Genomic DNA, 57,671 nt, shown 5'->3' with positions numbered 1-57,671 from the left:
TATGCCTACGATCAAGGGTGGTTTACCCCAGAAGCAGCTATCATTGGTGGAGCTGAATTTGTTGCTCGTAACTATTTGAATCGCGGTCAAGATACACTTTACAAAATGAAGTGGAATCCAGCAAATCCAGCGACTCACCAATATGCAACCGATATTGGTTGGGCTGTAAAACAAACTACGCGTATGGCTAACCTTTATGGTATGGTTACAAATTACACATTAGCTTACGATATTCCTAGATATCAGAATCAACCTGGTAACCCACCAGATTATTCTGTACTAACAAGTAAACCAGCTGAAACACAATCTAATCGTAAAAAAGGGTTTACGACCTCAAATGTTAACTTACGTTCTGAGCCAAGAGTTGCAGCAAACACTCTAATTACTACTATTGCAGCAAATCAAGATGTTGAAATCTTGCAAAAAAATAGTAATGACTGGTACCAGGTAAGAGTTAATAACCGTACTGGGTGGATAGCTGCAAGATATATTGAAGAAACAAAAGTATCACGGATTCAAGGTGCAAATGCATATGCGACTTCTGCGCTTATCAGTCAAGAAGGCTGGAACAAGTCAGATGTAGTAATTATTACACGTGGCGATCGGTTCTCAGATGCTTTAGCTGGTGTCCCATTAGCAGCAAAGCACAATGCACCATTACTTTTATCCAGACAAAATCGTTTAGATGATGTTACAAGGAATGAAATTATCCGCTTAGGCGCCAAACAAGTCATCGTACTGGGTGGGCCCTTAGCTATTCAAGATAACGTCGTAAACGATATAAGGAAAATAAATGGCGTTACGAACGTTCGTAGAATTGCTGGTAATAATATGCATGATACGGCTGCTTTGATTTCTAATGAAGTTGCTCCAAATGGGGCAAATCAAGCCATTATTGTTAGTGATAATCGTTTCCAAGATGCACTTTCTGTTGCTTCATATGCTGGAGCTAATGGAATTCCTATCTTATTAGCGAACACTAAACAAGTACCAAAAGCCACTCAAGACGCATTAAAGAGACTTAATGTTAAAAATACACTAGTTATTGGTGGACCAATGGCAATTTCAGAAAATGTGGCTAAGAATCTCCCTAGCCCTAGACGAATTGAAGGTGCTACTCGCTTTGATACGAATATAGCAGCTTTTAACCATTTCAAACCAAATACCAATAAAGTTTATTTGGCTACATCCGAGCGTCATGAAGATGCACTATCAGGAGCTGCATTAGCTGCAAAAGAAAATGTTGGAGTTATTCTTGTTGATGGAACACGTTCCATTCATAATACAACTAGAACTAACTTAACTCGTACGAATTATAGTGATGTTAACGTTCTTGGTGGTCATATAGTTATTACAAATAATATTTATGGTCAAATTAGAAATTTAGTTGACTAATAGCAAAAGAAACAGCACGTCTCTCCATTAGGATTGACGTGCTGTTTCTTTATGCTTTACTAGTTCATAAATTCGCTCATTGGATTGCTGATCTTTATATTTCAAGAATTTCTCCGAGCGTAGCATATATTTTTCTTTCATTGTAAAACTTGTTGTAGCATAGTCTTCTATCAGATCTAGCAAATCATCTACCTGATTAACAATCTCTCCCGGTAAGTCTTCCTCTAAATCTAAATGTGAAGGCCTGTTACCAATAAACTTTTCCTGATCAAACTGATAATAAACCACTGGTTTTTCTAGAAAGCTAAAATCAAAACCGACACTCGAATAATCTGTAACCATTAACATACTCTCTTTGAGTAATGTTTGAACATCGACTTCCCCTTGATTAATCACTTTGACGTGATCATTTTTAAAAAATGACGTGAATTTTTGCATATTTGGGTGTAAACAAAAGACAATCTCAAGGGAATACTCAGAGGCGAGTCTATTTAATCTTTCATGATGGATCAATTCATTATACCGATGATAGTACTCACTTTTTAAAAAACGATTGACATGATCACCAATCCAATCACGCCATGTTGGAATAATTAAAATTTGCTTCTTTAAGGACCTATCTCCTGCCAATAGGCTATCAAAGCGAGATAGACCGGTTACAGCTACTTGATCTTCATCATAACCAAAATCATTTATAATCATCTGTTTCTCAAAGTCAGAGCTAACTAAAAACAAATCAACTTCAAAACCTACTGCTTGCTTGCCATAGTTAGCTACCATGTTTTTGGTTCCCATCACACCATGCTGCAAAAACACTTTTAATGCTTGAATCTTATTACTAAACTTTCGTGTACGAATTGGGTACAAATAATTAGGATGATGAGAAGCAAAGATTTTATTTGAAATAATCGTATTCCAAATATGCTTCTTAGATTTAAAGTAAAGTACATTACCGTATTTCTCGACATTATTCCTTTCTGGAGAATCTTGCTTTATTACGTAATATGCATTCTTTTTTGGATAGTTTGTTCGAATATAACGAAAAAAATGATATCCTGTATCTTGTGCTTTATATGTACGTTCACCAATTAACCAAACATCTTTTGTTCTAAAACATTTTCTAAGCAACCAAGCCCATTGTGTCACAATAGTTAAGAAACGAAATGTAGTTCGAGAGAAATTCACGACTTCCAAAGACAAATTTGATTTTTTAAATGTGAAATACGGATTTACAACTGAAACCTGATCCTGATTAAAGCCATAACCTTCAATACCTTTATATTTTGCTTGATAAGTAGGCTTCCCTACTCGAACTATCTTTTCCTTTTCGTGATCATGTAATGTGAGTTTTAAATAGACATCATATGTGTCTTCTTCAAGTATAGTCGAATTATTAACCTTGTCTAGCCTCAAGGATACTTCATACTGATACCGATTTAATCCATAATTTTGTTCAGTTTCCTCTTTTAAATAATGGAAAGTAGCTGGAATCTCAATTTCTCTTTCCTGTGCTCTACCCCTTAATAAGACAGTACCTCTTAACAGCTTCGAATTTCTTGTGAAAAGCTTACCTTTAAAGCGTAAAACATTTCTTTTTGAATCTATCTTATAAACAAGCGTTCGTTTTATCGTATTGGGTTCTTTATTATAGGCAAACGATATATTTCCTTTTTGAGTAACATACATTAAGCCCCGTTTGTTTTTAAAGACATAATTCTTAAGACCCTTTAGTATCATCTGATGGAATTCACCTAAGCGCATTAAATATTCAACTTTTTCAATTTTATTTATATTTTTGATAAGCGCACTCTTAGGTAAACCTTCAAGCTCTTCATCGGTCAGAACATTTTTATCAACCGAAACCTTAATATAAAAATCATACATTTTTCTTTCATTCACTTCAAAACGAGTCATTAGTTCCCGTAAGTCAATAATAAAGGTAAACTGATGGGATTCTTCACAATCTCCTACCTTCATGTACTCCTTCTTCCCACGAGGTTTGATGAAAAGCTCTGACACTTGATAATTAGTCATCGCAAATAAACCGTGAATATGAATAATCGATTCGTCCTGTATCATAATAAATCGCTTTTTTACCTTCTGGCTTTGGTTACGATTTTTTTCTCTTATCACGAAAAAATTCCGATGTCACCATAATTGATGTCACCACCCTCTCACCCACTCACCTACTTCTATTTCCACTGGGGACAATAGCAATTTCTAATCTAATCTATTCTATAATCAGCACTTTTTGTTTTCAAGTTAATTACAAAATAAATAAGAAAACAATATATTGTTTTCTTATTCCTTCTAATATTAATTTTCAAACCTAATCTCTTTTTAAAGATTGTGTAAATAACGAAAGCTTTTTTACAGCCTTTAATATTGGTGCCCTTTCCTTTCCAATCAATCCAATAAATTCCGCAAATAATTGAATATTAACCATTAAGATTGTAATGATTATGAGTGACCCCCAGAAAGCTGAATTAGAAAGAGCGAGTGCTGCCACACTAAATAAAATACTTATTCCATAAATAATCATAACCGTTTCACGGTGACCGTATCCCATTTCTAACAAGCGATGGTGAAGATGACCTTTATCTGGTGATGATATCTTTTGCTTATTTAACGCTCTCCTAATGATGGCAAAGAACGTATCAATAATTGGAACCCCCAATATAATTAGAGGGACAAGTAAGCTTAGTGCAGTCACACTTTTATAAAATCCTAAAATGGAAATAATTGCAATACTATAACCAAGGAATAATGAACCTGTATCGCCCATAAATAGTTTGGCTGGGTGAAAATTATATAACAGGAATCCAACAGTACTTCCAATTAGAACAACTGAAAATGCAATTACCGTATTTTGAGCTATTGGATTGAATGAAGCCATAACCAAAATAGTAATAATGGCTATCGTTGACACACCACCAGCTAAGCCATCTAAACCGTCAATTAAATTGATAGAATTTACTATGGCAACAATCCAAAATACGGTTACCACATAACTAAGTATCCCAAACTCAAGATGTTCAATAAATGGGAGCGATATATACTCAATTCGAAGGCCAGATGAAACAACAACAACAGCTGAAGTAATCTGCGCTATAATCTTCACTTTAGCACTCAAGGCATAGCGGTCATCCAAGATCCCTGTGATAATTAGGATTACGGCACCGACAATAATAGCAACCATATACTCACTTTTGGGCATTAATACGAAACACCCAGCTAGGGTTCCTAGAATAATGGAGATTCCACCAAGCCTCGGTTTAATATCTTTATGTACTTTTCGATTGTTAGGTTGATCAACAAAGCCAAACCTTTTAGAAAATTTAATAATGAGTGGTAACGTTACAACAGAGACTAAAAATGCCACAATAAGCCCTACTACATAATTTAGCAATTTTGTCCTTCCTCCTTCCCCAAATCACGTAAGCAAAGATATTCCCCTCATAAAATTAAGCTTTTCTTAAGCCATTCCAGGCATAATTAATAAACACGTAACAAGCTTTTAGAAATGGGAGATTCTCAAATTCTCGGTAAATTTTCCAATTACGCTTCGCTGCATTCAATTTATTACTTGAAATCGAATTTTTGACTTTTCGATAAGACGCTAGATCTTCTTGAAGACCATAAGCAACATTTCCAGCTTTCAATATAGATAACCAAAGAACAAAATCCTGTCTTGTACGTATTGTTGGCATTTGGACTTTACCTAATACCTCGATGTTCAACATAACCGTTAAACATCCTATTATGGTGTTTTTCAACAAAGACTCATAAGTAACAACACTTGGTACAGTGATTACCTTTCCACGTTGCGAACCATCCTCTTTTAACAAATGGTAGCCTGTAAAACTAAATATTTTCTGACCATCTTCCATAAAGCTACCTGCTTCTCAAGCTTGTCAGGATGCCACATATCATCACTGTCTAAGAAAGCTAAATACTTTCCAATAGCTTTATTTATCCCTGTATTCCGGGCTACAGCAGCCCCCATATTGGTTTCTAGACAAACATACTTAATTCTCTGATCCTTTTCTTGGAAGGATTGAATAATCTCTTTACTCCGGTCGCTGGAACAATCATCGACTAATATCAGTTCCCAGTTTGAGTAGGTTTGTGATAGAACAGACTCGATTGTTTCTGTAACAAACCGTTCTGCATTAAATACTGGTGTCACAATTGAAACTAAAGGTTTCAGAGTGGTTGCTGACATGTTGTGTGGCTCCTTTTTAAATAGAAATCAGGCTTGTCCCTATTCAGCTAGGAACTTTTTATCTTAGGATTTACTTTATATTGAAAGTATTTACAGCTTAAGCTGTAATTAACCGTCCTTTTATTAATTGAAAAAAGAGGATAGCCGTTATGAAGTCTCATACGGCTATCCTCTAAAATTAAGAAAGATGAAATAATGTAGAATAATCATTCTTCGATTTTGACAACACTTCTCCCGATTGAATCATAATAAAAGCCAATATCCCTCATTTTTAAGGGATCAAATAAGTTTCGACCATCAATGATAATAGGTCTCTTCAGTTCTAGCTTCACCTGTTCTAAATTCATATCTTTAAACTCCTGCCAGTCCGTAAGAATTAAAATAGCTTCAGCATCTTTCACTGCTCCATAAAGGGTAGATGTAGATTGTAAAGACTCGATGACTTCTTTCGCCTTACTTGTTGCCACCGGATCATAGCAGATCACCTCAACACCTTCGCGCTCAAGTAAAGGAATGAGATCCACAGAAGGCGCTGCTCTCATATCATCTGTATTCGGTTTAAATGCCAGTCCTAACACAGCCACTCTTTTCCCTTTTAACCCCTCTTTTCCAAAAGCACAACGTAACTTATTTATCAATCGTAACCGCTGTTCTTTATTTACACTCTCCACAGCAGGAACAATCTTTAAACTATAGCCAGCCTTTTCACCTATCTTCAGTAATGCTTGGGTATCCTTTGGAAAGCAAGAGCCTCCATAACCTATTCCTGCTTGTAAAAAGGCTTTTCCGATTCGATGATCATAACCCATTCCCTCTGCTACTTTCTCCACATCAGCTCCTGAAGCTTCACAAAGATTAGCCACTTCATTAATAAAACTGATCTTCGTTGCTAAAAAGGCATTGGCCGCGTATTTCGTCATCTCTGCCGTTTCAACATTAGTTACCACGATTTTTGTTTGAAAAGGTTCATGTAGCTTTTTTAATATCCTTTCTGCTCTTTCCGACTCGACCCCAAAAATCGCTCGTTCCATTTGAAAAGTATCTTTAATTGCCGAACCTTCTCGAAGAAATTCAGGGTTAGAAGCAATGTCAAAATGAGAGTGTCCCGCTGTATTAGATATAATTTCTTTTATCATTTGCCCTGTTCCAACTGGCACTGTACTCTTGGTAACAATCACTTTATAGTCTGTTAAATTCTCTCCAATTGAACGAGCCACTGCTTTTATATACTGTAGATCCGCTTCCCCGTCTTCTCTTGCAGGAGTTCCCACCGCTATTAAAACAACCTCGGCCCCGGCGATCCCATCGCTTAAATTGGAAGTAAACTGCAAACGACCTTCATCTTTATTTTTCTTCAGTAACTCCTTTAAACCAGGTTCATAAATGGGTATAATCTCATTTTTAAGATTATTAATTTTCTCTTTATCAATATCAACACAAGTAACATAATGACCTTTATCACTGAAGCAAACTCCAGAAACTAGACCGACGTAGCCCGTACCAATGACACATATGTTCATCACATGGCACCACCTTTATCAAGCTTTCGTACAATCTCTTTTAGCATAGTAGATACTGAACTTGCTAAATCCTCTCTCATTAGAGCAAACTCCAAAGTTGCTTGAATAAAACCAAGTCTGTCACCAATGTCATATCTCTTCCCTGAGAAATGATAACCATATAAATCTTGTTCAGTTGTTAAGAGCTGTAGAGCATCAGTTAGTTGAATTTCATTTCCTCTCCCAGGCTCTAATTGTCCTAGCACATCTAGAATTTCTGGTGTTAATACATATCTTCCCATAATAGCTAAATTAGAAGGTGCTTCTTCTATCCTTGGCTTCTCAATTAAAGATTCAATCCTATATAGATGGTTATTCCATTTATTCGGACTATGCTTGATTACTCCATACTTCGAGAGTTCTCTTTTTTCCACGTCTTGAACACCGATAATGGAAGAATTAGTCGCTTCAAACTGATTTAACAATTGTTTTAAACATGGATCCCCCTCGTTGACGACAATGTCATCCCCAAGCAGTACTGCAAATGGTTCGTTATCAATAAATTTCCGAGCGCACCAGATAGCATGCCCTAAGCCCTTTGGTTCTTTTTGCCGAATATAATGGATATCGGCCATCTCTGAAATATGTCTCATTTCTCTTAAACTTTCTAATTTCCCCTTTTTTGCTAGACTTTCTTCAAGTTCAAAAGAACGATCAAAGTGGTCTTCAATCGCTCTTTTTCCACGTCCAGTGACAATAAGTATATCTTCAATTCCCGATGCGACTGCTTCTTCAATAATATATTGAATCGTTGGTCGATCTACAATTGGTAGCATTTCTTTTGGTTGTGCCTTCGTTGCTGGCAAAAATCTTGTTCCTAACCCTGCAGCAGGTATAATAGCTTTTTTTACCTTCAAGCATTCCACCCCTAACTAATGAATCGTTTATTTAAACTTATTCTCGATTTGCTTGTTCATGACCATTCCTTTGTACAAACTCTGTAAAAATTAGAAAGATCGAAAATATAATTATTTAATAAACTGTATAGTTAGAGGAATTTCTAGCATGTTACTTAAGATGTTTGTTATAAAATAACCCCATGATCATGAATAAAATGGTCATAGACTGAAGATTAAACCAAACTTCGGCCACAATTCCCATGACTACATATCCCACAATAATAAGGTTAATTGCTAAACCCAAAATCTTTTTCGAGTCACTAGTTCCATTGCTCTTTACCGTAAAAGCCGTTTTCATATATAAATAAAAATAAAAAACAAGAAAGATCAACAGTCCTAAAAGTCCATATCGGGCAAGGATAAAGAGATAAGAATTATCAGCAAATGCAACAAACTCACCTGACTTCATTGGGCCATGACCTATGATAGGTTGTTGCTTAAATTTTTCCATGTTCATCGCCCAATACTCATATCGGTTTTTAAAACTATTAACAGAGTCGACTGATGTTCTGATGTTACCAATGGATTCCTTAAACCTTATTTTAGGCTCCCCCACATCTTCTTCTCCTTTCCCAAGTGGTTTCCCCATGTTTTCAAATATTTGGTCAGCTGCGTAATCTAAATACGTAATCTGAGGTATGAGGATAAAGGCTAAGGCTCCATATAAAAGGAGAGTTGTTATTCCTAGTTGAATAGTTCTCTTCCAATAACCCCGATTAAAAACAAGGCAAAACAAAGTCCAATAAACGATCAGTCCTGCTACTGTAATCACAGCTGTTCGTGAAGTCGTAAGAAAAACACTAATAAAAGTGAGTATAAGTAAAGGCAGAATATACCTTTTCTTAAAGAGCTTAGTAAACGTCAAATAGGAAAGCAGTAACCCTACAACAATAACAAGAAAGGAACCATACATATTTGGGTTGAGAAAAAAACTCGGAATACGTTGTTGCCGAATGATCATATTATAGTGTCGCTCCGAAATTGTATAAAACAATCCAATATGATTATTCACATTGAAAAGGTTAAAGAACTGTAAGACGCCAAATAATTCTACAACTAGAATGATCAATCCAATCGGGATGAGCAACTTTCTTAAATCCTCTATCCGAACATTTAAGGCTAGTATAAAAAACAGCAAATAAAAGACATATCTATGTAACTCAATCAGATCTTGTAGTGATGTAAGTGCTGGTGATACTCTCATCCCATATAGAGTTGATAAAATAAGGGAAAAGCTACTTAACAGTAAATATAAGAAGACTGGATTTTCCCTCCAACTAGCTACATGTATCCCATAATTTATGAGAGGACCTCTATGTCTAATATAGACGTAACATAAATATAGCCCTAAAAGGGCAAGTACAACTAATGCAATAATATTAACTGTCCAAAGACCTAAAATAACTCCTGGTGCTGGTTTGAAAATTATTAAACATAAAAAAAAGATGAACGCATAAGTCATATTTGGAATTGATTTAATCATTTAGTTTCTCCTTTGTCTCTAATCTCTTTAGAAAATCAATCATTTTAAAAATAGATACCATCGTATAGTCTCTCCATAATTAACCATTTCATAACCCAATAAGGTGGAAAGTTAGATCACGTATATGTACTTAGAGATTGTGTATATTAAGAAGATCAGATAGCAAGAAAAGAAGGTGAATTCGTGGATTTTTTCACTAAAACAAGACTAGAAAAACGTGGAGATGAATATCATCTCATCTTATATATTAGTCCTGATTCAACAGAGTTTTCAGTAGAATTAGATGGTCAAGATACTAAACAAAGAAAGAGAATTGATAGACTTGCATTAGACTATGCAAGAAGAGTTTTCCCTAATTTTAAAATTACAACAGTCTCTATAATGGTCGGTTCCCTGCTTTTAGCTTCTGTTCCGATGAATGATAGAAGAGTAGAGGCTGCTGATTTTACAATGTCATATCTCTTTTTTGGATCCACACAAGCCCAAATAGGCTTTGTCGATCGCACTAAAGGCAACCTACAAGTTGTTGCCCCAAGTTACTTCGATCTAAATCCAGATGGCTCATTGAAATTATCATGGCAATTCGATCCTGCATTTATTAGAGAAATGAATAAACGTGGAATTCGGGTCGTGCCTTTTTTAAGCAATCATTGGGATCGCGAGTTAGGACGGGCTGCTCTTTCCAATCGTAACCAACTAGCTCAGCAAATAGCTGATACGATTATGTTGTATAACTTAGACGGGGTAAATGTAGATATTGAAAATGTTACCCATCTTGATCGCGATAACTTTACTGATTTAGTTCGTTTAATAAGAGAAAAACTGCCAACAGATAAAGAAGTATCCGTTGCGGTTGCTGCTAATCCAAATAATTGGCAGACTGGTTGGCATGGAAGTTATGATTATAAAAAACTAGCTGAACACTCGGATTATTTGATGTTAATGGCATATGACGAAAGTTTTAACGGTAGTCCTGCAGGTCCTGTTGCTAGTTACGGTTGGGTGGAACGCTCCATAACTGAACTACTAAAACATGCACCTAAAGAAAAAATAGTATTAGGACTTCCTTTCTTTGGTCGATATTGGATTGATGGGGAGGCTGCTTCACTAGGGGGACGCGGTATTCCTAAAGCCCACGTTGAAACACTTGTTTCTCGGTTTAATGGTACTGTAACATTTGATGAAAAAAGCAAATCTCCTTATGCGCGTTTCACCATTCCCTCTTCCTTTACGATTGGATCAACCACCTATCGTCCTGGAACATATACAGCATGGTTTGAAAACGCCGACTCTCTTAAGGCAAAGGTCGAACTTGTCCACAAATATAAATTAAAAGGAACAGGTAGCTGGGCTTTAGGACAGGAGAATCCTGTGATTTGGGGCAGTTATATGGACTGGCTGATTGATCCAAATCTTCTACCTCCTTCAGATGTTATTGAGGAAGGTAATACAGAAAAAGCTTATACAGAACTACAGGGGGATAATCGTTATCACACTAGTGTTGTTATTTCAAAACACGGTTGGAAACAGTCTGATTCCGTCGTCCTAGGACGAGGTGATGTTCCAATTGATGCTTTAACAGGTAGTGTTTTAGCAAAGAAACATAATTCTCCTTTATTATTAACACGTTCAAACCAGCTCCCACCTGAGGTAGCAGAAGAGATCCAACGGTTAAAACCTAAACGTATCTTTCTAGCAGGAGGAGAAGTGGCCATTTCAAATACGGTTAAAAGTCAACTAGAAAAACAAGGCTACCAAGTGACAAGAATTAGTGGCAGTAATCGTTTTGATACTTCAGTACAAATGGCCAACCAAATTAAGCATCCTACTGAAATCATTTTAACAACCGGCAACGACCTTTCATCCGATCCTTTATCCATTGCTCCCTATGCTGGTATGAAACAAATACCGATACTATTATCTGGACCAGAACGTTTGCCTCAATCTGTTGTTAATTATATTCGTACGAATAATATAAAGAAGGTTACCGTAATTGGTGGCGTAAATGCCATAAATGAAACGGCACTTACAGAATTGAAGGGGCTTGGTGTAACAACTGTTGAACGCGTTCATGGGCAAGATCGCTATCAAACGAGTATAGCGATTGCTAATCGGTTTAGTAGTTCATTTACAAGCAATAACATTTTCTTCGCTAGTGGAGTCAGTTTTGTTGATGCCTTGCCTGGTTCCCCACTGGCTGCGATGAGCGAAGCACCGATTGTCCTCACCGGACCAACATCTCTTCCAAAGCCAGTAAAAGACTGGTTACAGCAAAATAGCAAGTCTGATCTTTATTTCCTTGGAGGAACTAACGCCATTAATCAATCCGTGCGGAATGAAATTGCCAATACGATAAAGTAACTTAAAAAAGAGCGTCTGGATTTATCCAAACGCTCTTTTCCTAGTATAAAAACTCTTTGCGTACTTCATCCGTAATAACTCCATATCCACCTAAAAAGGTGAAAGTGGTTCTTGAAAGTCTTTGTTGTTCCATCCAACTACGTACCTCCATAGGTAACCGAGTTCGATCGGTTAAGAGAATAGGAGCTTTTTGCATTGAAGCATAAGGGGATCCTGGCAGTGCATCAATAAAACTTCGCCCACTCGCGATGGAAATGTTAGAAAAATCAAAGTCCGATGCGTATCTCTCAGCAATCTTAACACTCGTGCCAAATCTTGTATCGCCTGAAATTCTTTCAATCGTTCGAACATTAAGAGCAGATAATTGCTCTCTAATCTGATCGGATATGGCTTGTGTTCCGCCTATTAGGGTGACGTGATTAATGTTATTTCTAACAATAAAATCAACTACTGTTTTAGATAATTGATCTCTTCTCGTTAGTAAGATAGGTATTTGTTTTAATCCAGCATAAGGAGCGATGGAGAGCGCATCTGGCGATTGTTCATTAGCTGTTGTTAAGAATATTTGGTTCGCCACACCTACCTCAGTAGCAATTTGAACTGCGGTATCAAATCGATTTTGTCCACCTATTCGTTTTACACTGAACCCCATTGCTCTAATCTCTCTTTCAATTGCTGCTGATATTGCAGCCGTTCCTCCTGCAATATAAATTTCTTTAGGCATTAGACGTTTTAGTTCAGCTCTGACTTCATCCTTAAGTAATCAGGACGGGATAATAGTAAAGGGGAATGAAACTTTGAGGCTAACACACTTGCTGTTAACGCATCAATTGGCTGATCTCCTCTACCAAGTACAACAACCTCTGCCCTTTGTGACCATCCTCTTCTCGCAATCTCTACTCCTGTTAAATAACGGTCTTTTCCATGTAGCTCCACAATTGAACGGAAGTTTTTGGGGACTTGAAGCAAACCATAACCAAATACAGGATCACGATTGACAACTCCCAAATCAAGAACAGTTTCCCTTAACCTTTGACGTAACTGCTGATTGGTCTGAGTGGGATATGCCTCTTTCAAAACGGCTAATGCGCCCGTCACAAATGGAGCAGCCATTGATGTACCATTCATATTTTGATATCTGTTATTAGGATAAGTACTATAAATAGCTACACCTGGTGCTGCAATTTCAAGGGTCGGGCCCGTTGCCGAATAGGCATTCACCTGAGAAGAAAATCGACCTCGAGCATTTTGAGAATCTGTAGCTCCTACAGCAATAACAGAATTATATTTAGCTGGGTAGAAAACGTTGTCCAACGTTATATCAGTTGTCCCATAATTTCCTGCAGCTCCCACTAGTAGGCTCCTCTTTCATAAGCACGATTTACAATGGTTTCTAAAGAATGTGAATGTCTAGGCATCCCAATACTTAAGTTTATTATGTCAATATTATTCCTTATTGACCAATCTATAGCTGAGACAATATCCGATACATAGCCAGCACCTGTTTCATCAAGTGCTTTGACCGAAAATAACTCTATGTCAGGAGCCACTCCTCTTATGCCGATCCCGTTGTGAAGGGCAGCTATGATACCTGCTACATGAGTACCATGACCATTATCATCATGGTATGAATCTGTATAATCTACTGTTGAGACACCGCCCACTACTTTAAGATCCTGGTGATTACGATCAATGCCCGTATCAATAACCGCTACACTTACACCCTTCCCAGTAAGTGCGCTGTTCCAAGCAGATCCTACACTGATTCGATTCATTCCCCAACTAACTTGTTCATTTTGAATCATGATGACTTGATCTTCTTCTACATGTTCGACCTGTGGATTTTCTTCTAAATCATTAAGTTCATCAGTTGGTATGTTGGCTGTTAAAACAGGTACAGTATCCATTACTTCAATAATTTCCCCAGCTGATTCTTCAACAACTTGTTCAACAATCTGGTCTTTGAAAGAGACGATTACTCTAGTTGTATCAGTTTCTAGCGTTTGAATTCTTACTTTTTGCTGTTCATCCAAGGTCGTACAACTGGTCAGTAGAAAAAAAATAAGAACCAACGGAACGTATCTATTCATCTCTTTCCACCTTCCTTCTTTCTCATCTCGTCCCAGCAGCAATATGAACCTGCGTTTGCATCGTATCCTGGATAAGCCCATCACTATGTCGCTGACTATTCAAGAAATGAATACAAAAATGACCATTATAATTGTTATCTCGTATCACCTGATCCCCATGTGGAAAAGAGTGCATAGCTGCTGCTAATCTTCTTCCATCAACTTCTACAATAATGGCTCTAGGAGTCCAACTGAATGAACCACCCCATATTTCTCTCATAATTTGAGCATCTTGAGCGGTTACGGGCTCGCTATCGGCATGGTTACCACCCATTGTATGTCTAACTTGAAATTGCCTTCCTGTTTGAAAGTCGGTAATAGTTGCAGTTTTACCTGTAGAAAATACATACCTAGCTTCTGACCACCAATCCAGCAGTTCACCGTGCCGTGCACTTACTACTGGCTTTACGGGAATATGATGAACTGGTACTTGTAACACCTGACCAATAAATAAATGGCTATTATGATTTAGCCCATTAACTTGCATCAGCTCATTCATGGGAACTCCGTATTGAATAGCTAAATTCCAGAGATTATCTCCACTTCGGACTGTATGTGATGTGTACGTAATCGTTTTTTGGAGTGAATCAGAACTACCTTCTACTGATACTCTCAATACCTGTCCAATTTGAATCATATCACTTGTTAAGTTATTCAATTGCCTGATGCTATTTACAGTCGTACCAAACCGATTAGCAATAGCCGATAACGTATCACCTGAACGCACTGTGTAAAATTGAACGGTAGGCGCAACTTCCTGAGTAGGTATAGCTGTAGGAGGATCTACTGTAGCTGGCTTACCCCTCAACTGATCTCTGACCTGATTAGCAATGACACTGGTCCCTCCAAGTACGGCTATCTGCCTCAGATTTGCTTTATTCGTCGTAAACCAATTGTTTACATCTGCAGGCAGGCTATCTCTTGCGGTTAGAATAATTGGTGCCTTATTCCTGGCTGCAAGAGCTGAAGCCGGTAAGGCATCAATATAACTTTGTCCACTAGCAATATAAACACTACTTGACGTAAGACTTCCTTTAAACTTTTCTGCAATTTGTACACTAGTAGCATAACGATTCGCACCAGCAATTCGTTCAACTTGACTGACTCCAAGATTCTGTAATTGATTAATGACGCCTTTTGAAACGGCATTTTCACCACCTATTATAGTAACTTTTTTTATTTGATTTTCTCTAATATATTGGGCTACAGAACCTGGAACCTGATCTCTTCTTGTAAACACAATTGGTATTTGGCTAACCCCAGCATACGGTGCAACAGCTAAAGCATCAGGTGAATTCGCGTCACCTGTAGTCAAAATTACCTCGGTTTTATTATTGATTTGTTTTGCCATTTGAACAGACGTATCATATCGGTCTTGACCACTGACTCGAATAACTTGATAACCTCTATTCTTCAAATCGGCAACAATAGATTCTGATACTGCTACTGTACCTCCAGCAATATAAATGGTCTTAGGCTTAAGTCTTGAGATTTCATCGATAACACTTTTGGGTATTTGGTTTGAACGAGTTAATAAAAGAGGCGATTCATGCTTCTTTGCTAGAACACTAGCAGTTAGGGCATCAATAGCTATATCTCCGCGTCCTAAGACAATAGCATTCGCTTGATTTGACCACCCATGTTTAGAGATAGCTACACTCGTGTCATATCGATCCTGCCCGAATAATTCAATGACCTCACTTTGACCTAATCCTGGAATTTTAAGTGTCTGACCAACAACAATTTGGTCTGATTGTAACTGATTATAGTTTCGTAATTCTGTTACTGTGATATTAAACTGTCTCGCGATCTGAGATAAAGTGTCACCAGCCACTACTGTATAGGTATTATCGACCGCTAAAACGATAGATTTATCATCTGTATGTAAGGAGAGCGTTGTAATAATCATCGTACCTATAATCACCTTACATGAATAGATTTTAATAGATGAGAATCTTCTTGCAATATATTCATTTATCGACTGGTTAAGTGAACTCGTCGAATTTTTTTCTAGTTCTGTTAATTCCTTTGAAAATTCCAATAGTGAAGGATCTAAATATAACTTTAAAGTAAAACCTTCTTTATATGGTATTAACTCATGATCTACAACTTCCATTTTCATCCCTCCATCTACTTAGCGTCACCTAATATAAAAAGGGTTATGTATGTAAGGATTCTGAAAAAGGTCGTTTTTTTGTCCGTACTGTCCTCTCAGTACATTAAAACAGAAGAGTGGGGTTTTATAGATGCAAAAAATCGTAAATACTAAAAGGAGTTTGAGCTTTTCTGTGGGGTTTAAGATTGTTTATCAGTACTTTTGTCCATAACTGATAAAGATAGCAAGATAAGATTGAAATGAAATGATGTGTTTATATGAACATTTTGGTAATTACTCATATGTACCCAACCAACAGTGATCCGGTATATGGAAACTTCATTCATGATCAAGTAAAAGAAATGCAACGACAAGGGCTAAAGGTCAAAGTCATTTGTCCAATACCAATTGTTCCATTCCCATTACATGTCCTTAATAAAAAGTGGAGAATCTATTCAAAAATACCTAAAAAAACAATTTATGATGGTGTCGAAGTCTACCATCCAAGATATACCTTGCTCCCAAAGTCATTACTTTTTCATTTAAGTGGGCATTCAGCCTATCTTGCCATAAGAAAATTAGCAAGAACACTTTATCAAGAATATCCATTTGATCTTATTCACACACATGTTGCTTTACCTAGTGGTTATGTAGGTACTAAGTTGGCAAAAATATATAAGGTACCGTGTATGTTAACCATTCATGGAAAAGACCTTCAAACTACTGTTCACATTAACCATAAGTGTCAGAAAACCATTAGGTCGATCTTGGAAAAAACAGAATCCATTATACTAGTTAGTGAAAAATTAAAGAGAAGAATAACTGAGCTGTTTCCTAACGTCCTGTCTAAGTGCGAAGTCATACCTAATGGTGTAAATATAATACTTAATCAAAGCAAGCCTTTACTTATCAAACAGCAAACTTATATTTTAAGTGTAGGCAATTTATATCAATCAAAAGGTACTGAAATCAATTTACTCGCTTTTAAAGAAATTACTCGTGATTTTCCAGAGTGTAGTTACCTGATTATTGGAGAGGGACCAGAAAAAGATCATTTAAAAAGACTAGCGAAAGAGTTAAACATAGAAGATAAGGTTATTTTCCTTGGAAAGGTCCCACACAATGAGGTACTCGCCTACATGAAAAGCTGCACCATTTTTTCATTACCTAGTTGGATGGAAGCATTTGGAATTGTCTACATAGAAGCCATGTCTTTAGGTAAACCAGTTATAGCCTGTGAAGGGGAAGGAATTAGTGATACAATTGAGCATTTTAAAACAGGTTTCCTCATTCCTCCAAATAATGTAGAAACTCTTGTTGAAACCTTTACTCTTTTACTGAGTAATGCACAATTAAGAACGGAAGTCGGTAATAATGCAAAACAACTTGCATCCACTACTTTTTCATGGAAGAAAAATGTCTTACATTATAAGCATATATTTAATAAGATAGTAGGTTAAAAAGGCTATTGAGAGGGGGAGAAATTTGAAGGTCGTTCATATTACAACAGTCCACCAACCATTTGACACTAGAATTTTCCATAAAGAATGTACCTCTCTAGCTCAAGCAGGGTTTGATGTTTCCTTGATCGTCACGGACAATAAAGAGATCAAGGAATCTGTCATAAACAAAGTAAAGCTACACCCCATTAAAAAATACAACAACCGATTCTTAAGATTTGTTCTAGGTAGTTATCATGCCTATAAAGTAGCTCGTACATTAAATGCAGCTATTTATCATATACACGATCCCGAGTTATTAATGATTGGAAAACTACTTAAAAAGAAGGACACGATTATTATTTACGATGTCCATGAAGATTATGAAACAAGTATCAAACAGAAACCTTATCTACCGCGATCCATTAGGCTCGTTCTTGCAAAGCTTTTCAGGCTCATAGAAAGAAACCTCTCCAAAGAGATGGAAACCTGCTTAGCAGAAAAATACTATAGCAGGAATTTCCCAAACGGATTATTTTTATTGAATTACCCTCTTATTGATAAAAAGCAAGGTTTCGTTAAGAGTGAGAATACAGGTTCTAATCGAAATTTTGAGCTGATCTATACAGGTAATGTAACAGAGGACCGGGGGGCCTTTCATCATGCCAATATAATCAACATTCATCCAGAAGTGAGCGTTCAAATTGTTGGTAGTTGTTCGGTGGAATTAGCCAATAAATTAGCAGAAACGGCAAATAACAGTACTCGCTTAGAAATAGAAGGGATTAATACGTATGTACCTAGAGAGACAATCGATGCAAGATATACTGATCGGCCCAAACTTGCTGGTTTAGCTTTATTTCCATATACAGAGCATTATGCAGAAAAAGAACTTACAAAGTTCTTCGAATATATGAAAGCAGGAATTCCTATTTTATGCTCAGATTTTCCATCTTGGAAGGAATTCGTCTTAAAACACAGATGCGGAATAGCTGTGAATCCGAATCAACCAGAGCAAATAAAAGAAGCCATTGATTTTTTAATCTCCAATCCAGAACAAGCTAAGGCAATGGGAAAAAACGGTCAACGTGCCATTCTTGAGGGCTTAAACTGGGAGACGGAAAAGGATAAGTTAGTGCAATGGTACAAAGGCTTATTGGATCCTATCTAAAATAAAGTAGTAATCATGCGACAAAAAAACGCTAGAGATGATCTAGCGTTTCTTTTAGTTCATTCACTTGTTTTGCGTTTACCAATTCCCGTACCGTTCGCACTATCTCTGAGAATAAAACAACTCTCTTACTGCATCCTTATAATACAGAAAGGGATTTTCCAAATGCCTCATTTTCTTAAAAAACAAACCAGTTAACAGCGTTAAAGCAATAGGTGTATTATACATCCTTTTAAATAAAGGTCCCTTACTTACAAAGGACTGATATGTCAATCTTGATTCAATAGGTGGTTTAGCGTGATAAACAATGACCTTTGGAACATAGCTTATCTTGTGGCCCTGTTGGTACATCTTAAACAAAAAGAGGTTCTCTTCACCACTTGGGTATTTTGCCCCTAGCCCAAAATCTTCGTCAAAAACCACCAAGTCCCTATCTACTCTGCTGACATCAATAAAAAATTCGATAGAAGATTTCCGGAACAAATCTCTTCTTCTTATTTGTTGCTGATAGTAATCTAAATACGTCTTATAATATTCTTGCGTTTTTGGATCGTATATTTGATAACAAACAATAGCAGAGTCGTTTGTCTCATAATAACTAAGTACTTCATTAAAAGCTTCTGAATGATACCAACAATCATCATCAGAAAATGTGACAATGTTGTTTTTAATATATGACATTCCAATATTTCTAGCATGAGAAAGACCTAATGTATCAATTCGAATATGCTGATAGGAAAAAGAAACTTGGTCTAATAGTTCACTGACGATCTCATGATTAGCTTGAGATACGATAACGACCTCGAAATTACTGATCGTTTGATTGGCTAAACTGTTAAAAAGTCTTGAAAGTTCAGCTTTTCTTTTTCCAAGTGTAGGTAATACGACACTGATCGTCATCCATCTCCTCCTCTCTAGCTCATGCATGAAACCTGCTCTTTACTTTACTAACATAAAACTGTTTAATAAACTTTCTGATCCCGAGAGCATTTACACCTATAATGCAAATACCATATACAAATACGCCTAAGACTACCTGGAAAATGAACATACCTAGACCAATCTGATTACGTAAAGGCCAGATTACGATTCCCATTATTAGTGTAGCCAAAACGATCTTGAAAAAATCGCCCATCGGAAAAGGCAATGGGCTAATTTTTACATGAACAATGATCCAACTCATTAATATAGCTAACGCATAAGCAATAAGTGTCGCAATTGCAGCTCCCTCTATCCATAAAATGGGATTAATAAAAAATTAAGAGCAATATTAACAATGGCAGCACCTACTACAGGAATTACCTGTAAAGACGATTCTTGTTTCAAATGAAAGACAATATCCACACAATAAATTTTAAACCCTCGTAAAACCGCTGCAATAGCAATATAAGGAATAAGCATCATGGCCTGTTCTCTAAATTCTGCCCCAAGAAATAAATAGACAAAATTACTTGATAAAATGATAACTCCGAGCGCAGCTGGAATTGCAATGAGAAAAATGAGACTTGTATTCTTCTTTACTTGTGTATAGGCTGCTACTTCGCCTTGCTCCTCAAGAGCTTTAATTGCAATGGGAAAAGCAGCTAAATTAATAACCATCATAAAAGTATAAATCGTTTGCTGTGTTAGGTCATAGGTAACCGAATACAAACCCGTATCACTTGTCGTCAAGAGGTATTCGATAATTAATCGGTCAGAATTATGAATAACAACCGTTAATAAAAACGTAATTGATAAGGGAAAACCGTATTTTACAAAACCCTTTAACATATTCCTGTCAAGTTGTGTAACGTTCGGCTTTGCTTTCCATACCCTCAACGTTGGAACAAGTAAGGTCAACCAGAATGCAGCAATCATTCCAATCAATAATCCGATCTCGTTTAGGCCGATTAGAATAAGGGATGTACTAAACGCTAGTCCAAGAGCAACCCTACTAAAAGACAAGTAGCCATATGCTTTTGGATTTAACTGGGCCCTTAACAAAGACAAATGAATACCATACCAAGATTGGCTCCATGATAAAACCAAACAAAGAACGACATAAGTAAATGTTAATCGTTCAAAGGTTAAATAAAAAATAAGCCCTACTACTGTGGACGTTAAAACAAGTCCCACAAAAGACAGTTTGACGGTCTCTAAAAAGCTCGGATCTTCTTTATGTTTAGGATAATAGCGAATTAAACTAAATTTTAACCACTCAAACACAACTGCATTTATTAAACCTGCAATAGCAAAAATAAGAGCATAAACTCCGTACTCCTCTGGTGTAAGAAGTCTAGTAAAAATAGCAATGCTGGCAAAGCTGATAAGAGCCGGTAACCCGTGCGAGATAAAATAATAAAAAGCATGTTTAGCTAACATAAAAAAACCTCTTTCCGTACAGGTACTCTTCCTTATATTGTCTCCCTTTTTCCAACCTAACAACCTCATTATCTAAAAAAAATAGGTTACCATAGATGACTTTTTTAAATCAGCTCGAGCGATAATCCTAAAATCACAAAAAAGAGTGAGGATCTCCTCACTCCTTAGTTGCTATTACGCTTTCGCACGCTTAAAAATAGTTTGCTTCGCAACTTTTTCTTGTTGTCCTTCAGCTTGTGTTTTATTTAAGACAACCAACACAGTTCTAAATAATAAAACAATATCTAACCAGATTGAGTAGTGTCTAATATAGTATAGATCAAACTTTAATTTAGCGTCTGCACTAGTTGTATAAAATCCTAACACCTGTGCATAACCAGTAATACCTGGCTTAACAGAGTTGCGATAGTAAAACCACTTGTTTTCTTTTTCAAACTTCTTAGCAAAATACTCACGTTCCGGTCTTGGACCAACTAACGACATATCCCCTTTAAGAACATTAAATAACTGTGGAAGTTCATCAATTCTTGTTCGACGAATAAACTTGCCCACCTTGGTGATACGGCTATCAGCAGACTTAGCGAGAACCGGCCCTGTTTTAGCTTCAGCATCTATAATCATGGATCGAAACTTCAATATATGAAAAGGCTTGTGTCCTTGCCCGACACGCTCTTGTTTAAAGAAAAACGGTCCACCATCTTCTAATTTTATCGCTAGAGCTGCACTAATCATAATAGGCAAAGTGATCACTAGTAACAAAGCAGAAATCGCTACATCTAAAATTCTCTTCGCTAACATTTGACCCGTTGTCAGTTCGAATGGTTTAACCTCTAGCATCATCGTATCGCCAACCGTTGTGAAAGACGTATTCATAATAAATAAATCATTTGTATTCGGAATCATATAAGCTGATTTCTTTTGTTTCATCGCATAATAAAGGATATCACTTTTCTTCTTTTCCTTCATGCTAGATCCAATAAACACTAAGCCATATGGTAAGATCTCATTTTTAATTTCACTTAATGTAATATCTTGATTTAGCCAAGCAACATCACTTTTACTATTAATTAATTTAGAGTCTTTTAGATTTTCTTTAATTAACTCTAATTCACTCTCGTTACCAATGAAAACAGCTCTTTCATTAAGCATTTTACAATTAATTCTAGTAAATACACCTTTCCAAGTTAGCCATAAAACAAACATGAAAAAATGCGCCATGAAAATAACAGATCGCGGTAAAGCAACTCACGGAATAAGAACGAAATAGCAATGGTCACAACCATAATACAAGCAGAGGCAACTAATAACTTTCTAATCAACTCTGTTTGATCCCGTTTTACAAGTAAATCAAGTTCAAACATATAAATAAAGCACACCGCAGTTAGTAAAACCCATGGAATAATTTCCACTAACGCATCAATATTACGAGGCTGTATTACAATATATTGACTTGCCAAGGTGAAGGCACCCCAATATGCAGCCAAGATAAGTAAAATATCCACTAATATGATTAAAAAACGCGATGTACGTTTTGGAAACATATTTGTCATATTCATTTCTCCTATAATCAAACTTTATATCTATAAAAATACCCTTAGTCTACAACAGATAAACTAAGGGTATCTTAACACAAAATTTATGAAATCTATAGATTCTCAATAACTTTCAATAAATTTACATAATTTATTAGATTAACCATTCACAATCTTTAATTCATCTTTAATCTTTGATGTTGAAATACCTGCTGTTCTTGGCAGATAAACCACTTCGCAATAATCTTTTAGAAAGTCAAACTTCCCTTCCCAATCATCACCCATCACAAAAACATCTACATTATTATCTACAACATCTGAGATCTTTTGTTCCCATTTATGTTCTGGAATCACTTCGTCCACATAACGAATAGCTTCTAAAATCATTTTTCTATTTTCAAAGCTGTGATACGACTTTTTATTTTTAATCGCATTAAACTCATCTGAAGATATAGCAACAATTAAGTAATCCCCTAAGTCTTTAGCTCTTTTTAACAAATTAATGTGGCCCCAGTGTAATAGATCAAACGTACCATATGTTATAACCTTCTTCACTTTTGTTGCCCCCTATATTTCATAAAAATTAAATAATATTAACCAAGTATGCTGTGTTAATTTAACAAAGATTAATATAGCATGATTTTGAACTAGAATACAACAGGATTTGCTATATTTCATTATTTCCCAAAGTTTGTTATAAATAAACAAGTTAATAGGTTTTTAACGTCAAAACAAGCCTAGCCATCATTTTAGCAGTTAATATAAATAAAAACAATATAATATAGGGTGGTATAATTGTCCAACTAACTAATGACTCTAGAATAACTAATACAAACATAGTAGCAAAAAAACCGGGTAGCCCGAGAAAAAAACCTAAAAACGTAAAAAAAATTGACTTTGAACGAATTTGGTTAACTGGGTCCTGCTCGTTTTCTTTTATTTTTGTTAACTGAAAAGATAAAGGGACTAAAAGTGACAGGATAATGGCCACAATTAAAAGATAGACCATAAGCAATTCACCTGTAGTCAAAATTAATCTCTCTGTCATAACTAAAAAAGATAATAAAAACGATATGAAGATTGGTAATTGTGCAGCCTGTATTAACAGGTCGATAAAGTACCCCTTTTTCGAAGTATTCTTCGTTATCCGTGCTATTTCACCATCTACACAATCTAATAAATACCCTAGGTTATAAGCAAAGAAAGCTAAAATAAATGCAAGCGGAGTTGAGATCATCATTAATAAACCAGAGGTTAGCATTCCAATCAAACTCATCCAACTAACAACATTCGGAGTAAAGCGGAGTTTGATAAGGACCATAGTGAAATAAATGGAGATTCTCCTCAGTACAAACCACGACCACAAATCCTCTTTCGCACTGTATGTTTGTGATTGCTTACGGTATTCAATTATTTTCTTCGTATCAAAAAAGGTCGTTGGCAATTTTCCATTCTGTGATTGCATGAGAAATCTCCTTCATTTTCATTCCTGTTCTAAGATATAATTAAACATTTTCTTTATTGATAAAAATCTTTTCCACAACTCTTCTTGCAGCATGGCCGTCTTCTAAATAACAGAACTTTTGGTGAAACTCATCGTATGACTCAGCTAAATCCTGTGTTTCGGTTTTTCTGATTTCATCAATGACTTCTTCCGTAGATAGAACGATAGGACCAGGTGCATTAGTTTCAAAATCAAAGTAAAATCCTCTAAGTTTATTTCGATATGCTTCAATATCATACGTATAAAAGATTATCGGTCTTTTTAGGTTCGCATAATCAAAAAAGACAGATGAATAATCAGTAATTAAGACATCAGAGACAAGGTAAAGATCATTAATATCAAGGTACTTTGAAAAGTCATATACAAAGTCTTCAAACCCACTTAAATCAATCTTATCAGATACAAATGAATGCAATCGTAACAATAATATATAGTCGGAACCAAGCTGCTCTTGCATTTTTTTAAAGTCGAGTTGCAAATTAATTTTGTATCTACCAGGGCCATGATACTCATTATCTCTCCACGTTGGCGCGTATAAAATAATCTTCTTATCATGAGGTAGCTGCAAATTCTTCTTGAGTTCAGTAATAATGTCATTCGAGTTTCGTGTAATTAGGACATCATTTCGAGGATACCCCGACACAATCATATCCTTATTAAAATTAAAAGCCCTCTTGAATATATCTGTTGAATACTCATTTGGCGAAATGAGATAATCCCAATTTTTTGATTCATTGTGAAAGTTTCTAATATATTGTTCACGACTAGTTCCAGGCATATGTACCTCTTCCATATCTGCAACAAGTCTTTTCAATGGAGTTCCGTGCCAGGTTTGAACGTAAATCGTATGCCTCGGTTTCGGAACCCATGACGGCATACGACTATTCGTTACCCAATACTTTGCACGGGCAGCTAGCAGAAACCACCTTGGAGAAAGTCGCTCCACATATGGAACACCAGCCTCTTTAAAGCGGTCCACTACATTCTTATTTGCACTCCAAACCATCTCGTAATCGTGAGCTTGATTAGAAAGGTACTCATAAATAGCACGGGGATTACAGCTATACTGCTTACCAGAGAAGCTTTCAAAAATAATTAACTTCTTTTTAACAGGCAACAATGACAAACAGATAAAGACAAATGTAAACAACTGCCTCATCAGTGGACTTTTTTTTAGTTTTTCTTTAAGACCATTCATAGAAATACACCTTTATGTTCTATTTTTCACCCTTAAACACTCTTTTAATAATTTGTCTAGAAGCTGTTCCATTATCAAGACTACAAAATCGTTCATAAAAAGCTTCAAACTTTTCCTCGTATACTCCTTTGAGCTGATTGATGTTCTCGATTGTATCGATCACCTCTGAAGATTCCATTAAGATTGGTCCAGGTGCCACCTCTTCAAAGTTAAAATAAAAACCTCTTAACGTATCACGATATTTATCGATATCGTACGTGAAGAATAAAATTGGTCTACGCAAGTTCGCATAATCAAAGAAAACAGATGAATAATCAGTAATTAAAAGATCTGATGCAAGATACAATTCTGCAATATCATCATAGCTTGAGAGATTATAAACAAATCCTTCTGCTCCCTCTGTGTTAATCGAATCTGCGATGAGATAATGCATTCGTAGAACTAACACATATTCTTCACCAAGTCGTTTCTTCATATCCTCTAAGTCCAGCTTCAAATCAAACTTATATTGACCTTTTTTATAGAACTCATCGTCTCTCCAAGTTGGTGCATATAAGATAACCTTTTTGTCTGTTGGCAAACCAATTTTCTTCTTAATTTCATCTATGTTTTCTACGTTATTCTTTTTATAAAGAACATCGTTACGTGGATACCCGACATCTAACATCGTCTTATGAAACTTAAAAGCACGTTTGAAAATCTCAGTTGAATAATCATTCGGGGAAACTAAATAATCCCACTTTTGTGCCTCTAAATAGAAATTCTTTTTATACTTTTCCGTGGTCGTCCCAGGCATTCTAACTTCTTTCATATCATGCGCCAGTTTTTTTAAAGGCGTCCCATGCCATGTTTGTAAATAGACGGTTTCTGGTCTTTTAATCATGTATCCAGGCATTCTTGCGTTAATAACCCAGTACTTAGACGTTGCTAAGTAATAATAGTAACGAAGACTTAAACGTTTAACCTTTTTTGCGTTTCCTGGAATTGGTTTAGAAGGATCATTCATAATCCAAATATACTCATAAGAGTTGTCATCCTGGAGCATTTCCTCATAAATTGCACGTGGGTTATCTGAATAACTTTTACCAGCAAAGCTCTCAAATATAATTCGGTTTTCTTTAACAGGTCGATTTAAGAATAGCGAACGGTAGATCTCTTTATACATTGCCTGTCTTCCAGATAAAGCTGTTTTAAAGCGTTTATAACTTTGTCGAATCTTTATTCTTTGGAGCAGTTTACTTTCATCTTTCTCCAATAACGCCTTCATTTCACGACTTGTGAAATAACCACTATTAAGTCGTGTCTTAGTGTCAATTAATTCAGCAGATTTACGCAATGGTTCAAACCAGATTGTTAGGTACTCATTATCTTTCATAATCGTATTTGTAATGCTTCTATGATAAAATCTCAAAAAGTCCTTATCCAAGTATTTATCAATATGGTTATCATATTTTCCAAATTGCACTTTAAAGCGCTGATAAGCCTTTAAGAAATCGGGAATCTTTGCTGAAATTGGATTTTGTCTCAGGCTTGGATGGTCGATGGGATCATAGCATTCTCCCCTAATGTAGGTAGGGACCCTAATCGCTGCTATAGATTCCACCACGCCAATCGCACCTAATGTAAATGACTGATCTGAGTAATAAATTAACTCTTCATCGAACTCCAATTGATGCGTCTTCACAAAATCATGACTCCATAAAATGTTAATAACTGCTTTTCTCCTGAGAGCTTTTTTCTTTTTAGCACCACGATATTCGTAGACATTAACTTGATTATCGTTAGATTCTTCTTGTTCCTGCTCATCTTCGCTATCTTCATCATCAGCTATATAGTGATCCTGTACAATAGTAGTAGGTTTGGAAATTGGACCAACAAGAAAAGGATTCTCACCAATGTGATTCACAAAGACTTCTAGTGTATAAGGAGCCAGATAATCATCTGCATCCAGGAAATAGAGAAAATCACCTGTCGCTTGCCTCACACCGAAATTACGAGCTACTGCTGCACCGCAATTCTCTTCAAAGCTATACACATTCCATGTTGGATTTTCACTTGCAATTCTTTCAATGATCTTCCCACTATTATCAGAAGAGCTATCATTAATAATGATAGCTTCAAAATTCGTATACGTTTGGTTTAAGAGAGAGTTTAAACACCTCTCTACATATTCCTCTTTATTGTAGACAGGAATAATAACACTTACTTTACTCATATTTACACCTCTATGGAATCTGTTTTACTTAACAAAGGTTACATTGATTCATATAGGTCAATCATCTCATTTATTTCTCCAACAGCTTGTACTTCGCCTCTTTTTAAGATAAGAGCCCTATCACAAATACGCTTTAAAGGTTTTAAACTATGCGAGACAATGACAATGGTTTTTCCTTGTTTTTTTAATTCAATAATTTTTTGATAGCATTTTTCTTTAAAGTCTTTATCTCCAACCGCTAACACTTCATCAACTAGAATAATATCCGTTTCAATATGAACAGCAATTGAAAATCCCAATCTCGCTTTCATACCAGATGAGTAAAACTTGATAGGCATATCAATACTTTCCTCTAACTCAGCAAACTCAATGATTTTTGGGAGGACTTCGTTAATCTTCTGTTTATTTAAACCGTAAATCGCACAATTTAACTTTATATTTTCACGCCCTGATAAATCTCTGCTTAGTCCCGCACTCAACTCAATAAGAGGCATGATGGAACCATTTAATTGAATTTGCCCTTTATCAGGTGATATAACACCAGAAATCACTTTAAATAAAGTGCTTTTTCCGGCACCATTTTTCCCGATAATCGCATAACCTTCTCCAGGTTTAACAGAGAAAGAAACATTATTTAAGGCTAGATACTCCTCATGTAATTTTTCGCGTCTCATGAAGGACATTAGTTTACCTTTAAGAGTCTTATCATATGGTTTTTTAAAAACCTTAAAAACATTATTTACATCAATAGCATACAAATTAAATCACTTCCCCTATATTTTTGCTCAACTTATTAAAAATTTGCCAGCAAAAAAGTAAAAGTACTATTGAAAACACCGTACTATATATAATTGAAGCCACAGGAATTAATTCCCCACCGTAAAAAACAAAGTGATAAAGGGAGATAATTGGAGCCATCGGATTCAGCATGTACAAACTTAAATATTGCTCAGGTATTTCTGAGATTGGATATAAAATAGGGGATAAATACATCCATCCTCTAATTCCAAGTGTGCTAATAAATTCAATATCTCGATAGTAAACATTAATACTTGAGAGCAATAATACAATACTTAAAATAAGGATGAATTGTAGTACAATAGCCAGTGGTAAGATGAAAAATCCTACTAACGATATCCCAACCCCGAGATAATAAGAATAAGCTGCGACTAGTAATAATGAGATACCTAAGCTTACTAAATTCGTCAAAATGGTGGTTAAGGGGAAAATTTGTCTAGGGAAATACACTTTTTTAAGTAAAGAAGAATTGGACGTTAATGATTTGGTTCCCCTAAGAACAGAATGATTGACAAACATCCATGGAATAAGCCCAGAAAGTAAAAATAATGAATAGTTCTCTATTCCGAACCTTAAAATGATTGAGAAAACAATAGTATAAATGATCATTAACCCAAGTGGTTCAAGTAGAGACCAAAAATAGCCAAGCATGGTATTTCGGTATTTTATTTTAAGCTCTTTTCTTACTAGGAAGGAAAGCAGCTGTCTGTATTTATATAGTTCAAACATTAGATCTCAACCTTAATTCGTTTTTTTAAACAATAGCTGTTTTTTATAAATCCAATATTCCATTTTAAAATATGCAAGAAATGACCCCAGGCCTCTAAAGAAATGCATACAGAAGAAGGCAATGAAACAAGGTAAAAAGAATTGTATCCCCTTTTTCCTAGCAAATTTAATACTAACAATACTATTAAGCAGTGTATACGAAAGTAAAGCTAACATAAATAACCAGAAAAAGACAGAGTGTAGAAATGCTCCTATAAATAGAGCAACTCCGCTTAAAAAGGTATAAAGTGGAGCTTTTTTATAAACGCTCAACGAACCTGGTGTTACCTGATTCGCAATCATAGACCATGTTCCATCTCCTAAAGATTTATTTATTAAACCTTTGAGTGAGTCACGTACATAATAAGTTGATCTGATCTTTGTCGATAGAAAGAATTGTCCTCCATAATTGTAGACACGCCTATGAAATTCAATATCTTCATTTCTTTTTAAATCCTCATTAAAGCAGCCAATTTCATCAAATATTTCTTTCTTATAGGCACCATATGGGACAGTCTCAACAAACCCTTCCCAATCTTCATTTAAAGTTCTAAACTTCGAGCTTCCTACCCCAAATGGGTGGGAATACACATATTCATTGATACTTCCTTGGAATCCGTGTCCTTTTGAGATAATAATTCCACCTACGCATGTAGCTTCTGGTTGTTTTTTTATTGTTTCCCAATTATTTAGTAAAAAATCATTAGGCACCTCGGTATGTCCATCTAATCTTAGAACATATTGGCCCTTTGATTGTTTTATCCCTATATTCCAACCTGCTGGTAGCGTCTTTTTGTTATTATTATATACACGGATAAAATCCGGGTATTTTTTCCTGTAGTCCTCCACTATACCTAGAGTATTGTCACTTGAACACCCATCAATAATAATTAGTTCATAATTTTCTATAGGGAATTCCTGTTTTAATAACGTTTCAATTAGTCGTGAAATGTACTTTTCTTCATTTCTTACTACAAGTAGAACAGAAAAAAAGATTGACTGTTTCGATTTAAATTCATCATGCACTAATTGCTCACCACACTTTTACACTAATTCAAGCACTGTTAATAACACTAGTTATAGTACTCCATTATATTTTAGATGTAAATAGAACAATCTTATCCTAATTAAGATTAAGGTATCTAAGGATAAAAGAAAAGTGCAGAACTTAAATTTAGTTCTACACCGAATGAATGCCCTATCGCGTCTCGCGTCTGTAATTTTTTTATAAGCTTTGTCGTTCTTTCAGTTGATAAGAGAGATTTGTAATATCTTAATTTTCTCTGTTAATCTTTTCCTCAACTACTTCTAATATTGCGGCTATCTCATCAAGCTTAGTTGCGTTCTCTTTTTTGTACACTTCAAGCTCTTGTTGATTTCGCTCCAGCGCTGCTTTCGTACTCTTTGTGATCGGGCCTTGTTTGACTACATCAATCTCTTGAGTAATCTCCCACATCATCTTTTTCTTGGATAACCGTTCTTCAATTATGATTTGTTTATTTATGATATCATCTCGTTCTTTCTCTAATCGTTCCTTCCATTCCAAAAGTGTTTCCTGCATAATAACCTCCTTAATCAAAATTCAAGACTTATTTATACGGGGCATTTACTTTCAGCATTGTTTTCTTAACCCAGTTTATATTTCCCCATGATACAATATTTATTGATATGAGTAAAACAATCAACCTATTTAATAAGAAGAATCTTGCTTTTTACCTTCCCCTTTTTAATAGATCGAATTATAAGGAAATAGTAGAATTGACTATTATTTTAATTAATGGATAAGAGACATCATGTTCAATATTGTTGGATCAGGTCCATAGAACTAGTAGAACAGACTTTTGAAATAGCGAATACACTGTCACCCACTGAACCTCTCACTAAAGGAAGTGATCGAATGGATGACCCTTCTTCGGTAGAAACGCATCAAAACATCATTGATCATATAAGTATTATAGTTGATCATACTTTTATTCAATCAGGATTCGAAAGTCGAATACCTAACTTATGACTAACAAAGAAAGAGCCATCGATAGCATAAGGGCTCTTTCTTTGTTTCTAAACATTCAATTAATCGTTTCTCTTTTACCCGTTCGAGCCATTAGTTCATCCACTGCTACTTTCGCTTCTTTTCCATTAAATAATACATCATAGATCGCTGCCGTAATTGGCATCTCGACCTCTAATTTTTTGGCTAAGTGAAAGACTGCTTCAGTAGTTCTTACCCCTTCCACAATCATTCCAATGTTATCTAGAACATCCTCTAGGCTTTTTCCTTGGCCAAGGAGGTTACCAGCACGCCAATTTCTACTATGTGTACTTGTACATGTTACAATTAAATCACCTATACCTGTTAAGCCAGAGAAGGTTATTGGGTTTGCTCCTAGTTCACTTCCAAGCCTTGTGATTTCAGCTAACCCGCGTGTCATTAGGGCAGCTTTAGCATTGTCCCCATATCCAAGACCATCACTAAGCCCCGCTCCAAGTGCGATAATATTCTTTAACGCACCACCTAACTCAACACCTATGACATCTGTATTCGTATATACTCTGAAATTAGCATTCATAAACAGCTTTTGTACATATTCAGCAACTTTAAGTTGACTTGCTGCAGCCGTTACCGTTGTTGGTTGTCTTAAGCTAACTTCTTCAGCATGACTAGGTCCTGATAAGACAACTACCTCAGTTAGTAAGTGACTAGGCATTTCTTCCTTGATCATCTCTGAAATCCTCTTATACGTACCTGGCTCAATTCCTTTACTAGCATGAATAATGGTTACTGGATTGATCAACAACTTACTAACTTTTTTTACAATATCGCGAATAGCCTTTGTTGGGACGGTGAGCAAGATTGTATTTACTTCTTTAAGAGCTTCTTCTAAATCAGAGTAGCCTTTAATTAATGATGGGAGTTCAACATTCGGCAAATAAGTTGTATTGGAATGTTGTTCATTTATTTCATCAATAATTGCTGGGTTGTGTCCCCAAAGGTTCACCTCTATATGATTATCAGCTAAAACAAGAGAAAGGGCGGTCCCCCAACTACCAGAACCTAGTACAGCCATTTTCATATGATTATTCATGTTTTCCTCCTAAATCAATTGTCATTGTTTCTTCACACATACAAAAAGGGTAACTCGTCATTCTAACCTAAGTACAACAAATCGGTATAGTTTGTCCGACCTTACTGTAAAAACTTAGATTAAAAACGTACGAGCCACCCTTAATTAATTAAAGTACCGATTCAACTTTTCCAGTTTCTTTATCAACGATGTACCAACCTCTTGTAACCGTATGGCCTACACCATTAACAATCTCAATGTCAAAAACTTGAATATAGTATTTACCATTTTCCTCATGGTCTACTTCAATATGAATTTCCTCATCATTTTCGATCTCTAGATATTCTTTTAATCTCTTTATTGCTTTTTCTACATCTGTTAGGTTCTCGTCTTTTGATTCTTCAGTTTCCTCAATCTCAACAACCGCTTCAGTCGCTTCAACTTCAACTAATTCTTCTTCAACCAATTCTTCCGTTTCTTCTTCAACTACTTCAACATTTTTCTCGGCTTTTTCTTTAGCCTCAAGTTCCTCTTCTGAAATCACTTCTTCTTCAATTTCAACTTCTTCAGACGTGTCGACATCATTACCGAATGAAAATTGGCTAAATCCAAAAATAAGAACAACAGAAGCAAGTGCAGTCACTAACATTACTTTCATAGTGTTTCCCCCTAAATTAAATAGTTATAAGCTTGTCATGAGCATCTTTTAATTACAGAGTACCATATCTCGACAAAAAAATCATTCCTTCATAATCATTTCCAATTTTGATTTTATGAAGATACCGATTGAATTTACCAGCCATAAGTTTGACATAAATTCTAAAATTTCTATATCATCTCAATAGCACTATGAATTATATGAGAATTGACTCTTCTACTAGATCAATAATCGCCGTTACCACTTCATCAATTGATAAAGAGCTTGTATCAATTTCTTTCGCACCTTTTGCCTTACAAAGTGGAGCAAAGGCACGAGTCGAGTCTAACTCATCCCGATTAGCGATCTCCCTTTTTAACTCCTCTAGATTCGAAGGATAACCCTTTCGTAGAAGTTCCTCATGACGCCTCTTTGCTCGTATATCAACAGAAGCTGTTAAAAACACTTTAACTTTAGCATCTGGTAGTACATGCGTACCAATATCACGTCCATCTAGGACTGTATGACCCTTCTCCGCTAACTGTCTCTGGCGCTCTACCATTATTATAACGCGAACCAATTTATAAATCACCACAAATGGAACCTGCTTGCTGACTTCAACCGTTCTGATATTTCCAGCAATATCTTGACCGTTTAGTAAAACGGTTACCTCATTATCTACTTAATTAAGTTAATCGATTGTTCCACCTTCAAGTGAGTTTTTTTTAAGAGTCCTCATCTTTCACATTTACACCTTCTATCAACGCTGCATGGACAACCGCACGATACATCGCTCCAGTATCTATGTAAAAGTAAGATAATTGGTCGTCCACTAATTTTTGCTACTGTACTTTACCCGCACACCCGCTGGTCCATCAATAGCTGCATTTAAATCCTTTTGCATTTCATTTACTCCCTATTCCTCCAGGAAAAACCATACCCATCTAAGCTTTTCGAACACACTTGCACTAAGCTTTTCTCTATTTATTATAGTTTTCTAGAATATTAAATAGAATGTAGTAGTACCTAACAAGAAATTAGCTTAAGTTTATTGTTTTGTTTCACACTTATGTTTATTGAGTAAGATATTTTCTATTGTCCTCAAATCTATTTACTGATACAATTCTTTTTCTAGTAGGGAGACATCTGCAGTGATTCATGATTAAAACTGTGTTGGTTAAGAAAACGCTGGGCTTAACGCCAGCGTTTTCATTTAGTATGTGCCAATTTCCTCATATTCATTTTCTAGTAAGTTTAACTCATAAACGATTCTCGTTACCGGGTCAACAGTATACCAACCTAACGTGATAGAAACATTCTGCTCATTTAGTACGTATACGTGAACAAGAAAGGAATCTTCAGCTTCTAACATGTTGATATGATCCTCTAAATGTTGTGGTCCATCAAAGACCACATTAATTTCGGAATCATGTAGCTTTGATACATGTCGGACCGCGGTCTCAGCTCCAATTGGTGATAAGTACTTTTTCTCGTCTTTAATCTTCCACTTATGATCTTCCACAGCTAATACATATTGATAGATATAATTCTCTTCTCCATTGACCACAGGTTGCGTATATACAACCATTTCTTCCTCAGAATAGATGACAACTTGATTTTCTGGGACGATTGGTTGCGCCAAAGGAAACTCATGAATAGGCTCAAAAAAACGACGTGGCTTTTCATAGATTTGTTTAAACTTACCTTCAATCATATTTGTTGAATATACTTCTGCAAGCTGTGAAGTTAACTCCTCGAATGTATCTTGAAAGACTAGTTCCTCTTCTCCCATTTCAAAGCTGTTCGATAAAATTTCTACAGCCTTCTTTTCCACGCCAATGACAAATTGTACGGCTTCTTCCTCGGTGAGAACAGAGACTTCTTCTGTTTGTTCTTCTTCAACTTCCTCTATTTGTTCTTCAGTGTCTTGATAAGATTCATCTTCTATTTCTTCTACCTGTTCATCAGTCTGCTCTTCAACTGGATATTCAATTTGTTCTTGTTCCAGCACTTTTTCACTCATACAAGCTGATAATACTAATAACCAGCTAATGCTAATCATCATTAATAAATTCTTCATTACTGCCTCCCTTTTAAGCAATCCTATAAAGCTAGTATAACGCATTTTTTTATGTTAAACGAATGTTAATAATGAACTGCTAGTGAGCCTCTTCCATCCTTCTTTACAATTCATTACATGTAATTCACTCTTCCTTAACAATGAACGCATAAGATAAAGATAGTCACATTAAAGGAGGCTTATATGAGTGAGGATTGCGACATCGTCATCGGAATCACTTGGGCTGTTTTACTTAGTATCCCTCTTTGGATCGTTATATACGGTTGGATTCGTTTGATTGCATCGCTTCTCCCTAGCTAATGAACGTAATATGTGCTGTATGTTCAAACCTTTATAACAACTTTATTATTTAGCATTTTTCAATCAACATTTTGCTTTATCCCTACTAAAATCTCCAGAACTAAAAAGCAAAGTGTGCTTATGCTAACACTTTGCTTTTATTATTAAATGTTTATTTACTCGACTAATCGTTTTATCTCTTTGTATACATTTGCGTTTATAGCTAATTCCCCTCCTAATACCTTTATTTGATTATAGTCTGTATAAACTAGGTTGTCTTTAGTTATGTTATGCAAAGAATTACCAACTAATAGAACCCCTACATTTTCTTTGGCTGCCAAAGCAGCTCCTGATAAGCCATCTTGAAATCTCTCCGAAGTGGCTATATAGACCTTATCTGTAGGTGGAGCAAAGTATTGAAAGGCTTTAATATTTGTATCAAACCTCGTTCTCCCAGATAATCTTTCATGTTTTGGAAGTCGATTTGCTACATCATCTGTAATCGCTAGCTCTCCTCCGATTACAAGTGTTTCTTGAACACCCAAATGCTGGATAGCTCTTTCGGTCGCTTTAGGTACGGTTTTGGTATTTGCTAATAAGATAGGAATCCCTCTTACACCTGCATAGGATGCGACCGACAGAGCATCCTGAAATCTTGTATCACTTACAATGATGGCATGGTAAGACCCATTTGGCGCAACTTTTTTTGATATTAGTTCTGCTGTTTCATGTGCATTGGCTCCCGCTATTCTCTCAACTTTAATTCCTAATTGTTTAATTTGTTGATCAACAATCGGATCTATTGCCAGATGCCCTCCTAGAATGATCACTTTTTTCGCACCCAATCTTGCGAGTTCATTCTTTGTAACTTGATCTAATCGGTTATTACGGGATAAAAGTAATGGAGCGTCATATTTTGCTGCTAAAGGAACTCCTGCAAGGGCGTCTTGAAATCGATCGCCCCGAGACATAATCACATAATCAGATTGTGTCCATCCCTCTTTACTGACTAAGGCTGATGTTTCATATAAATTTACCCCTTCTATCCTAGACACCTTAGGCGTTTGATGATTCGAGTACACAACGAATCCATACCCATACCAGCTATCTCTACCTGACAGCCCTAAATCAAGTGCGTATTCCTGTAGCTTGCTTCGTAGCTCCTTGTTTGTGAGTGTAGGGTATTTTTGCTTTAATAGAGCTAAGATACCAGAAATATGCGGAGTGGCTTGTGAGGTTCCATTAGCAACTGCATACTGTCCATTTAAATATGTACTAAATATCTCCACACCCGGAGCTGAAAATTCAACCTCTTTTCCTGTTGAGGAGAACGAAGCACGTTTTAATTCCTGGCTAACTGCTCCAACAGCAATAACTGGTTCATATTTAGCTAGACTACTTACACTGTTATCCGTTCCTTGTGCATTTCCTGTATTACCACTAGCCCCGACAATAAGAATGCCTTTCTCTTGAGCTTGATTCAACAACTCTTCTAGTATTTCCGATGCTTGATTCGTACCCAAACTAAAGTTAATAATATCCATTTGATTCGCGATCGACCATTCTATCGCCTGCATAATGGAGCGAAGGCTACCTATCCCATCTTTATTTAACGCTTTGACTGCAAACAGTTGTGCTTCAGGAGCTACCCCTATTACACGATTATTTAGATTCCTAGCTCCAATTGTTCCAGCAACATGAGTACCATGTCCATTATCATCAGACCAGGAAGTCGTATAATCAAGGGTCGATACTCCACCAAAAATATTTAGCTGTGGGTGGGGAGAAATCCCTGTGTCTACAACAGCAATTCTAACCCCTTTTCCGGTCACTCCTTCATCCCATGCTTTCTTCGCTTTAACCGCGTGAATATTCCACTGCGACTGCGTTGTCTGAAATACCCCATGATCTTGCAAAGTTGGTACTACATCAACTAACGTTTCTTCTAATGTATAAACACTATTCTCTTCAATTTTATCTATATGACGGTTATTTCTTAATAAAGCGAGGTCTTCTTTTCGGAAAACCCCTACGACTGCTGGAATCCATTCAAATTGATGTTCAATTTCTAGAGCGAGTTCATCAACTAGTTTTTTTCCAGCCTCTGTATTATAAACAACAATGACTTCTTCATGATTTGACTCTTCAGAGGATGCGAACGAGGTCGTTTGTATATAAATCATACAGATCAATATAAATATGAAAAGCCATCTATATGTAGATTTAATTATACTCATTTGTGCTAATCTCCTTTACCTAAATTGTAATGATATCTAACACTATTCCTACTATTATATCTTATAAAAGCAATGGATTTAAGTAAAAGTACGAGAATGATTTTTTCATAAATTCATTGATTCAGTAAGTAATAAAGACTACAACCCAAAGATACCTTCTCATCTTTGAGTTGTAGTCTCTATTCGATAGTTTCTTCAAATAATAGTTCCAAGCTATATTGTTTTCCAACCAACAAATCATATTGAAGCATCTCATATTGCTTTAATAATTCTTCTTGCTTCTCGGTTAATTTTAGGATTTCTTTCCCTTCAGGATCAATTTTAGTTGTTGCAGCTAGTCCAGCGATTTCACCCTTTAGTTTTGCTAAAAACTGATAATATGGTGGTAGATCCATGTTCATGATCTCAAATAATGTAGGCCCAATGAACGCTGGACTAATCGAGTTTAAGTCTTTTCGTTCTGTGTCTACATTTGAATACATAAATAAAGGTGTTTCATGAAAACTCCGATAGTCTTCTTCCTCCTTCAGAATATCTCCATAGTTCAATTCTTTAAACACTGCTTTATTCTGTCCTAATATCGGGAGGTGGTCTCCCCAGAAAACTATGACGGTTGGCTCTTCAAGTGTTGAGACAAATTCTATTAATTTATTCGTTGCAGCATCTGCTTGCTTGATGCCTTCTGCGTAAATTTCCACCTCTGATTTCAAGTCGTTTTCTAACCCACTAACTTCAATCGTATTTTCATCATAGCGTTCCGTTCTATACGGGAAATGATTTTGCATCGTTACCGCATGAACAAAAAGCGGTTGTTTACTTTCTTCTAGTAGCATAACTATCTCATCCGTTACTGACTCATCTGAAATATAACTACCCGATATTTCTTTATGTTTCATTTCTTCAATGCTGATAAAGTCATCGAACCCAAATGCTTTGTACACCCTTGCCCGTTTATAAAAGGCTTTGTTGTAGGGGTGAAGCGCAATAGTCTTGTAACCCTTTGTCTTTAACATGCTAGCAAGCGATGGGACAGAAGATTTTTTGTCTATAAGCTGTTGATAAGGTACCGCTCCAGATTGAAGTGTACTCATGGAGAAACCAGTTAAAGCCTCATATTCCACATTTGCCGTTTGTCCACCAAAACTAGGAGTTAAAACCGATCCTGATGTATGTTCATTCATATAGTTTCGTACATGTGGCATTGGGTCTTCGCTAAACGACACATCTAGTTTGGTTGGATCCCAAAAAGTCTCATTCATCAAAAAAATGATATTAGGGCGCTTATATCCTTTATCACTGAAACTAGCAGGAGTACTTCCTCCATCTGCCAAAATTGAGAGAGCAATTTCCTGAATTTTTTTTCGATTGTAATTGGCAGGTTTTTCAAAGGTCTCATGATTTAAGTTCGAAAGATAACCAAATACAAAGCCATTTTTTTGATAATTCTTTAATTGGTTCCACTGAATAATATTTACATTATTGTCTTCAACTACCTTCTTCATAAAGCTCGATGGGTGAAACGTAAAGGCAAAAACCATATAAAATGCTAGGGAACTAACCACAACCCTACTAAGAAGTGTAATCTTCACCTCCTGGAGCTGTTTATAAGCAAAAATGGTTATTAAAACAGCTAATAAACTGTAAATCATTAACTGAGGAGAGATGTACCCAGAAACCATTTTAAGTACATCAGTAAAGTGGGCTATTTGTGTAAAATCAGAAGGGTACAAAGGCTCGCCTAAAAATTGGAGTTTATTACCATGCAAAACACCAAGCGTCAACACAGATAAGGCTAGAATCAGGGAAGTTACATAGAGCCTCCCTATTAGTGCAAATAAAGACAATCCAATAAAGAACAAGTAAAAGGAACCTAACAGAAATACCCTTGTGTTAATTTGAATCCAATCAATCGTTCCTGCTATTTCTTTTAACCCTTGAAAATATTCCAACGTGAAATTAAGAGTCAAGGCAAGTAGGAATAAAACGGTGAAGCTGTAGATTTTTTTGATCCAAAATCCGTACTTCGGGTTTTCTAATAACCTTAACGCAAGATTGATCTGAAATTGGCTGAAGATCATTACATAACCACTTATTAGAAAAGTAATGAGTAGAAATATTTTCGTATTCAATTGAACATAATCAACAATTGCATCAACATTTAATTGATATAAAAGTCCTAACAATATACCTGTAATGAGCACAGCTATAATGACATTCGCTACAATCACAATCATCCAAGAATTAAAGTTATTTTTCATGCTACGCTCCTAAATTTATTCGATTAGAACTATGTCAAGCTTCTCCCTATTAGTACGAATATGATAAATATCTTCGATAAGATTAGTATGAACAAATGAAGAAAAAAAATTGCTAATTTGTTCATCTTTCCCTACTCCAAAGATGTAATAAGACTTCTTCATCTTTCCACGAATTGCGTTTCTGTTTCACTGTTTCTACATCAATTACGATATCGAATCTCTCCGAAAGCTGCTCATATCTTACAACATAGTGCAAATAGCCTCTATCCTCTTTACTTTCTGGGCTGTAATAGACTACATTCGGCTGGCTGGATCTGAACCTTCTTTTACAATCTCATCAAAGAGTTGTTTCACTCACATTAGAGAGGAATCTACATCTGGTTTCTCATAAAAGGTGTAGTGTGAACGAGCATCCCTAGCCAAGAAATGAGAGAAAAAGTAATAAAAAAGTCAGGTAGGCATGAATCACTTAACCCCATCTCACCAATTTCTTCATCATGCATTTTAAACACCCATATTCTTTGTATTAAAAAACTCACTATAAACAAAACCCCATCTACTGCTATTTTAAGTGCTACCTCGCCATCACCTAGTAGCATATATAACAAATAAACCGCAAACGACGAAGTAAACATTTGAGAGATACCTAAAATATAATATTTTATTAATGTGTTTTTTGAATTTTATTCTTATTCAATGTGTAATTCATAATAGAAGACAATATCCTAGCCCATATCTTCAACTATAAAAAATAAAGCGGTAAGTGTTCCTTTAACAAAATCACAAAAAAGTGAACAATAAAATGTCTAATCCAAATGAAAACAACGAAGAAAATGGATATATAAGAAAGAGAGAGTAAATTCTAATAGAGTCAATTAAAGAGTTAAAATGTTAAGATTTGTTTTCTTCTATGAAAATTGTTACAATGCTCACTCCTTCTATCTTTATCTGATTCGCCTAACCATTCAAGCAGCATATTTCACCTCATATTCAAAGCGATCGCCACTGACGTTCATGAACTCTTTTAAAAAGCAAGAAGATATCCCTCTAAGACCTGTTGGAGTACCTCAAATTAAATATTTTTCTCGTCAGTATATTTCCAAATGATCCTAGTGGAAACCTTCCCTAAACATGTGAAATAACCTGTTTAATAATGGAAAATAGTATTTAGTATGAACCATATACGTGTAAATATACTTAGGTGTTGCCAATGATGAAGTTAACAAGAACAAATTGATTAATAAGAAAGGGTGGTTTTTAATAATTGTGATAATCCATTCCTTTGTAAAACGATTAATTTTATAAAGAAGGGACGTTGTGTCCTCTACGAAATATTTATTAGATATTTTATATACTTTTGATGCTGGGGGTAGAGTCAAGTCTTCCTCCAGCTTTTATATTTTTCTCTCACCATACTCATAAACATTAAATGTTCTCCCCAATAATAAAATTTACTTACTATATACTTTTTCGACACTTTTCACTTTTTTTCTTCCTTGTATTCCGTTATTTGCCAAAGTCCTTTATAATGAAAAATGATCCAAATTATCTATTTATCTACTAAATAAGTAACTTGCTTTAGAAAAGAGGTTTTGCTATGTCAAAGAAAATCGTGATCCCTTCTATCAGTTTTATCCTCGTTATCTTATTGGGTGCCTTTGTTTTATTTCCTTTTGAATCAAGTGGTCAGATTAACAAACTTGAACAAGAAGCAAAAACGGCGTTTGACCAAGCTGATTTCGACGAGAGTATTGCCTTTTACAAAGAAATCTTAAATCTCGATCCGTTACATGTAAACGCAAGAATTGGACTCACGAAAAGTTATCAAGGAATTGCTAGATTAGATTTAGCAGAAATGACCCTTTTCGATGGAATTGAGTTACTTCCAGCCGAACCTTTATTTTATACATACTTATCAGAACTGTTTATTAATCAATCTGATATCGTCTCAGCCCTTTCCATTTTAAAACAAGGCGCAGACGAAACAAATAATGAAGGCTTTCGATTAGAATATGAATTGTTTTTAGAGCAAATCACGGTTGATTTTGAACGACCTTTTATTCAGAAAGGTCACGAACGAGAAATCCAACTCGTGTGGTCAGATGAGAAAGGGAGAACCCTTCCTCTTACTGCTGAATGGGTACTCTCCTCAGACATTGCTAGTCTTCAAGTCACTGCGGATGAAACAAGTTTAAAAGCTGTTAATAATGGCTCTGTAGTTGTAACTGCCACTTCAGGTGATTTGGTCCGCGAATTAGAAATCACTGTTAAAGATCAAGTCGCAGAAGAACTAACATGGACAATGAGTGATGAAGCCATTATCGTTGCAGCTGATCAAGCAATTGAAGTTGGTGTTGTCGCCTTTGACGCAGATGGCGAGGAAATGCAAATCACGCCGAACTGGACATTAAAAAATGAGTTAGGAACATTAACAGCTGCTGAAAATCAAAAAGTGACGTTTACTGCTTTAGAAGACGGAGCTGAACAACTTATAGCTGAATATGATGGAATTAACCTCTCATTAGATATTGAGATAGATAGTGGTAAAAATACGCTAATGACATCTATTACTGGAGAAGGTACAATAACAACATTGCCTGAAAAAACAATCTATGAAATTGGTGAAGTTGTGGAACTTACAGCAGTACCGGCAGCAGGGTGGAAATTTGTTCGTTGGACTGGCGATCTTTCAGGTACAGCAATAACACAAACTATAACACTTGAAAAACCAATGAAAATTGGCGCAGTATTTGAACTTGAAACAAATACTTATCAACTGTCCATTACGAAAAGTGGAGAAGGCACCGTTCTTCAAAGTACTTTAGCGAACACGATTAACCTTGGTGAAACAGTTACTGTAACCGCCAGGCCGAGTCAAGGCTATGTATTCGAGGGCTGGTCTGGATCCATTACTAGTTCAAATCCATCGATTACATTTGTGATGGAAGAAGACATGACACTACAAGCTATTTTTAGTCCACAACAAACACGTACACCAGTTCGCGAAACAGAAACAGTTATACAGCCGAAGCCACAACCGGCTAAAGAAGAACCGAAGAAAACAAAAACACCGACACAACCGGTAAAGGAAGAGCCAAAGAAAACTGAACCGGCTCCAACTCCCAAGCCAAAAGAACCAGAAAAAACAATACCTATAGAAACACCAAAGCAACCAGAACCAAAACCTGAGCCTGAACCAGATCCGGCACCCGCTCCTGTTCCAGATGAACCAGAATATGAAGATGATTAAAACCTACAGAAAGGTGGATCTTTAATTTTGAAATCCCTTTTATATATTGGAAGTATTATTCTATCAATTACCATCATTATCGTTGGCCATTTCTATTACCAGCAAAAGCTCGAAACCATTGCAGAGGAATCACAAGCTCTAGCCTTGACGATTACTCCTCCTACAACGACTGAAACCGTGGAAACAGAAACGGCTGCAGGAGAAGTAGAAGCTAGCTTAACTGGACTAGTAAAGGAATTAACAGTATCACTTGAAGATGAAGACTCACTAGCTATTACGGTATTCGGGTCAGCTTCAATCGCTTATGACGAGGAAGCTAGTAGTTCTTGGCCTTTATTACTAGAAGATCAGCTCTCTGAGTTAGTTGAAAATCCTTCTCTTAGTATGGTGACAGTTAATGTTGATCGCTTAACTTCAATTGACATCATCAATAGCGAGTATGTAAACGAAGTGATCGAGAGCAATCCTACATTGCTTTTATTTGAACCATTTATTTTAAATGACAATGGTGTTATTCGAATTGAAGATTCTCTTGATGCACTAGAGATCATGATGCAACAACTAACTGATGCTCTACCTAATACAACTATCGTTCTTGTTCCAGCGAATCCATTACCTAATGCTGGCTTTTATTTAACTCAAATAGAAGCATTAGAAAATTTCGCTGCTGAACGTGACTACTTATATGCAAATCATTGGACAAGTTGGCCTTCAACCGACAATGAAGCATTACGCAACTACATTGCAAATGGAAGACCAAACAAAGACGGACATGCCTTATGGGCTGATGCGATGTTTGAGTTTTTGACGAATGAATAGTTGTTAGTTGATGAACCGCTCTTTTTTGAGCGGTTTTTCTTTGTTTTACCGATGGCGAGGGTATGAGTAAGGGGCTATTGGGAAGCATGGCTATCACATCGTTATATTGACTAAAATTAGGAAAGGGCAGAGAATTACCTACTCAGCGTTTTTTCAGCTACACTCAGCATATACTTTTGGCTATAGTGCCTATTTGAAGCAATAGGGGCCTCTGCGTCCCTCCAAACACCCTCTTTGGAAGCTTCCGTATTTTTAAATTAAAAATCTTTTTAAGCTTTATATTTAACTTCCATTAAATTCAATAAATTTGTCTATCTTTTCCATAAATTTGAGATTATAATATTCTAGATTTCATTATTTTATTTTCAGGAGGAATGTTGTGTGAAAGGCTTTTTCTTGTCGTTTGTTTTGGTTATTGGATTAATCGTTACTCCGTCTTTCAGTTTAGCGGCACCACCAGACTTAGAAAGATATCTAGCAGAGCTGGGATGGACAGAAGAACAATTAGCAGAGCATTTAGATTTTCTTGAGCTAGCTATTTCTGATTTTTCTAGTGTTGAGGAGATTGAAGAGCTTCTTGGTCCCGTTTTAACAGAAGAATTACTGCAAGAGTTATTAGAGTGGCAAGAGATAACGTTAGAAGAACTCACTGCTTTATTGATTGAAAATGGCGAGTTAGAAGTTGGACAATCTATCTTTGATGCCTATAAATTTTATTATGATTTAAAATTTGATGTTTATTTTTATAACCTTACACCGATTACTGACGAAAGTTTAAAAACTCTTTTAGACCAATATGAACTTACGCTTGAAGAGCTGATCGCGTTATTAGAAGAGCATGATGATTCTCTTGAAAACTACGAATATATTGAAGACCTTGAATGGGCAATTGACCTTTATTTATATGGGTCAGATCTTGAATTCGCTGATATTAGCGAATTATTTAGCTTAATTGGCTTAACAGATGTAGAACTTGAGAGACTTTTTAATCATTTTGATTCCCTTGATTACACGAATCCAGCTTTCTTAGAGAAACTAGAAGAGCTATCAGAGCGAATGATCGTTTTCGAGGACTTCGAAGATCCTGCTGATGTTACCCCTGAACAAATTGCTGAACTTCTTGATATCTTTACACAATTACTCGACTTATTTGAATTAGATGTCAAGTTCTTTTTAGTTAAAGATCAAGAGAAAAAGCCAATATCACTACAAAATCTTATGATGATGGATAGCACAGACGGCTATGGTCTCTTAATTGAACTTTACAACAAAAAAGGTGAGTTTCTAGCTGACTTGCTTTTCACAGCAGATTTATTTGACTCAGAGATAATTAACGAGACAGGAAAAGATTTAAAAACGATTGAAAATACAATCGTCGACAAAAGCAAAGACAAAGATAAAGTAAAAGATAAAACTAAGCCAGTTAAGAAAACCGTTAAAGGAGCAAAACTTCCTAAAACAGCTTCTAACTACTTAACAAATGCGGCAACAGGTGTTGCGATAGCTGCTGTTGGTTTCTTTTTCTATCGCCGTTTCAAAGTGAACCATGGATAAACAGAGACGGTTTAAAAGAAGAATGAGGTTTCTCATTCTTCTTCCCTTTAGCGCCATGATCATCTTCGGACTCTGGTTTTCAACAACAAATACGTTTAAATTTTTCAAAGGTTATTATTTATATAAAACGGCTGAACCAGCAGTTGTAGAAACCATGATTGAGGAAGAGCAAGAGAATCCCCAAGTTGAAATAGAAGAAAAGCCTTTAACAATCTATCCTCTTGAGCCAGTAAAAGGTGAATTAATGGGTGAACTTTATATACCAAAACTTGAAGCCCGACTCCCGATTTACCACGGTACAGATGAGGATGAACTTGAAAAAGGTGTTGGCCACTTTGCCGGCAGTGTTCTTCCTGGTGAAAATGATAACTCCGTTTTATCCGGTCACCGTGACACCGTTTTTCGTAAGCTAGGAGAAGTCGGAGAAAACGATCTTCTCATCGTAACGACTGGTGCAGGTGAATTCACTTATAAGGTAAGAAAAGTTAGAATCGTCGATGAAGACGATCGAACTGTAATCGTTCCGAAGCCTCGTGCTACCTTAACCGTTTCAACGTGTTATCCTTTTGACTTTATAGGCTCTGCACCAGAACGGTATATTCTTGTGGCGGAGTTAAGAGAAAGTAAGGAGAGTTAAACAGTTAAAACCTTTCATATTTATGAAAGGTTTTTTTGTTTGTATAAAAGTCGTGTATTTTTAAATCCTTTACTCCTCCTTCAATAACCAAGCCTTTAACAAATATTTCAAATTTTTTTTGATAAAACCGGATAAAATTGCAAAATGGTCAAATACTAAAAAAAATTGGTAAGGGATGTGACAGAAATGGCCTTATTATTTTGTAAAATCTATGCACTCATTCGTCTAATTGATGAAAATGACTCTATCAGTGAAAAATTACTTAAATCAATCATCCATTTACAAAATAACCCGTTTTCTACTTCGTTTCATTGGGTTGGTGCTGCTGTCTATCTAATTTAATCCTTCGTAATAATTCTACATTAATCATGTCACACATATTTTTTGAAATGTTCCTTATAGTTTATCGGTTTACATTTCGGAACTATCTCTTTCCTTTTCGCCGTTGTCTACTTCATCATAATTTTATCTAATTTCCGAATCCCGTAAATAATATACACAATCAACCCAATGCATAACAAAAGTCTAATAAGAAAATGATCAAACAAAGAAGCGCCAAAAATAAGTGTTAACAAGCAAAACATTAACCCCGATCCAAATTGAGTAAAGGCAATCGCTATGTCCGAAAACTCCGGTTCTTGTTTATACATCCATCTCTGTCCCCATAACATACTTTCTTCAGGGTAAAAGTAACTCCAAATAAGCACACCAAAGAGTGGAAGCGTAAAGATAATAGTTAACATGTCGATGTCGTTCCCCTCCTTTTGTTTTATCTACGAATTTAGGTATTTGGGGGTTTCGAATTTTTCGTTTAGTAACTCGCCACCTTAGCTCGTAGTAGTGAGGACACCAGGTTCCTTATTTAAGTTAATTAAATTCATTTTACGAGGTAAGTGGACTGAATGGCCTCTATTTGGCTAATTACAAGCAAAATGACAGTCCTATCCGGGTAATAAGGTCCTCTGTGTCCTCCAAGCCTTTGTAAAGCGGGTATTTTTCGCCAATAAGGAACCTGGTGTCCGCCAAAATATGTTGAGTCATAAAATCAGGGGTATGCTGTTAAAACAATGCTATTTTAAAAGCTATAATCCTTCATGAATGCAAAGAAACCGAAGCCCTCGTGGCTCGGTCAAGTGAGTTACTTAGTCATCTCATTTTCAAACTTTTTATAAGCATTTGATGTAAGAACAGATAGGAAATAGATACTTTTAAATGAAGCAATCCCGGCTATGATTAAGGAAAGAAGTTTATGTAGGATCGGGACGTCCACTTTAAACATAGTAATTATTAAGATAAGGAATGTGAGTAAAATAGCTTTTATTAAGTGATTATTTTTCATTTAAAACACCTCCGAAACATTGTTCGATTTAACGATAATACGCGCTTTTACCTTACCATATATTGTAATTCATTTCATTTCAAAACACTCTAAAAAACTATCAAACACTCAAAACTGTTCCGACTCTTTTAATTTCAAAAAAAATACTCCAAGCAATCTTACCGCTTGGAGTATTTTTACAATCCCTTATTCCTTCTCTACAAGATAAGCACGATACTCAGAGACACCGCCTTGCTCAACATAAACAGCCAACACATATTGACCATTTGGTAGTTCATTGCCATTAACCGAACCACCCCAGTTGAATTCATGAATTGGAGCAGGTACGTTAGCGAATGAACCGATTGTTCCGATCTCTGGTCCAAATCCTCCATTCACAAATTGATAAAGATCATACTCAAGCACTTCAGCCCCACCTGGTAAATAAGAACCTACCACATACGAATCTCCATCTTTCTCTAAGAACGCACTAGTTACACGCGGGTAATCCGGCTCCCCAACAAACAAAATCGTTGGAACTTCAATCTTAGTTTCACCCTCGCTCACCGTAATCGTACCTTCATAGTAACCAGGCTCTAACTTCGCTGTATCCACCTGAACATTGAAGTTTACTTGCTGCGATTTACCAGCTTGTACATTTAGATTGTTACTAGTCATCACTTTGATCCCTGCTGGGTTGCCTGCAAATTCAACATCAAAGCTATAACGTTTTCTTTCACTTGATAGATTTTTGATTGTGAAGTGTTGCTTTTCTACTTGTCTACCAGTATCCTTTACAAATTTACCGAAAGAGTGACTTCCTGGTGTTACAAGTGTTTTAGCATCAAGAGCGTCAGGTAAACGGATACTGCCCGCACCTTGTGTATTATGTGCATATGCTTTACCGGTTGTAGGATTAATCATTTCTTCCGCTGTATTCATCAAGGCTGCTTTGACATTGTCTACTCCCCAGTAAGGGTTTGCTTGTAGAACTAGCGCTGCAGCACCTGCTACGTGCGGTGCAGCCATACTTGTTCCTTGGAACGCCCCGTATCCATATGGATTATTAGGATCGTGTGTTGGAATCGTACTAGTAATATTCACACCAGGAGCTGAAACATCAGGTTTAATCATCCATGTTTCAAGAACCGGACCACGAGAAGAGAAGTCAGCTACTGTTTCGCCTACTTCATAAGCAAACTCAATATCAAATGAAACCGTATTGTTACCAGCTTCTATTTCAGCAAGAAGCTTTTGTCCATCTTCAAGAGTTGTTTTAATTGTTGGAACCGCCATACCAGGAACGTCAGCATGCTCCCCAGCAACGTTATTGAAAATAATCGCACCAACAGCACCAGCATTTTTAGCATTCGTTGCTTTATCAACAAAAGCAAATTCACCACGGCTGATTAACGCAATTTTTCCTTCAAGGTCTTTTCCTTCAAAATCACTAGCTGCACCTAAACCAACATAAACAAATTCATACTCACCATTGTTTAACTCAAGTAATTCTTCTTCACTTGGGAAGCCCATTACTTTCGCAGAAGGATATGCAACACCTTCTGTTGTAGCAATTTTAGAACTGAACACATTATAAGGTAAACGTGTTGCCCCTACAGAAATTGCTTCACGAGAAGTACCAGGTGAACCAACTGTCCAGTTGTTTGGACCACTGTTCCCGTTTGAAGTAACAGCCACAACGCCTTCAGCCATAGCCCAGTCTAATGCAATACTCGTTGCCCAGTCAGGGTTGTTAAGTGTGTTACCTAAAGACAAGTTCATAACATCAGCACCATCTTGAACCGCACGCTCAATACCAGCGACAACATTTTCAGTTGATCCGCTACCACCTGGTCCAAGTACACGGTACGCTAATAAAGTAGCATCTGGAGCTACCCCTTTGATTAGTCCATTAGCTGCAACTGTTCCAGCTACGTGAGTTCCGTGGTTAGTCGATCCACCACGTGGGTCACCAGGAGGAGTTTCTTGTGGGTCTTCATTGTTATCAACAAAGTCATACCCTTTATAATCACCAAAAGCATGCGCTAAATCAGGGTGTGTATAGTCTGTACCTGTATCAATAATTGCTACAGTCACACCTTCACCTGTGTATCCAGCATCCCATGCTAAATCAGACCCGATAAAAGGTGCACTTTCCATCATGTTAGGATTAAATGTTTCCGCATCTACTTCTAGAGCATCAACTGTATACTCCACATTTGGATAAACTGCTTTTACTCCAGGGATTGTTAAAATTTCTGTTACTTTGTTTGCAGGAAGTTCAACAGAAAATCCAGAAAAAACATGGTCATACTCTCTGTTTACGCTTGCGTTGTTTACTTTCTTTTGAAGATCTGCAACAACTTTTCCTCTTTCAGAAGCTAATTTAGCTTTTGTCTGTTTTTTACCTTTTTGCTTCGCTTCAACAACAGATTCTGCTTCAAGTTCTACGATAACCGTTGTCGGTCTAGAAGATGCTAGATTGATTTCTCCAAACAGTTCAGCTGTACGAAGCTCGGTCGCACTTCCATTTGTGTTCGCAAAAGCCCCCATACTAAAGGTAGATAATAATAAAACGATTGCTAAAAAGCTTATCAGTAATTTTGACTTTTTCCTATGCATCTAACAATACACCCTCTCATATTCTATTTTTAAGCTACTAGATTCCCTATACTGAACTTTTCACCTCCAAAAGTAATAAGGGGAATATGATAAATTCTAGTAAAAAATGTTTATATATAACAAATACAAGGTAAAGGGGAAATTCCCTCCGAGACTAAAGTTTGAATAACCTGACGGAAATCGAAAGGATTTTTAGAGCTGAGCGTTATTTTCTACAAAGTTTTTTCGGTTTTCGTAATATTCAAACATTTATAGGTATTATCACCCAGGAAATATTTAGGTTTTAAAGAAAAATAACGCGAGCAAGGATTGAAATAAAAGATTTAATCAAAAAAACCCTCCATATGTTTAGAAAACAATTACGGAGAGGATTTTTCCTTTTTTAGAAGGTTTTGATTCTCTAACTGAATAATACTATTCACAGAAGGAGTGGTTTTCACTAGTGTTTACTATCCTATTTCCCTTTTAATGCCCCAATCGTTTGATTCACTCTGGTGTTGCTTAAGAAATTTTAAAGATACTCTATTAAATTCTATTGCCTTTTCAATGATGCAAACATGCCCTGCTTCTTCGATAATTTCCAACTCAGCATATGAATCTATGCTAGCTGCATGCGCGGCAGATTGAATAAACATGTGATCGTCTCTGCCTAAGACATAGAGCTTGGGAATTGAATTCGAAATCTTAGTTGCATTCTGATAAGCTAATTCCGGCTTTATTGCGAGCTTTGCCCATTTCATAAATTCAGCTCTTCCTAATTTCGTTGCTTCCTTTATAAAGATATTTCTTGATCTGCTATGATTTTCTCTTGGCATCATTAACAGCGCAAAGATTTTATAAAAAATCATATAAGGAGCAAGAAAGCGGACTTGATACGAGGTTTTCACCAATAGCTTGGACCACCAGTTCCATTTGATAACCGCACCAGCCAAGACGACAGATTTAATTCTATCTTGAGCTTCGGCGATCATTTCCTGTGCGAAGATCGTACCAAGCGAAAATCCAACAATATGAAATTCAACTATCGCTAATTCATCTATTACCTTAATGATTTCTTTTGTAATTTTCTCTACTGTATGGTCCAATGTGGCCAAAGCCGTTGAGGTACCATGTCCAGGTAAGTCAATAAACAGCAGATTGTAGTTTTTCTCGTACTGCTCTATCTGTTTGTAAAAAATAGTGTGGTTCCCACCAAATCCATGTAGAAACACGATCCAATCGTGATTCGGGCTAATGATACTTTTTTTATAATCTAGCAATCTATATTCACTTCCTGCTCATTTGAATATCGTCCTTTTATTGTAAAACTAAATTCGGCTTTAAATAGCTAGTAATCATATGTTCAAGAAGATCTTTGTCCAAGTCTAATTCCGCTATATTGGCTGCTTTTAATAAATCACTAGTATTTCGACTTTCAAACTGAATAGAACGTGAAAGATAATTCTCAAATACTCTTAAGCGTTCATGTAGAATCAACTCTTCCTTCGTTAACGTATGCAGAAGGTCTTTTGACGCAATTTCTAAATTGGGAAAATCGAGTGCTTTTTTGATAATCTCTAACATCACCTTATTTTGAAGAGGATGGTTATTTGTGATGTTATAGATCGTCTCATGCGCTCCATGTTCAATGGCACACGATAGAACGTCAGCGACGTAGTCAACAGGAACCAGATTGGAATTGGTTTCACCGTCTAGTAGAAGCCTAAACGGTTTATCGCTACCAACCATACGCTTCACAATTCTGACTCCCTTCAGAAGTCCGTACAGGGCAAAATTGGTGTCAGCCTCACCCGTTTTAGAATCACCGATGATAATAGCAGGTCTCATAATCATCACTTCAAAATCGTTTTTATATGAAAATACTAATTGTTCAGCCGCTGCTTTACTTTGCTCGTAATAATTTACATAATCTCGGTTCGTTGAATATAGTTGCTCATGCCCAACTACATCCATGCCCACAGTATAAGCCGTACTCACATAAATCAATTTTTTCACTTGAATTTGTTTTGAAAATTCAAGTACATGCCGAGTCCCTTCCACATTTACATGGAACGTCTCTTCCTTCCTGTCTTCATCAAATGATAATAATGCTGCCATATGATAAACGACATCAACCTTATTGGTTAAATCCACCATTGTGCCCGTCTCCCTTACTAAGGAAGGGTTGGTGATATCGCCATAAACAAAAGATACTTGTTTCGTTTCTGTATGCGTTAACAATTTTTCTACTCATGAACCTTCTTTTCATTTCGCACTAAAACATATAAGAAGTGCCCTTGTTTGATAAGCCTCGAAATTAATTTCTTACCTAAAAATCCTGAAGCACCTGTTAAAAATACATTCATTCTCTATCCCTCATTTCATGGATCTAGCTCCGCTTCATTATATCACTATAAGAAAAGAGGTAATTTGCACTTTTGAGTGTTAAAAAAGAGCACTGGTGACTGGTACTAAGCCTTTTTAACGTAGAAAAACAATTAAAATGAACTTATAAATATACACAAAACGTTCACTTATCATCCAACGAAAAAAGCATCCTCTCTACTCATAGCAAGAATGCTTTTTATAAAGAAATACAAAGGATCCTTATTATGGTATAAATCTCTTAGCCCTAACATATCTATGAATATATTTAATAGAATTCTTCCATGGAGGTGTCAAACCAATGGTACTCCTAGCAAAGAAAGACATAGAATTGGTTATTAATCAACTGAACGACGAGCAAGTTTCCTTTTTAACGAATCGGATGAAAATCAAAAAGAAAAGTCGTTGGCTCCAACTGTTAGCGAACTTCAAAGGAATTGACATAGATGAAAAGATGAGTGATCAAGACATAGAAGAGAGACTTGAGGACTGGATCTTGGTTGATGTGAAGGACGGAGGATATCAAAAGCGGCCTTATAAATGTGATTGCGGACAAACCCTTCGTTTTCAATATGTCATCAGGAAAAAAGCAGAAGGTGCCATTCGTTATTTAGGAGAAAACTGTTTTGAAAACTATCTCTCCCTTCCTTCTTCCGTGATTAAAGATGTGAAAAAGGGAATGTATGCGATTGATCTTGAAAGAGATGAAATTCTAGTAAAGTTCAAAAAGAATCTGTTTTTTCCGTTGCATGCTTATATGCATTTATCTCTTCCACAGGATTTGATTGATCAGTATGAAGTGGGTCTACCATTATCGGATAACCAGATTGCTTTGGTTGAGCGGATTAACCAAACGTATGAGGAGGAAAAGAAATTATCGGCACTTTTCGAACGATTGTCGATAGAACAGCAACAGTTTGTGATGAAGATGACGAAGGAAGACCGAAGAGAGTTGCTTTTATTAGTCGAGGATGGGGTGATAGAGAGTTTTTTTCAGCCTGAAGATCTTTCGGAATGTGATGAATTCATCAACAAACAAATTCTGCTTAATTTACCACTGCTAGAGAAGCAAAAGCAAAAGGTTAAGGAATGGCAGTTAGCAAGAGAAGAACGGAACTTTTGCACTCCTTAACCTCTGAACAACAGGAGTTCATTCTCTCATACTCAAAAGAAGAACAAGCTATTTTATTAGATAGAGTCCAAAAGCCACTTCATTACTCTGTTGAAGACATAGAGGACTTGCCAGTAGATGACCAAATTAAAAGACAGGTTATGTTGAAGCTTCCTCTTTTAAAGGAACAAATTTATCAAATTCAAAAAGCGCAAAACCTTTGTGGGGGTCTGACCCCCAGTACGTTAAAGCTTTAAAGCAATGGGGGTCTGACCCCCACAAAAAAAGGAGAGCTGGCATTAGCCAGCTCTCCTTTCATTACTATTGATCGCATCGCATTAAGAGAAAAACACCGAAAAAGTTAGAGCTAATAACATAAAGATCCCTGGGTTTTTAAGCTTTGTATTTGTCATATATATGACCTCCCGTTGTTTTGTTAGGTTCATCATATCAATAACAAAATATTCTGTAAGTAACCTCGTAAGGTTTGCTAACAGGGAAATATATATTTGAAATACAGCTTTGTTGAGGGGTCTGACCCCCAGCACGTTAAAGCTTTAAAGCGGTGGGGGTCAGACCCCACCGCCTCTCTACACCCAAACTCTCTCAAACTCTTCCTTACTCAGTGGCTTACTATACAAATACCCTTGCATGTGATAACAATCATGCTTTAGTAAGAACTCTTTTTGGTAGTCTTCTTCTACCCCTTCTGCTATGACATGGAGCTTAAGGCTACGTGCAAGGTTAATAATCGCTTCTGCAATTTCCGAATTACTATGATCTTCTTTTATATCTTGGATGAAAGAGCGATCAATTTTCAGCGTATTAATCGGTAATGTTTTCAAGTAACTAAATGAAGAATAGCCGGTTCCAAAATCATCAATAGAGATTGAAATACCGAATTCTTGTAAAGTTTCTAAAGCTCGTGTAGTTTCTTTCGTATTAAACAGGAGAGTGCTTTCTGTGATTTCTATTTCAAACAGATTTGGCGCTAGTTGATATTCTGATAAAATTTCCTTTACCTGCTTCACAAGAGAACAAGGGTCTTGGAATTGTTTTGCTGAGAAATTGACAGCAAGACTTAATGGTCGAGCCCGATCTTTATTCCAACTCGTTATTTGCGAGCTTGCTTTCTTCATTGCAATTTCCCATAGAGGATGGATAAGTCCAGCTTCTTCTGCTATTGCAATAAACACATCTGGTGGTACAAAACCTAGTTCCTCATCTGTCCATCTGAGCAACGCCTCCACCCCTGTTAGAACCTCGGTACGGGCATCTATTTTAGGCTGGTAATATACTTCAATTTCTTCATTCTTAATTGCTTTTCGTAAACGTGCTTCAATTTGAAGCTTCTTATTTTTTGCTTTGCTTATTTCTTCATTATATATAACCACTTGGTTGCCGCCTTGTTTTTTGGCCGCATACATAGCTCCATCAGCATAAATCATGAGATTTTCCATATTTTCTGTGTGGGTAGGACACAAACTAATGCCACAACTTGCGCCAACAATTACTTCATTCTCATCAAGCATAAACGGTTGATTAATCTTCATAGTAATCTTATTGGCGATCTCTATTACTTCCTCAACTTCCAGGTCGCTAAACAACACAACAAACTCGTCGCCACCCTGCCTAGTCAGTACACTGTTCTTTCCAGTTAAACAATTTTTAAGACGCTCAGATATTAATTGAATAAGTTGATCTCCTTTAGCATGCCCAAGCGTGTCATTGACATCTTTAAAACGATCAATGTCCACAAACAATACTGCAACGGTTTCACCTGTTTTCTTTGCTTGATCAACCTTCTTACTTAACTCTTCTTGGAAAAATCTTCTATTATATAAACCTGTCAATGGATCGTGATTCGCTTGAAACTGAATGACTTCCTGACTTTCTTCGAGATCAGCAACATAATTCTGTAAAGATTTGGATAAGGCATTTACATTTTGCGCAAGATGACCTAACTCATCTTTTCTGTCTAAAATGACATTTCCTCCAAATTTACCTTCAGCAATCTTATTTAGCTCTTCATCAATGTAACTGATTGGCTTCGTAATTGAACGTGAGAAAACAAAGCTAGTCAACAAAACAAGTAAAACAAATGGAATCGTTAAAAAGAAGTGCTGCCAAAATTCTTTGTTAAGCTCATCCTGAATTAAGCTATAATCATATGCTACACCAATGACATAAGGATCACTTGTATCCGTATCAATGGGGACAAGCGTTTTCGAAACAAGTTTTCCATTGATTTCTTCCAGATATTTTTGTGTTTCTCCCGTTGTTACAGCTTTTTGAACCAATTCTGCATCCAGTGCTTGGTTAACGTAATCATACGAACCATACCAAACCGGTTGATCGGCAAGTCGGATAAAGCTATAACCATTTTGATGGATCATTTCCGTTTCTTGACCAAAGTTTTTCGGATTAAACACGGAAAGCTCTAGAACACCTTCAAGTTTATTCGTAAATCGGTTCATGATATTTGTTGGTCCAAACAGCGTCTCATACTCTAGCACCTGGTTGTCTCTGAAATAGGGATTTATAATATAATCCGTCGATCCATCATGAAAATAACCCCATTTATCCGTATGGTCAGGATTACTAGCAGCAACCTCCATCGGACCTGACCAATAGTTTGGTAGTGCTAATCCCTCCTCGACTGTTACTGGAGACAAAGCAAAAAGCTGCTTAAAAGCATCGTACCAAAATAGCCACTCTTTTGTAGACATGTCAATTTCATGCGGATCAGAAGACTTTACTCCGATAATGTCGTCCTCTGTCTCCGCTAGTAACGTGATATGAGAAATCATCAGTTCTTCAGCAAGCTGGCTTAGTTGCTCGTTCGAAACATCTTCATAGTTAGATGGAAGGGCATTTCTAATGGCGATTGAAGCCGTTCTCAACTCTCTCGCTATAATATCTTCTACATAGAGCGCCCCATTTCTTGAATTCTCCACCTGATAAGATACTTCCTGAATAATCAATTCTATCTCTTTTTCATTAAACTCTATTAGCTTTTCTTTTGACCGCATGTAGTGCAGTGTGCTATTTGCTATTAAAATACATAATACCAATGTCGTGAATATCAAAGGTAGTTTCTTTTTAATTGACACAATATGACCTCCTTACCCTAAACTTTTTAAAAAATAAATCTAAAAAACCTCTACAACAGGCAAGGTATGGCGCTTTCTTACTTGTCCATTGCAGAGGGCCAGCTTCGTTAAAATCTATTAAGCTTGTCCCTTAAACGACTAAACCGCTTAGATTCTTAGACTGGACTTTTGTTAAAAAAGATTGAAAATAAGACATGAACTGATAAGGATTGTGAAAATGCGCTGCATGTCCAGCATGGGTTAACTCTTTATATACAACATTTAGATTATATTGATCTATAGCAGTAAGAGTACCTTTATACAAATCATCATACTCTCCCATTAACCATAAAATAGGAGTTTGTATTTGCGAAAGAATTGCCGGCGAATCAATCTCAACGTTTAACCTCAAGACCTGTTCAAACATGTCTGGATCGAGTTCTCCGGCATATTTAGCAAAAATAGCTTCTGAGTTTTCATTCAGAAGTTCTCTATTTGGATTCATCAGTCGCGCACATTGGTTTAACCACATGTTATATTCAAGCTTCTGTCTCATTTCTAGTAATCTTACGATGTTTGCCTGAAATTGCGAACGGACACCACAACAATAGCCCCCGACAAACGTCATACTTATAACCATATTAGGATATTTACTAGCAAAGGCCATGGATACTATACTTCCAAAACTGAGAGCACATAAGTGAGCTTTTTTCACTCTACCTTTTTCAAATATAGAATAAAGCTGTTCCACTAGCCTATCTAAAGTAAGCTGGTTTGCTTCACCTAACTCAGCAGAGTTATAGAAATTGTAAGCGATACAGTGATATTCATGATTCAATTGGATCATTTCTCTTTGAAAAGCATTCTTATTTCCTACTATTCCATGTAAAAAAATAATCGTTTCTTTTTGCATCACAATACCCTCTTATTCAAATTTCATAGTAGCTTGTATCCTATTACTATCTAACCTCTAACCTATCCTAAAATATGAAAAAAGCTCTAATCATCAACGTTATTATATTTCTATTTATAGAATCAAGTAAAACGTAATATTTGGAATGTCCATTTACACAACGCTTACTCTAGCAAAAAACAACATAAGTTAGTAGCATCGTATCATTTTATCACAAGAAAAGAAACACAAATCGACAAATTTCGCACCCCTTTTTGAGGGGTCTGACCCCCACCACGTTAAAGCTTTAAAGCAATGGGGGTCAGA

The 57,671-nt window shown here is 36.3% G+C and carries 47 protein-coding genes and 2 pseudogenes (1 of these 49 running past the window's edge); 11 read left to right on the top strand and 38 right to left on the bottom strand.

What is annotated here, in order from left to right; genetic code table 11:
• Positions 1–1,395: the 3' portion of a cell wall-binding repeat-containing protein gene (locus JCM9157_RS23470; RefSeq protein WP_052013141.1), read on the top strand. Its footprint begins 774 nt before the window's first position; only the last 1,395 of its 2,169 coding nucleotides appear in the window; its start codon lies beyond the left edge, outside the window; the stop codon is at positions 1,393–1,395.
• 27 nt (positions 1,396–1,422) lie between these two features.
• Here the strand turns inward: JCM9157_RS23470 and JCM9157_RS13335 are convergent, their stop codons facing one another.
• The 6 genes and pseudogenes from JCM9157_RS13335 to JCM9157_RS13310 all read right to left on the bottom strand — a co-directional run bounded on the left by JCM9157_RS13335 (position 1,423) and on the right by JCM9157_RS13310 (position 9,561).
• Positions 1,423–3,528: a CDP-glycerol glycerophosphotransferase family protein gene (locus tag JCM9157_RS13335; RefSeq protein ID WP_052013140.1), complete on the bottom strand. Its 2,106-nt coding sequence runs from the start codon at positions 3,526–3,528 to the stop codon at positions 1,423–1,425.
• 196 nt (positions 3,529–3,724) lie between these two features.
• Entirely contained in the window at positions 3,725–4,804 is a 1,080-nt protein-coding gene (locus JCM9157_RS13330; protein WP_035665357.1) for a glycosyltransferase family 4 protein, read from the bottom strand.
• Between the two features lie 55 nt (positions 4,805–4,859).
• A pseudogene (locus tag JCM9157_RS13325) lies at positions 4,860–5,620 on the bottom strand (glycosyltransferase family 2 protein).
• A gap of 206 nt (positions 5,621–5,826) precedes the next feature.
• The gene (locus tag JCM9157_RS13320) at positions 5,827–7,143 is read right to left on the bottom strand and encodes a UDP-glucose dehydrogenase family protein (protein WP_173401257.1); all 1,317 of its coding nucleotides are present in this window, start codon (positions 7,141–7,143) and stop codon (positions 5,827–5,829) included.
• A complete protein-coding gene (gene galU, locus JCM9157_RS13315; RefSeq protein ID WP_035665355.1) occupies positions 7,140–8,036 on the bottom strand; it encodes a UTP--glucose-1-phosphate uridylyltransferase GalU in 897 nt (298 codons plus the stop codon). Before galU ends, JCM9157_RS13320 begins: the two co-directional genes overlap by 4 nt.
• A gap of 151 nt (positions 8,037–8,187) precedes the next feature.
• Entirely contained in the window at positions 8,188–9,561 is a 1,374-nt protein-coding gene (locus JCM9157_RS13310; protein WP_035665353.1) for an O-antigen ligase family protein, read from the bottom strand.
• 183 nt (positions 9,562–9,744) lie between these two features.
• On the opposite strand from JCM9157_RS13310, the gene JCM9157_RS24055 reads away from it, so the two are divergent.
• Positions 9,745–11,922, top strand: a complete 2,178-nt coding sequence (locus JCM9157_RS24055; RefSeq protein WP_081734182.1) for a cell wall-binding repeat-containing protein — start codon at positions 9,745–9,747, stop codon at positions 11,920–11,922.
• 40 nt (positions 11,923–11,962) lie between these two features.
• On the opposite strand, the gene JCM9157_RS13300 is transcribed toward JCM9157_RS24055, so the two are convergent.
• The 4 genes from JCM9157_RS13300 to JCM9157_RS23455 are packed head-to-tail and all read right to left on the bottom strand — an operon-like array spanning position 11,963 to position 16,167.
• Positions 11,963–12,646 (bottom strand): cell wall-binding repeat-containing protein, encoded by a 684-nt coding sequence (locus JCM9157_RS13300; RefSeq protein WP_052013139.1) that lies wholly within the window; start codon positions 12,644–12,646, stop codon positions 11,963–11,965.
• Positions 12,647–12,654: 8 nt separating this feature from the next.
• Entirely contained in the window at positions 12,655–13,275 is a 621-nt protein-coding gene (locus tag JCM9157_RS26100) for a S8 family serine peptidase (protein ID WP_052013138.1), read from the bottom strand.
• Entirely contained in the window at positions 13,275–14,012 is a 738-nt protein-coding gene (locus JCM9157_RS26095) for a S8 family serine peptidase (RefSeq protein WP_052013137.1), read from the bottom strand. The genes JCM9157_RS26100 and JCM9157_RS26095 overlap by 1 nt, the downstream gene beginning before the upstream one ends.
• A 22-nt stretch (positions 14,013–14,034) precedes the next feature.
• Positions 14,035–16,167, bottom strand: a complete 2,133-nt coding sequence (locus JCM9157_RS23455) for a cell wall-binding repeat-containing protein (protein ID WP_052013136.1) — start codon at positions 16,165–16,167, stop codon at positions 14,035–14,037.
• Between the two features lie 257 nt (positions 16,168–16,424).
• Here JCM9157_RS23455 and JCM9157_RS13285 point away from each other — a divergent pair, with 257 nt between their 5' ends.
• Positions 16,425–17,606: a glycosyltransferase gene (locus JCM9157_RS13285; protein ID WP_035665352.1), complete on the top strand. Its 1,182-nt coding sequence runs from the start codon at positions 16,425–16,427 to the stop codon at positions 17,604–17,606.
• A gap of 25 nt (positions 17,607–17,631) precedes the next feature.
• A complete protein-coding gene (locus JCM9157_RS13280; protein WP_235715001.1) occupies positions 17,632–18,756 on the top strand; it encodes a glycosyltransferase in 1,125 nt (374 codons plus the stop codon).
• A 102-nt stretch (positions 18,757–18,858) separates the two neighbouring features.
• Here the strand turns inward: JCM9157_RS13280 and JCM9157_RS13275 are convergent, their stop codons facing one another.
• The 20 genes and pseudogenes from JCM9157_RS13275 to JCM9157_RS13185 form a co-directional block, all read right to left on the bottom strand.
• Complete coding sequence (locus JCM9157_RS13275) at positions 18,859–19,656, bottom strand: glycosyltransferase family 2 protein (RefSeq protein WP_035665348.1); 798 nt, start codon at positions 19,654–19,656, stop codon at positions 18,859–18,861.
• Positions 19,657–19,986: 330 nt separating this feature from the next.
• On the bottom strand, positions 19,987–21,117 hold the full coding sequence (locus JCM9157_RS13265; protein ID WP_035665345.1) for a lipopolysaccharide biosynthesis protein: 1,131 nt from the start codon (positions 21,115–21,117) through the stop codon (positions 19,987–19,989).
• 174 nt (positions 21,118–21,291) lie between these two features.
• Positions 21,292–22,320 carry a sugar transferase gene (locus tag JCM9157_RS13260; protein ID WP_235715000.1) on the bottom strand — a complete coding sequence of 343 codons (1,029 nt, stop codon included), beginning with the start codon at positions 22,318–22,320 and terminating at the stop codon, positions 21,292–21,294.
• Positions 22,302–22,667 (bottom strand): hypothetical protein, encoded by a 366-nt coding sequence (locus JCM9157_RS25370; protein WP_235714999.1) that lies wholly within the window; start codon positions 22,665–22,667, stop codon positions 22,302–22,304. The genes JCM9157_RS13260 and JCM9157_RS25370 overlap by 19 nt, the downstream gene beginning before the upstream one ends.
• Before the next feature lie 141 nt (positions 22,668–22,808).
• Positions 22,809–23,204 carry a glycerol-3-phosphate cytidylyltransferase gene (tagD, locus tag JCM9157_RS13255; protein ID WP_035665344.1) on the bottom strand — a complete coding sequence of 132 codons (396 nt, stop codon included), beginning with the start codon at positions 23,202–23,204 and terminating at the stop codon, positions 22,809–22,811.
• Positions 23,205–23,358: 154 nt separating this feature from the next.
• Positions 23,359–24,114 (bottom strand): CDP-alcohol phosphatidyltransferase family protein, encoded by a 756-nt coding sequence (locus tag JCM9157_RS13250; RefSeq protein WP_035665342.1) that lies wholly within the window; start codon positions 24,112–24,114, stop codon positions 23,359–23,361.
• Positions 24,115–24,154: 40 nt separating this feature from the next.
• Positions 24,155–25,351 (bottom strand): CDP-glycerol glycerophosphotransferase family protein, encoded by a 1,197-nt coding sequence (locus JCM9157_RS13245; RefSeq protein WP_035665341.1) that lies wholly within the window; start codon positions 25,349–25,351, stop codon positions 24,155–24,157.
• Between the two features lie 19 nt (positions 25,352–25,370).
• Positions 25,371–27,566 carry a bifunctional glycosyltransferase/CDP-glycerol:glycerophosphate glycerophosphotransferase gene (locus JCM9157_RS13240; RefSeq protein ID WP_035665339.1) on the bottom strand — a complete coding sequence of 732 codons (2,196 nt, stop codon included), beginning with the start codon at positions 27,564–27,566 and terminating at the stop codon, positions 25,371–25,373.
• A 38-nt stretch (positions 27,567–27,604) separates the two neighbouring features.
• Positions 27,605–28,240, bottom strand: a complete 636-nt coding sequence (locus JCM9157_RS13235; RefSeq protein WP_235714998.1) for an ABC transporter ATP-binding protein — start codon at positions 28,238–28,240, stop codon at positions 27,605–27,607.
• A gap of 85 nt (positions 28,241–28,325) precedes the next feature.
• A complete protein-coding gene (locus JCM9157_RS13230) occupies positions 28,326–29,093 on the bottom strand; it encodes an ABC transporter permease (RefSeq protein ID WP_035665337.1) in 768 nt (255 codons plus the stop codon).
• Positions 29,094–29,105: 12 nt separating this feature from the next.
• Positions 29,106–30,158, bottom strand: coding sequence for a glycosyltransferase (locus JCM9157_RS13225; RefSeq protein WP_052013135.1), 1,053 nt, complete (start codon positions 30,156–30,158; stop codon positions 29,106–29,108).
• 247 nt (positions 30,159–30,405) lie between these two features.
• Positions 30,406–30,693 (bottom strand): hypothetical protein, encoded by a 288-nt coding sequence (locus tag JCM9157_RS13220; protein ID WP_035665336.1) that lies wholly within the window; start codon positions 30,691–30,693, stop codon positions 30,406–30,408.
• Between the two features lie 505 nt (positions 30,694–31,198).
• Positions 31,199–32,215: an NAD(P)H-dependent glycerol-3-phosphate dehydrogenase gene (locus JCM9157_RS13215; protein ID WP_276563941.1), complete on the bottom strand. Its 1,017-nt coding sequence runs from the start codon at positions 32,213–32,215 to the stop codon at positions 31,199–31,201.
• A 148-nt stretch (positions 32,216–32,363) separates the two neighbouring features.
• Positions 32,364–32,852, bottom strand: coding sequence for a hypothetical protein (locus tag JCM9157_RS13210; RefSeq protein WP_035665334.1), 489 nt, complete (start codon positions 32,850–32,852; stop codon positions 32,364–32,366).
• Between the two features lie 196 nt (positions 32,853–33,048).
• Positions 33,049–33,495, bottom strand: a pseudogene (cmk, locus tag JCM9157_RS13205) ((d)CMP kinase); the annotation flags it as partial.
• A 61-nt stretch (positions 33,496–33,556) separates the two neighbouring features.
• Positions 33,557–33,664, bottom strand: a complete 108-nt coding sequence (locus JCM9157_RS26085) for a hypothetical protein (protein WP_369384752.1) — start codon at positions 33,662–33,664, stop codon at positions 33,557–33,559.
• Positions 33,665–34,044: 380 nt separating this feature from the next.
• Positions 34,045–34,911 (bottom strand): hypothetical protein, encoded by an 867-nt coding sequence (locus JCM9157_RS13200; protein WP_035665331.1) that lies wholly within the window; start codon positions 34,909–34,911, stop codon positions 34,045–34,047.
• A gap of 455 nt (positions 34,912–35,366) precedes the next feature.
• Positions 35,367–37,427 carry a S8 family serine peptidase gene (locus tag JCM9157_RS23450; protein WP_052013134.1) on the bottom strand — a complete coding sequence of 687 codons (2,061 nt, stop codon included), beginning with the start codon at positions 37,425–37,427 and terminating at the stop codon, positions 35,367–35,369.
• Positions 37,428–37,606: 179 nt separating this feature from the next.
• A complete protein-coding gene (locus JCM9157_RS13190) occupies positions 37,607–39,685 on the bottom strand; it encodes an LTA synthase family protein (RefSeq protein ID WP_052013133.1) in 2,079 nt (692 codons plus the stop codon).
• Between the two features lie 371 nt (positions 39,686–40,056).
• On the bottom strand, positions 40,057–40,320 hold the full coding sequence (locus JCM9157_RS13185) for a hypothetical protein (protein WP_035665329.1): 264 nt from the start codon (positions 40,318–40,320) through the stop codon (positions 40,057–40,059).
• Between the two features lie 962 nt (positions 40,321–41,282).
• Here JCM9157_RS13185 and JCM9157_RS25780 point away from each other — a divergent pair.
• The 5 genes from JCM9157_RS25780 (at position 41,283) to JCM9157_RS24670 (ending at position 46,287) form a co-directional block, all read left to right on the top strand.
• On the top strand, positions 41,283–42,935 hold the full coding sequence (locus JCM9157_RS25780) for an InlB B-repeat-containing protein (protein ID WP_035665326.1): 1,653 nt from the start codon (positions 41,283–41,285) through the stop codon (positions 42,933–42,935).
• A gap of 27 nt (positions 42,936–42,962) precedes the next feature.
• On the top strand, positions 42,963–43,754 hold the full coding sequence (locus tag JCM9157_RS23445) for an SGNH/GDSL hydrolase family protein (protein WP_052013132.1): 792 nt from the start codon (positions 42,963–42,965) through the stop codon (positions 43,752–43,754).
• 381 nt (positions 43,755–44,135) lie between these two features.
• A complete protein-coding gene (locus JCM9157_RS13170; protein WP_035665324.1) occupies positions 44,136–45,308 on the top strand; it encodes a processed acidic surface protein in 1,173 nt (390 codons plus the stop codon).
• A gap of 22 nt (positions 45,309–45,330) precedes the next feature.
• Positions 45,331–45,945: a class D sortase, LPxTATN-specific gene (srtD, locus tag JCM9157_RS13165; RefSeq protein WP_235714997.1), complete on the top strand. Its 615-nt coding sequence runs from the start codon at positions 45,331–45,333 to the stop codon at positions 45,943–45,945.
• 186 nt (positions 45,946–46,131) lie between these two features.
• Complete coding sequence (locus JCM9157_RS24670) at positions 46,132–46,287, top strand: hypothetical protein (protein WP_156321494.1); 156 nt, start codon at positions 46,132–46,134, stop codon at positions 46,285–46,287.
• 107 nt (positions 46,288–46,394) lie between these two features.
• Here the strand turns inward: JCM9157_RS24670 and JCM9157_RS24430 are convergent, their stop codons facing one another.
• The 6 genes from JCM9157_RS24430 to JCM9157_RS25775 all read right to left on the bottom strand — a co-directional run bounded on the left by JCM9157_RS24430 (position 46,395) and on the right by JCM9157_RS25775 (position 52,230).
• The gene (locus JCM9157_RS24430) at positions 46,395–46,688 is read right to left on the bottom strand and encodes a DUF6199 family natural product biosynthesis protein (RefSeq protein WP_148296871.1); all 294 of its coding nucleotides are present in this window, start codon (positions 46,686–46,688) and stop codon (positions 46,395–46,397) included.
• Positions 46,689–47,083: 395 nt separating this feature from the next.
• Positions 47,084–47,284 (bottom strand): hypothetical protein, encoded by a 201-nt coding sequence (locus JCM9157_RS13155; protein WP_035665319.1) that lies wholly within the window; start codon positions 47,282–47,284, stop codon positions 47,084–47,086.
• 186 nt (positions 47,285–47,470) lie between these two features.
• Positions 47,471–49,885 carry a S8 family serine peptidase gene (locus JCM9157_RS13150; RefSeq protein WP_035665317.1) on the bottom strand — a complete coding sequence of 805 codons (2,415 nt, stop codon included), beginning with the start codon at positions 49,883–49,885 and terminating at the stop codon, positions 47,471–47,473.
• 449 nt (positions 49,886–50,334) lie between these two features.
• Positions 50,335–51,144, bottom strand: a complete 810-nt coding sequence (locus tag JCM9157_RS13145) for an alpha/beta fold hydrolase (protein ID WP_035665315.1) — start codon at positions 51,142–51,144, stop codon at positions 50,335–50,337.
• 37 nt (positions 51,145–51,181) lie between these two features.
• Complete coding sequence (locus tag JCM9157_RS13140) at positions 51,182–52,105, bottom strand: SDR family oxidoreductase (RefSeq protein WP_081734176.1); 924 nt, start codon at positions 52,103–52,105, stop codon at positions 51,182–51,184.
• A gap of 5 nt (positions 52,106–52,110) precedes the next feature.
• Positions 52,111–52,230: an SDR family oxidoreductase gene (locus JCM9157_RS25775; RefSeq protein ID WP_148296870.1), complete on the bottom strand. Its 120-nt coding sequence runs from the start codon at positions 52,228–52,230 to the stop codon at positions 52,111–52,113.
• A gap of 320 nt (positions 52,231–52,550) precedes the next feature.
• Here JCM9157_RS25775 and JCM9157_RS13135 point away from each other — a divergent pair, with 320 nt between their 5' ends.
• Complete coding sequence (locus tag JCM9157_RS13135; RefSeq protein WP_035665314.1) at positions 52,551–53,381, top strand: hypothetical protein; 831 nt, start codon at positions 52,551–52,553, stop codon at positions 53,379–53,381.
• A complete protein-coding gene (locus tag JCM9157_RS13130) occupies positions 53,339–53,617 on the top strand; it encodes a hypothetical protein (protein WP_148296869.1) in 279 nt (92 codons plus the stop codon). Before JCM9157_RS13135 ends, JCM9157_RS13130 begins: the two co-directional genes overlap by 43 nt.
• A 333-nt stretch (positions 53,618–53,950) precedes the next feature.
• Here JCM9157_RS13130 and JCM9157_RS13125 read toward each other — a convergent pair whose 3' ends face one another.
• Together JCM9157_RS13125 and JCM9157_RS13120 are read right to left on the bottom strand one after the other, a co-directional pair.
• Positions 53,951–56,473 (bottom strand): EAL domain-containing protein, encoded by a 2,523-nt coding sequence (locus JCM9157_RS13125; RefSeq protein WP_035665310.1) that lies wholly within the window; start codon positions 56,471–56,473, stop codon positions 53,951–53,953.
• Positions 56,474–56,603: 130 nt separating this feature from the next.
• Positions 56,604–57,365 (bottom strand): alpha/beta fold hydrolase, encoded by a 762-nt coding sequence (locus JCM9157_RS13120; protein ID WP_052013130.1) that lies wholly within the window; start codon positions 57,363–57,365, stop codon positions 56,604–56,606.
• Between the last annotated feature and the right edge of the window lie 306 nt (positions 57,366–57,671).

Source organism: Halalkalibacter akibai JCM 9157 (assembly GCF_000513135.1).
In the GTDB taxonomy this organism is placed as follows: domain Bacteria; phylum Bacillota; class Bacilli; order Bacillales; family Bacillaceae_D; genus Halalkalibacter; species Halalkalibacter akibai.
This window is presented reverse-complemented; position numbering and strand designations above follow the sequence as displayed.

Bases quoted from the DNA above. Each gene is read 5' to 3' on its own strand.
- JCM9157_RS13135 (WP_035665314.1), top strand. From the start codon at position 52,551: ATGGTACTCCTAGCAAAGAAAGACATAGAATTGGTTATTAATCAACTG.
- JCM9157_RS23450 (WP_052013134.1), bottom strand. From the start codon at position 37,427: ATGAGTATAATTAAATCTACATATAGATGGCTTTTCATATTTATATTG.
- JCM9157_RS13300 (WP_052013139.1), bottom strand. From the start codon at position 12,646: ATGCCTAAAGAAATTTATATTGCAGGAGGAACGGCTGCAATATCAGCA.
- JCM9157_RS13215 (WP_276563941.1), bottom strand. From the start codon at position 32,215: ATGAATAATCATATGAAAATGGCTGTACTAGGTTCTGGTAGTTGGGGG.
- JCM9157_RS13230 (WP_035665337.1), bottom strand. From the start codon at position 29,093: ATGTTTGAACTATATAAATACAGACAGCTGCTTTCCTTCCTAGTAAGA.
- JCM9157_RS13150 (WP_035665317.1), bottom strand. From the start codon at position 49,885: ATGCATAGGAAAAAGTCAAAATTACTGATAAGCTTTTTAGCAATCGTT.
- JCM9157_RS13265 (WP_035665345.1), bottom strand. From the start codon at position 21,117: ATGTTAGCTAAACATGCTTTTTATTATTTTATCTCGCACGGGTTACCG.
- JCM9157_RS13245 (WP_035665341.1), bottom strand. From the start codon at position 25,351: ATGAATGGTCTTAAAGAAAAACTAAAAAAAAGTCCACTGATGAGGCAG.
- srtD (WP_235714997.1), top strand. From the start codon at position 45,331: ATGAGGTTTCTCATTCTTCTTCCCTTTAGCGCCATGATCATCTTCGGA.
- JCM9157_RS13220 (WP_035665336.1), bottom strand. From the start codon at position 30,693: ATGCAGGAAACACTTTTGGAATGGAAGGAACGATTAGAGAAAGAACGA.
- JCM9157_RS23455 (WP_052013136.1), bottom strand. From the start codon at position 16,167: ATGGAAGTTGTAGATCATGAGTTAATACCATATAAAGAAGGTTTTACT.
- JCM9157_RS13185 (WP_035665329.1), bottom strand. From the start codon at position 40,320: ATGTTTACTTCGTCGTTTGCGGTTTATTTGTTATATATGCTACTAGGT.
- JCM9157_RS13310 (WP_035665353.1), bottom strand. From the start codon at position 9,561: ATGATTAAATCAATTCCAAATATGACTTATGCGTTCATCTTTTTTTTA.
- JCM9157_RS13285 (WP_035665352.1), top strand. From the start codon at position 16,425: ATGAACATTTTGGTAATTACTCATATGTACCCAACCAACAGTGATCCG.
- JCM9157_RS13210 (WP_035665334.1), bottom strand. From the start codon at position 32,852: ATGAAAGTAATGTTAGTGACTGCACTTGCTTCTGTTGTTCTTATTTTT.
- JCM9157_RS13250 (WP_035665342.1), bottom strand. From the start codon at position 24,114: ATGCAATCACAGAATGGAAAATTGCCAACGACCTTTTTTGATACGAAG.
- JCM9157_RS13240 (WP_035665339.1), bottom strand. From the start codon at position 27,566: ATGAGTAAAGTAAGTGTTATTATTCCTGTCTACAATAAAGAGGAATAT.
- JCM9157_RS24670 (WP_156321494.1), top strand. From the start codon at position 46,132: ATGGCCTTATTATTTTGTAAAATCTATGCACTCATTCGTCTAATTGAT.
- JCM9157_RS24430 (WP_148296871.1), bottom strand. From the start codon at position 46,688: ATGTTAACTATTATCTTTACGCTTCCACTCTTTGGTGTGCTTATTTGG.
- JCM9157_RS13235 (WP_235714998.1), bottom strand. From the start codon at position 28,240: ATGAGACGCGAAAAATTACATGAGGAGTATCTAGCCTTAAATAATGTT.
- JCM9157_RS13190 (WP_052013133.1), bottom strand. From the start codon at position 39,685: ATGAAAAATAACTTTAATTCTTGGATGATTGTGATTGTAGCGAATGTC.
- JCM9157_RS13260 (WP_235715000.1), bottom strand. From the start codon at position 22,320: ATGTTTGTTTTATGGCTAACTTGGAAAGGTGTATTTACTAGAATTAAT.
- JCM9157_RS25370 (WP_235714999.1), bottom strand. From the start codon at position 22,667: ATGACAAATATGTTTCCAAAACGTACATCGCGTTTTTTAATCATATTA.
- JCM9157_RS13275 (WP_035665348.1), bottom strand. From the start codon at position 19,656: ATGACGATCAGTGTCGTATTACCTACACTTGGAAAAAGAAAAGCTGAA.
- JCM9157_RS13200 (WP_035665331.1), bottom strand. From the start codon at position 34,911: ATGAAGAATTTATTAATGATGATTAGCATTAGCTGGTTATTAGTATTA.
- JCM9157_RS25775 (WP_148296870.1), bottom strand. From the start codon at position 52,230: ATGAATGTATTTTTAACAGGTGCTTCAGGATTTTTAGGTAAGAAATTA.
- JCM9157_RS25780 (WP_035665326.1), top strand. From the start codon at position 41,283: ATGTCAAAGAAAATCGTGATCCCTTCTATCAGTTTTATCCTCGTTATC.
- JCM9157_RS13120 (WP_052013130.1), bottom strand. From the start codon at position 57,365: ATGCAAAAAGAAACGATTATTTTTTTACATGGAATAGTAGGAAATAAG.
- JCM9157_RS13155 (WP_035665319.1), bottom strand. From the start codon at position 47,284: ATGAAAAATAATCACTTAATAAAAGCTATTTTACTCACATTCCTTATC.
- JCM9157_RS13130 (WP_148296869.1), top strand. From the start codon at position 53,339: ATGGCAGTTAGCAAGAGAAGAACGGAACTTTTGCACTCCTTAACCTCT.
- JCM9157_RS26095 (WP_052013137.1), bottom strand. From the start codon at position 14,012: ATGAATAGATACGTTCCGTTGGTTCTTATTTTTTTTCTACTGACCAGT.